Here is a 40,454-nt window from a genome sequence, read left to right as displayed (position 1 = left end):
TTATATTACGAAATTGCTGGTAAGGGAGATAACATCATCTTAATTCATGATGGATTAATACACTGCGAAATTTGGGATAAACAATTCCCCGTATTTGCAAAAAGTTATTGCGTTGTCCGCTACGATCGTCGTGGTTACGGTAAATCTCCTAATCCTCCTACCCCTTTCTCAGATGTTGAGGATCTAAAACAACTGTTTGTTCAGCTAAGGATAGATAAGGCTATCGTGTTCGGGATGTCGGCCGGTGGTGGTTTGGCCATCGATTTCACCCTGAAATATCCCCAAAATGTATCTGCCTTGGTTTTAGTTGGTGCTATAGTAGGAGGGTTTTCTTATACGTCTCATTTTATGACCCGTGGTGGTCATGTCAATTCATTGGAGAAGCTATTGGCCAGTCCACCAAAAATGATTCAATATTTTGGAAGGGAAGATCCTTATCAGATATATCCGGAAAATTTAGAGGCAAAAGAAACATGCTTAAAATTGTTACAAGCCAATCCGATCAATGTTGATGCTGAGAAATTCAATTATATGAAACCCGCTGAACGAACCGCGATAAAATTTCTCTCTGAGATCAGCGTACCTACTTTGGTTTTGGTTGGTGAATTTGATATCCCGGATGTTCATGCACATTCAGGGGCGATTGAGTCAGGAATCCCTGATGCAAAGCGTAGGATTATATATAATTCCGGTCATCTGATTCCTTTTGAGCAGCCTGAAGCTTTCAACGCATCAGTTATAGAATTTTTAAATAGTATTGAATTATAATAGATACTCATTTCCAAATATGCTGCCTCAAGGATCACAATTATCGACTTTATCCTCAATAATTGCATTTCACGGCTTAAAAGATTCATCTTCGTCAGATCATAATATACACAAGCCACTGGAATTAACTATACTAGTCAAAACGATTTGATTTGAATCACTCAAAGATGATCCATACTGTGAGTTAGGAGTTACACATAGAATGGATGAATCAATGTGGGATAGTAAATCTAAATATTAATCTAGAATAATTGAAATTATGAATTTTATAAACCACAATTTTCTGAATATTGGTGATAATTACAAAAAATACATGATTATTATTTTTACTTTAACTTGTTTTTTCAATTCAAATATTATTCTGGCTCAGAAGAAAGATACAATTTTTGATTTCTATGAATATGCAAACAAAGAATGGCTGGATAATACAATTATTCCTGAAAAAGTTTGTGTAGTTAACAATTGGGGGATACTTTGGGAAGAAATTATTGAAAAATCGATCGAAATACTTTCTGATAAAGTACAGTACGAACTTGATGAGAACAATCAATACATATTGATTCAATTACAAAATTTTTATAAAAGTGCAGCTGAAAATATTCCCAATGAAAGAAAAAGAGTTTATTTAGTTCAAAAGCATTACCCAATAATATTTGGTGTAATATTTTCAAAAATTACCATACCAAAAGAAAAAGAAGAAAAAATTAAAGAATTAATAAAATATTTGGCCTTAACTTTCAGGCAAAAAATTGAAAATAGCAACCATATTGAAGAGAAAAATATTGATTTCTTCCTATCAATCTTAGAAGATATGAAATTTGAAATTGGAGCTCCGGATATATCCCATCTTCCCAAAATACCAGAACTCTCAACAAATTCTTTAGAAACAAATATTGAGTTAACAGAAGAATATCAAGCCATTATAAATACAGAAAAGCCTTATTGGGAATCGCCTCCTTTTGAGACAGATTGTAGATATAATTATAATGAAAATAAAGTAAAAATATATGCAGGTACTTTATATGCTTCAAATTTCTCTAATGAGAATGGTGCTGCTGAAGTGTTTGCAACAATTGGTAGAACGATAGCGCATGAAATGACTCATGCGTTCGATAAGCTTGGAAAAAAATTTATTAAGAAGGATTGGGAAAATATTAATACTTCCTTAATCAATCAGTTTAACAAATATTCAATTCAAGAGAACTATATAGTAGATGGAAAAACTACTCTTCAGGAGAACTTTGCTGACTTGGGTGGAGTGGAAGTATCTTTATTAGCATTACAACTCTTTTTGAAAGATAAATTTCCACAATATTCAGAAAAGGAAAAGCTGGATGTAATTCGTAACTATTTTTTAGCATATGTGGCATTTTGGAGAGAGAAAGTCACCCCTGAATTTGCATTATTAGGTTTAACAAGGTCGCATACACCACAAAAATTTAGAGCAATTGGTCCAATATATAATCAGAATGAATTCTATGATGTCTTCAAAATAGATATTAAATCAATATACTATATTCCTGAGAATTTACGGATTTGTATATGGTAGGAAATTTATTGAATGGTTTAGGTGAAGCCTAAATGAGAAATGGACAAAAAGAATTCGCTTTTAACATTATTAGAAATCCTTAAAGCTAAATCCTGATATCGAGAATGCCAAAAAAAATGCTGAATGTAAAAAAGAATTAAAACCACAAAACTAAAATGAGAAAATAATAAATGAAGAAAACTACTTTTATTGCTGTTTTAATAATAGCACGATTATTAATTTTCTTACCTGCATTTGCTCAAGAAACAGAATTGATTGTATTAAAAAACACAAATTTCGTTGATGTGAAAAAGGGTAAGTTATGCAGCAATGTTGATATCGTGATTGAGGGATCAGTAATCAAAGAAATAAATCAACATTCTGAAGATAAGAATTATACAGGGGCCAAATTACTTAATCTGGAAGGGTGCTATATTATTCCCGGACTTATAGAAGGGCACACTCATATTACTGCTATTCCGGAAAAAAATTTAACAATTGCATTAAAACACGGTGTAACAGCTCTTAGGGACATGGCAGGTGATGGAGAATATTTAAAATTGTTACAGGATGCAGTTAAGTCAGGTGAACTTATCGGGCCTGATATTTATTTTTCAGCTCTCATGGGTGGGGAGGAGTTGATAAAGAATGATTCAAGGGTGCGATTATCAACATCGTCAAATTATTCGATAGGCGAAGCACCATGGATGAGACTTGTTGATGATACAAGTAATATTATTAAAATTATCAGCGACGCCAAAAATTGTGGGGCAACCGGAATAAAGATTTATGCTTATTTGTCTGCTGCTTTAGTTTCTAAATTATCAGAAGAAGCAAAAAAGCAGAATATGAAAGTTTGGGCGCATTGGGAAGTTTATCCTGCAACTCCTGAAGATGTTATTAATGCTGGCATTGAAGTTGTTTCACATGTTTATTTTTTACTATCTCCACCTGATTGGAATTATAAAGACGGTTCTAAAAATTTGGATCCTGTTTATTCTGATTCGTTCAGAAATAAAAGTTTATTTGATATTATGAAGAATAACAACATTTATCTTGATCCTACCATTGTAGTATCAAGAGAAATGTTTAGTTCAAACACAGATAGAAAAAAGGTGGACGAATTAAATTCGGCTGTTTATAAAATAGTAAAAGCAGCTTATGATGAAGGGGTAAAGATTATTGCAGGAACAGATATCTTCTTTCCAGGGAATGAAATTGATAATCTACCACTTCATGAAGAAATTGAATTTCTGGTAACAAAAACCGGAATAAGCCCGATAGATGCTCTAAGAGCAGCTACTATTTACAACTGTGAAGTATTGGGAATCGATAATACACAGGGAACCATTGAAGTAGGAAAAATTGCGAATCTTGTTGTACTTACAAAAAACCCACTTAATGATATTCATAATATTGAAGAAGTTAAGTTCGTAATAAAAAATGGATTAATTATTAACTAAAATAAATAAATAAAATGAAAACTAAAATTACTTTACTCGTATGTGCTATTTTATTATCAGCATCTCACATTTTTAGTCAAAAATTGCTTGACTTTGGCAAGTTTGAGGTTCAGATAGCCGAGGTCAAAAAGATTGAGAACTTTACCAGCGAAAGCGGAGACTTAATATCGGCAAATAAGCGTAGCAACCAATTATTTGAAGTTAAATTAGAGATTACATCCTATGATGAAGGAGAATTTGGATTGTACCCAAAGATGTTCAATTGTATGTTTCAATACAGGGGCCAGGTGTTGGTTACTGCAGCAGTTGCTTTTGGAACAAAGGTGATCGATAGAGGTACAGGAACAACCACAGAATATTGGTATACCGATCCGGAAGTTTCTATAAATATTGGAGTTGGTAAAAACGATAAATTTAAGAGGTATCTCATTGTAGAGTTACCAAGAGAAGTCACAAAAATCTTTATTCAGGGGCCAAAAGTTATTGGCGAAATAAGTCTTTAAGATTCCATTTAACAGACAATTTTATTACAATGATGGGGCAGGCATAAATAAACTGTTTTTGTCAATATTTGAATAGAACCTACTAAGTATATGATCAATAATAAATAAAATTAATAATATGAAATTACATACTCACATCATTATGATATGCTGCATTTTGGGTTTGCATCCAGGTGTATCTTTGCAAGCACAACAACAGAAAAATCATGTCGATTTTAATTCGCAGCAATTTAAAATTATTCAGGGTGAAACTCTTGATTATCTTGGACGAAAGACCTTTAAAGGTTTTGGGGTAGTTTCTGATTTAAAATTCAAGAATGGAATAATAGAAGTCGATATGGCTGTCAATGGCGGACGATCTTACCCTGGAATTAATTTCAGAATAAGTTCTCCGGGTAATTTTGAACATTTCTATATTCGCCCGCATCGGGCCGGACTTTATCCTGACGCATTGCAATATACACCTTGCTGTAACGGAATCGATTCATGGCAACTCTTCAACGGAGAGGGTAATACAGCTTCAGTAATCATTCCAAAAAACGAATGGTTTCATGTTAAATTAGAAATTAAAGATTCAAGGGCCAGAGTATTTATTAATGATACCCTATCATCATCTTTTGACATCTTTGAACTATATCATGGAGATAGTGATGGCTCCATTGGTTTAAGCGGCCCAATAGATAACAGCGCATATTTTTCAAACTTTTCTTATTACCAAACTGATGAGGTAATTTTTGATGTTCCACCTGTCAAAGACACTCCAATTGGGTTTATCTCAGACTGGGAAATCTCTCAACCTTTCGGAATATTGGAAGTTGATTTTGAGAAGACTCCCTCGCAGCAAAATCTGGGTGAAATTAACTGGAAGAAAATCAAAGCGGATGAAAGCGGGCTTGTAAATATTGCGAATCATTACGGCAGAATTACGATGGCCTCAGATATAATATATGCCAAAACCATTATTAATGTCGATCAGGATTCACTTATCGAATTGAAATTCGGATATAGTGATGCGATAATGCTATTCTTGAATGGACAAAAAATGTATTTCGGAAATAGTGCGTACACTCAACGTGATCCTTCCTTTTTAGGAATAATTGGTTTGCATGATGCAGTCTATCTCCCTTTAAAAAGAGGTAAGAATGAATTACTCATAGGTTTGGTTGAAGTAATGGGTGGATGGGGATTCATGTTTCAGTACGGTAGTTTGATTTACAAGAATGAAAATATGACCGAACTCTGGGAAACAGAAAAGCAATTTAATATCTCTGAATCTGTTGTGTATGATCCTAAAAGAGATGTGCTTTATGTTTCCAACTTCGACCAGCTAAATGTTGGTAATCCAAATGTAAATCAACATATATCAAAAGTTTCACTAAAAGGTGAAATTATTGATTTAAAATGGATTGGTGGTTTGAAGAATCCATTAGGGATGACAATATATAATGACAAACTTTATGTTGCTGAGCGAAATCAGGTAGCGGAAATTGATCTGGATAATGATAAAATAATCAAGCACATAGACGTTCCAGGTTCTATTTTCTTAAATGATATTGCAATTGATGAAAAAGGGAATATTTATGTTTCCGATTCACGAAAAAATGTAATATGGAAGCTTTCCGACAGCACAGCAGAACAATGGCTGGTAGGTAACGAAGTTCTTGACCCTAATTCTCTTTATATGTTTAAGGGAAAACTATTATTTGGTAATAGTGGTGATAGCTGGCTTAAAGCAGTTGATCTTGACACTAAAGATATTACAAAAGTTGCCAGGTTTCCCAAAGGATTTATTGATGGGATCAAAGTTGCTAATAACGGTGAATTGCTTGTTTCATTATGGTCAGGAAAGATTTATAAAGTCTCAGAAGAAGGGTCAATAAAATTGATTATGCATACTGAAAACAAAGGAAAGTATAGTGCAGATTTCGAGTACATCCCCTCAAAAAAAATGTTGATTGTTCCGACTTTCTATAATAATACAATACAAGCCTATACTTATGAATAAGAAATATAAGTATCTGATTGATAATAGCAATTTAATAATAAAAACTAATCACTAAAATCAACATAAATAATGAATACAAAACTAAATTTAACAAATGCTATCGTTTTCTTTTTTATTATAATAAGTGCCAATCTGTATGCACAAAATATAACCCATTTTTCCTCTCCAACATTGATATTGAAAAATGCCGTAATAATTAGAAGTCAAAATAATGTATCCATTCCAAATCGTACATTGATTATAGAAGACGGATTGATAAAATCCATTTTGGGTCCGGATAGCGATGAAATATTACCAGATGGTGAAATCATAGAATTATCAGGGCATTATATCATCCCTGGCCTAATTGAAGGGCATAATCATATAAGCGGTATAACTGATGAGGAACTCCAGAAATCATTAAAACATGGAGTAATGGGAATCAGGGATATGGCCGGAGATGCTATGTTCCTAAAGGATATCCAGACCAGAATTGATAATGGGGAACTTCTTGCTCCTGACATTTATTATTCTGTTTGTTTGCTGGCAGGGAATTTATCCAAAATGATTTCCGGGCCAGAATAGCAACTCCCGAATCAATACCCTTGGGTTCTGCACCTTGGATAAGGCAAATTGACGAAAATACAGATATCGGAGAAGTGGTTACTGAAGCACAAAATTGCAGTGCAACAGGTATCAAATTATATGCTTATCTGAATCCAGATCTTGTAACCAAAATAGTAGCTGAAGCAAACAAACAAAACCTGAAAGTCTGGGCTCATGCTTTTGTTTATCCTGCAACCCCAGAGGATTTGGTTTCAGCCGGGGTGAATAGCTTATCGCATGCCCCATTTCTGATATATCCTACCGATTGGCAGTATCAACCACAAGGTTCATTTGATTTGAGTAAAGAGGTGTTAGATTCGAAAAGACTTGATGACATTTTAAATAATATGCAGAAAAAAGGTATAATCCTTGACCCAACATTGTACCTGTTTGAAGTAACTGTTAGCGAACTGTCTGACGAGAAACCAGAACTAAATGAGAAGCTCGAACTAGCTTATGAAATTACCAGAAAGGCTTACCAAAAAGGAATTAAAATTGCAGTAGGCACTGACTTCTCACTGATAAATGAAGAGACTGATAAACCCACCATTTTTGATGAAATGTATCTATTGGTAGATGAGATTGGGATGTCTCCTATCGAGGTAATTACCGCCTGTACAAAAACCAATGCTGAACTATTGGGCATTGAAGAAACCTGTGGGACTATTGAAGTTGGGAAACGGGCTAATCTTATTGTACTCAAAAGTAATCCAGCTGAAAATATTATGAACATAGAAGATCAGGCTATAATTATAAAGAATGGTGAAATTGTTTATGATAAAAGACAGATTAGATAGTGAAAAGAATCTGTTGTTGACGGGTAATGATATATTTAGGTCAGAACTGTAATATTTTATCGAATCCTTAAATCATCAAAAAAGAAAATTAATTGATATGAAAAAACTATTTTCACTAATTCCTATTGTTGCATTATATTGCAATCTGCTTGCATTGCTGATAATATCCTTTCCTGGAAAAGCCTCAGGATATCAACCAGTGAACTTGCAATTCGACACTGCCTTAATAAACAAAGAAATAGCTGAGTTAACCAGGAAATATGATATCCCTGGAATTGCATTAGCCATTATTACTAAAGATAGCATATGGATTGGAACACATGGATATGCTGATATAATAAGCAAAGACCAGGTTTCTGAAAAAACAATTTTCAGGTTAGGATCAATCTCAAAAACTTTTCTGGCAATAGCAATTATGCAATTGGTTGAGGAAGGGAAAATAAACCTTCATGATCCTGTTCAAAATATATTGCCGGAAATTGAAATGAACAACAAATGGGGAAAAAAGTATCCGGTACGAATCATTCACCTCCTGGAGCATACATCAAGTATTGATGATGTTCATTTTAATGAAGGCTATAATACAACATCCAAGCAGGAACTGCCATTAAATGAAGTTTTTTCTATTAATCCTAGATCCAGATATGTTCGTTGGAAACCCGGTGAAATTTGCAGTTATTCAAACGATGCCTATTCCTTACTGGCATTAATCATCGAAAGAACTACTGGCCAGAAATTTGAAGACTATATTCAAAAGCATATTTTAGATAAAATCGGAACTGTTTCAACAACTTATTTAAGAAATGATAAAAACAATAACCTTTTTGCGCAAGGATATACAAATGACGGCCATCCACTTGACTTTGTCCCTGTTTTAATGAGACCATCAGGGGGGCTCAACTCAAATGTGTGGGATTTGGCCAGCTTTGTTCAAATGCTTTTAGACAAAGGATCTTACAATAATAATCTACTAATTGATTCTTCAACTTTAATCAGGATGTTATTCCCATCATCATCAATCCCGGCAAAGGAAGGATTTAAGCCAGGATATGGTTCAGGGTTTGGTTCTTATTATATAGATGGGCATAAATTATATGGTCACGGAGGAGGAATACCTGATTTTAATTCTATTTTTCTTTTTGATCCAGACCTAGAAGTTGGTATTGTTGTCTTGATAAATAAGAATTCTGATTATTTCTGGAAAGTGGTTAGAAAAGTTGTATCATTAATTCAACTTGAGAATAGTACTCAGAAAAAGGCATTGGAATATCCAAAAAACAGATTAGTTCTTGATGACATTACCGGGTATTACTCACAAGCTAATTTTGGGATCAACCTGGACAGATTTCCTAATTACTTCTTGTCCGGTAAAACATTGTTTTTTGAAAACGATACATTGTTTAGTAAGGAATTTCAAAGTGAAAAGAAAGCGATAATCCATGTAGAAGGAAACGCATACAAGAGGATAAATGAAAACTATGAGTTGCTATATTTTTTCAAGAATTCGGATGGGGAAATGATGTTGACCGTTTCGGGAAAGGATTTCTACAAGAAAGACGCTGCCTGGAAGCCTATATTTGATCGCTTATTCCTGTTGTTCAGCATTTTTATAATTCTATCGTTTGTTTTGTTTACTTTTTATTGGCCTGTCAAAAGGGTGATATTAATCTTGTGGAAAAAAGAACGTCAAAAAATATCATTTCTTTCTCGCCTGATTCCTTTAGCTGCAATTATCTCCCTTCTAGTTTGCTTAATTTCACTTTCTGTGTGGTTTGGTGATTATAACAATGCTGGTATAGTCAGCTTTGCCAGTGTATCAATATTTGTTTTTTCATTGTTCTTTTCGCTTTTTTCAATAATCGGTTTTTGGATTTGTAGCTTCAGGAAGAGTACGAAGATTAAAAATAAGCTTGAGAAAGTATATCTAATCATTGTGTCATCAACCCTTGTAGCCCTATCAATATTTCTTTATAATTATGAGATCATCGGGCTGATGTTATGGGCATATTAGTCAATCATCCATGAAATTTTTCTATTGATAGATGTATAAGGCCATAGCAAAAACCATAGAAAAATTAGAACCGAAAAAAAATAATTGAAAAAAGAATCATGAAAATAAAAAGAACTCACTTTTTCCTAATGATCTATTTCTTTTTAATAGCAAACTTACATTCACAATCAATACACGATGTAATACTACATGGAGATCTGCTTAAAGTAAAAAGCCTGGTTGAAAATAACCCCAACTTATTGGAATTTACCAACGACAATTACAATTCATGTATTCATTATGGAGCAAGGACAGGTTTTGTAGAAATAATCGAATTTCTTATCCAAAAAGGAGCAGATGTAAATAGTGAAAATATTGCTCAGGAAACACCTTTACATTTTGCAGCGGCATTTGGACATCCAGATGCAATAATAGTTCTGCTAAAAAATGGAGCCAATATAAATGCCAAAAACTATGAAGGTAGCACACCCCTTCACTATGCAGTTCAGTTTGCCGATATGCAAAGCATTGAACCACTTGTTGAAAATGGTACTGATGTTAATGCCAGGAACATACTTGATTATACACCACTTGATTATGCCTGCGCTTTTCATAAAGAAGATGTTATAAAATATCTCAAATCGTATGGGGCGCTTGCCTCTCAACCAGGTGATCCTGAAATTGCACAATTAACTGAAAATGTATATCGCATTACGTACCCATATTGCGAAAGATCGAACATCGCTGTATTGAGAGGCAATGATGGCCTGCTTCTCGTGGATACCGGATGCGATGAGAAATTAATAGAAATACTTAAAAATGATTTAATCAAACTTGATTCAGGAGAAATTCAATACATTATCAACACACACCTACACCAGGATCACATAGCCGGAAACAGTATTGGAGGGGATAATTGCACAATTATTTCTTATACAAACCTGGAAAAGTTGGTTACGGAAGGAACTTTGACCAAACAGAATAAGCCCCTGAAAGGTTCAAACGGTAAGTCATTCGATAGCATTTACACCTTGAATTTTGATGATGAAAAAAAACAGATAATTCCGTATCCGGGTGTTCACACTAATGAGGACATAATGGTTTATTTTCCCAATTCTGGTGTTGTTCATCTTGGAGATTTATTTATTTCCCAATCCTTTCCTTCTGTTTTCCAAAATGTGCCAGGTTATTTAGAATTTCTTGAAATAATATTAAATGTTTTCCCCGAATCCACGATTTATATTGGCGGACATGGAAAAGAAGTAAACTATGATGATTTAGGTAACTATTATAAAATGCTTTTGAAAACAAATACTGTTATTCTTCAAAAATTAAAGGACGGAGAAACAGTTAAGGAAATCAGAAAATCATCAGGTTTATCCGGATATGACCAATGGGGTGAATTTATTCCTCAACTAAGTATAATTTACTGGATTGAGAGAGCACAGTAGAAAAAACTATTGTGAACTAATCCCGATTTTCATCGGGACAGGTTGTGCCTATTGTGGTAAATAAATAGAACCACAGTCACAATAGAGCACAGTAGAAAAAAGCAGGGTTTTCGCTGTACAATCCTTATATTTGCCTCTTTACCAGGACATGCATTTTATGAAAAGAGAGCCAAGGGGCATAACCCGCTTCCCCCGTACATTCTGGATTGCCAACGTCATGGAGCTTTTCGAGCGCTGGGCATGGTATGGCATTTTCATTATTTTAGCCATTTACCTGACCGGTTCCACCGACGAAGGAGCATTGGGCTTCACGCAGGTGCAGAAAGGGTACCTTATGGGAACCGTTGTAGGCATTCTGTATATTCTGCCAACCATCACAGGAGCCATTGCCGACAGGTTCGGGTACAAACGCATGCTTATTCTCTCTTATCTTATCCTTGCCAGCGGTTATTTCCTGATGGGTTATGCCAGGAGTTATGCAGGCATGTTCCTGGTTTTCCTGTATGTTGCCCTTGGGGCAGGACTGTTTAAGCCGGTGATTTCGGCCACTATAGCAAGGACGACCACCAAAGAAACCGCCACGGTCGGATTCGGTATATTTTACATGATCGTGAACATAGGCGCTTTTCTTGGTCCGGTTACAGCGGCCAAAATGCGCGTGCTCGACTGGCAATACGCATTCATGATCTCCTCTGTTGCCATATTGATTAACCTGGCGCTGGTACTCATCCTGTATAAAGAACCACCAAGAGATAAAGTATCCGAGCCATTGGGGAAAACCATCAGAAGCATATTCGCCAATCTTTTCACTGCCCTGAAAGACCTTAAGCTGATCTTTTTCCTGATCATCATCGTCGGATTCTGGACTATGTACAATCAGTTATTTTTCACCCTTCCGGTTTTTATCGACCAATGGGTCGATACCAACGTCGTATACAGGAACATTCACTCGGTGTGGCCCTGGCTGGCCGGGTTCCTGGCCAACGAAGAATCAGGAATCAACGCGGAGTTGCTGGTGAATATCGATGCGCTGTATATTGTTATATTGCAGGTACTTATTTCCTGGATGATCAAAAGAATAAAACCCGTAAACACAATCATCACCGGCTTTCTGATCAGCGCTATTGGCATAGGCTTGTGGTTTGTGACCCAGAACGGCATGTATCTTTTCGTCACCATCCTGGTTTTTGCCGTTGGTGAGATGGCCAGTTCCCCGCGCATCCTGGAATATATCGGGAATATTGCGCCCAAAGACAAAGTGGCCATGTACATGGGAACCTATTACCTGCCGCTTGCCGGTGGAAATTTCCTGGCTGGCATACTGTCGGGAAATGTGTATGCCAATATGTCGGATAAGATCAGCCTGCTGCAGGAAGAAGTGGCAAAAAGAGGGATTGAATTACCTGAAATATCCACTTCATTCACTCAAAATGAATATTTCAGCGCTGCCGCGAATGCTTTAGAGATGAATTCCCAGGAACTGACAAACTATCTCTGGACAACCTACCATCCTTGCAATATCTGGATGGTCTTCACCGGCATCGGGCTGGGAACTGTTGTTTTGCTGTTTCTTTTTGATAAATTCGTATTGAGAAGATCCCCAACCTCTAACCCCTAATCCCTCTCTGATTCTCTTCACTCGACCGTTCTCTTCCAATACGCATGGGGATCATCCTCATCCTCCTCGTCCTCTTCTTCCAGCTCCCAGGAATATTGCTTGCGCTGCGGCCCTTCTTTCCTGAAATACAAAGCCAGTAAGGTACCTGCCACCAGTCCCAGCAAATGGGATTCCCAGGAAATATTTTCTTCAGGAAAAAGCTCGGGGAAGACACCCCAGATAAGGCTGCCGTAAAGGAAAGCCACTATCATTGAAATGGCCATCAGCCGGGGATTTTTGCGAATCAATCCGCTGATGAACAGAAAAGCCGCCAGTCCGTATACTATCCCGCTGGCACCGATGTGATACGCTTCCCTGGCCCCTATCCACACCCAGAAACCGGTGAATAACCAGATAAGGATCAAAACTTTAAAGGCGATCTTGCGATAAAAATAAAAGAGGGTTAGCATTAAAACAAAAAGAGGCACCGAATTGGCCGAAATATGTTTAAGGTCGGCATGAACGAAAGGCGCCAGCACGATGCCCGGAAGTCCTTTCCAGGAAAGAGGATACACACCCAGAAACCCAAAAGAGATGTCAAAAATCATTTCCGAAAACTTCACCGCCCACATCAAAAGGATGATGACTGCGGAAATCAACAGACTGTTGAAAATGTGTTTCTTTTCCTGAATGCCGGATACCATAGTTGCAGATTGTCAAAAACTATTCCAAAGATAATGAGAATAGAGGCAGGTTGCTGGGGGCTGGGAACTGGAGACAAGTTGCAGGTTGCAAGTTACAAGTTACAGAGTGCAGGGTGGTGAGTGATCCTTGCTACTTGCAACCTGGGACCTGGGAACTGGGACCTGGGAACTGGGTACAAGTTGCAGGTTACAAGTTACAGAGTGCAGGGTGGTGAGTGATCCTTGCTACTTGCAACTTGTAACCTGTGACCTGCCTCTTGTGACTTTTGACCTGCACCGTTTTCTCATTTTTTGCGGATATTCAACTAAAATTTTCACTTTTTTGCAACCCCTCTTTCTTTTTTCTGTCACTCAAATCAAAACATCATTAATTTTAGCATCATGAAAAAGCACGCAGGTATTTACACATTGGCATTTTTATCTGTTTTGTTCTCTCTGGCCGGGTTTGCCCAGGAACCGGAAACAAAATATTTATTCAGCGGAAAGGATAAGGACGTGAAGGTCTCGGCATTTGCAGCCGTTTTCACGCAATTTTCAGCATTGCACGGTGATTTCGCCGTTTCCAGCGGAGGCGGGGCTGCTTTGATCTTTAACCAGGGATTCTTTTTCGGAGGTTACGGGCAGGGTGTGGCTACCCGGCATGAGTACGGACCTCTTACAAGGAAACTTCCTGAAGCAGTCATCATCGACGGTAAAGTGGTTTATAACGAAACCATTGATGATTACAGGATGCTCATGGGGCATGGAGGATTCTGGACGGGATATGTCTTCAGCTCTCATCACGTTTTCCACATCATGACCGGGGCCAAGCTCGGATGGGGCTCGGTTGCCCTCACCAACGATTACCATAACAACAACAAAAATACGGATGCGGTGTATGACAGGATCTTTGTGATGATCCCCGAAGTTGGCGCCGAGCTGAATCTGACCAAATGGATGAAGATCAATGCCACCGTTGGATACAGGGTCGTAACCGGACTAAACAAAGAATATGCCTACGACACGGGAACCGAGGTCGTTGAGAAAAAATACTTCGAATCATCCGATTTCAACAGCATAGAAGGATCCATCAACCTGGTTTTCGGCTGGTTCCATCAGTAATCATTTTGTTTGTACCATCCTGGATTGTTTCAGGAAAATTACTTCTCACCCCGTTCTTCTTATGAACGATTACCCGGAAAATTGTTTATAGATTATTAACCCGTTATTTAAAAAATCTTATAACCATGAAAAGATTTGTTTTATTTATTTTCTTATCCCAGATTCTGTTTTTCACGGCCCTTGCCGGTGATGATGTCTCCCGCGATAATAAAACCATAAGCGGGCATATAAAAGATGCCCGTAGTGGAGAGGATCTCATCGGCGCAACCATTTATATAAAGGAACTTGGTACCGGAACGGTTACCAATGTGTACGGATTTTATTCAATTAGTCTGCCCAAAGGGAATTATCATATTTCCTATTCCTATATCGGTTACGAACCGTTGTCACGGGCCCTAGAGCTCAAGGAGGATATTAGAATAGATATTGAGCTCGAGCAGGTAAAAACACAACTTGAAGAAGTAAGGATCATAGCCGAAAAAAAGGGTGAGATCCTGCAAAAACCGGAAATGAGCGTTGCAAAGATTGAAGCCCGGACCATACGTGAGATACCTTCACTCTTCGGTGAGGTGGATGTTATCAGGGCCATTCAGTTGTTGCCAGGAGTACAATTCACTTCTGAGGGTAGCACGGGGTTCAGCGTCCGGGGAGGCAGTCCGGACCAGAACCTTGTACTGCTCGACGAAGCAACCGTCTACAACGCCGGCCATCTGCTGGGATTCTTCTCGGTTTTCAATAACGATGCTGTAAAAGACGTAATGCTATACAAAGGGGATATTCCGGCTCAATTCGGAGGGAGGCTGGCTTCTGTCCTGGATGTAAGAATGAAAGACGGCAACACCAAAAAATTCGGGGTAACCGGAGGCATCGGGCTCATATCTTCCCGTCTCACCGTGGAAGGCCCGATCATTAAGGAAAAGACATCGTTTATCGCCTCAGGGCGAAGGACCTATGCTGACCTTTTCCTGCCTTTTTCAAATAATAAAGATATACGTGATAACAAGCTTTATTTTTACGACTTCAACGCGAAGATCAACCATGTGATCGACGAAAACAACAGGATCTTCGCATCCGGATATTTCGGAAGAGACGTTTTTAAGAATGATTTTGCCAAAATGATTTTGGGAAACCAGACCGGGACCATACGATGGAATCATTTATTTTCGAAAAGAACGTTCAGCAACTTTTCATTCATTTACAGCAATTACCAGTATTTACTCGGAACAGCAGAGGAAGACACACCCAACTCCTTTGAATGGACAAGCGAGTTGGAGGATGTAGGATTAAAGGCCGACTTCACCTATTATCTTAACGCCAACAACACCCTTAAAGTAGGTGCCAGCGTTATCCATCATTTCTTTGATCCGGGTAAAGCCAAAGGAACAGGAAGCGAGAGCCTCTTCACCGAATATAACCAGCCCAAAGCCAGGGCGCTGGAAAGCGCGGTATACATCAGCAACGAACAGAAGATCGGAGCCAGGCTGACGGCAAGGTATGGGCTGCGCTTTTCCATGTTCAACAATATAGGACCAACGACAGTATATTATTTCGATGAAAATTACGACTACGACCATGAAGAGTCGATGAAAGACCTCGATTTCTATAATACCTATACAGGATGGGAACCCCGCCTTGGATTAAACTATGTACTAACGGAAACATCATCCTTTAAATCAAGCTATGCCAGGACATACCAGTATATTCAGCTGGCCCAGAACTCAACGGCAGGCACACCGCTCGACATATGGTTCCCGGCAAGTCCAAATGTAAAACCCCAGATCGCCGACCAGGTAGCGGTAGGCTATTTCAGGAATTTTATGCAGAATGCTCTGGAAACATCCCTGGAAGTTTATTATAAAAACATGCAAAATACCATTGATTTCAAGGATCACGCCAGCCTCCTGCTAAACAAGGAAATAGAAGGAGAACTCAGGTTCGGAAAATCCTGGTCGTACGGAGTGGAACTCATGGTAAAACTCCTGGAAATGCAGGTAGGAAAAGGATATATGAACGGCTGGGTAAGCTATACCTACTCCCGTGCTTTCAGAGAAATTAAGGAAATCAATCGTGGGGAAAAATACAGCGCACCCTATGATAAGCCCAACGATATTTCCATAGTATGGAACTACGATATCACCAAACGCCTCAGCGTTGCTGCCAACTGGATCTATCAAACGGGCCGGCCGCTCACTATCCCGACAGGCAGGGCAGTGATAGAAGGTAATGTCATTCCAGTTTATTCCGATCGTAATGATTTCAGGTATAAGCCCTATCACAGAATGGACGTATCCGTCACTTTCAGGGGAAAAGACAAAGGGCAGCGTTTCCAGTACGACTGGAATCTCTCCATCTACAATGTTTACAACAGGCATAATATGTGGTCGCTGAATTTTGCGCAGGAAGATCCCGACCAGTCCGATCCCACCAAGGCATACGATACCTATGTGGAGAATGTATATCTCTTCGGGATCATCCCCTCATTGACATTTAATTTCAGATTTTAACCGACAAAAACGAAATACCATGAAAAAGTTTATTATACCTGCCTTTATATCATTGGTCATCCTGGGAACAGCATGTTCGGAAAGAGTTGAGATAGACCTGAACGATGAACAGAACAAACGACTGGTCTTATATGGTTATCTCACTACAGACACCATGAAACACCAGATATCGCTCACTTATTCGGCAGATTATTTCTTCAATGCCCCACCGGTTCCGGTACAAAACGCACAGGTTAAAATTGAAGAGTGGAACAGCGATAAGTCATCGATGACCAGGGTTATTGACCTCGACCCGAGCGGCAAAAACGACGGGATCTACGTTACCCGACAGGAAACCTATGCCATAGAGAACCATTATTACAAGCTGGTTGCAAGTGTTCAGGATTCAGATATTGAAGGAACCTACACAGCCGAAACCTTTTGTCCTCCCATTTCAAGGACAGGCCTTGAGATAGAGCTGGAACTGGAAGAAGACTGGGGAAAGGAAGGCTATATCGTAGTAAAGTGTTATTACCAGGATCCTCCCACCCGTGAATGGTACCTTTTTAACATATACAAAAACGGCATCCTGGTAACAGACTCTTTGTCAGAAAAATCCGTATCCGACGATCTTTTCTATAACGGAGGCTACACCAATGGCATAGGAGTGGGATTCCTGGATCAATCGAGGAAAGATCAAAAGGTTTACCCCGGGGATACCATAACATTCCAGGCAGGAAGCATTACGGAAGAGTACGCCAAGTTTATCTGGGAGGCCCAGGCAGAGATACAGTTCAACACTCCGTTATTCAGCGGGCCGCCTGCCAATATTTCCAGCAATATCGACAATGGAGCCATCGGATTCTTTTCAGCCTTTTCAACAAATTATGCATCAACAATTTATCAATAACTATTGACTTTAGTCTAATTATGTTGTAAATTGAGCAACAATTTCACGTTCATTGACGTTTCTCAACAAAGGATTAACAAAAAATCGAACCAGAAATGCTAGAGTACACGAAGACAATCCTTGACAAAGTCAGTTTCGATCAGTATTTGTTTTCCAAAGAACTCAGGAAGTCATTCAAATGGCTTCAGAAAGATGAGATACTTGCATTATACACCTGGTGTATGCTTATGTTCGGAGAGATCTACGGAGACCTGATTAAGGACACATTTAAAGTTTTAAGTTAAAAAAAGTGAAAAAGCCAAAAAACCGGACCCACAAGGTCCGGTTTTTTATTTCCTGCCAAATCATAATCAATTTCGTGATAATTGCTTTACTTCGCTTGTAATTTTTAATACTTTTAGCCAATGATATCGGGTTATCATTTTGTGAAAGTTATGGTAACTTTCCTATATTTGGTCACTTTAAAACACATGGTATATGGAACTGTCGACTGTTAGCGCCATTTCTCCCATAGACGGCCGCTATCGCAAACAAACGGAAACACTGGCATATTACTTCTCGGAAGCTGCCTTTATTAATTACAGGGTTTTTGTAGAGATTGAGTATTTCATCGCCTTATGCAAGCTTCCCCTGCCGCAGTTAAAGAATTTTGACACCTCCATGTTTGAAGAACTCCGCTCCATCAGCCGGGATTTTACCTTCAAAGACGCAGAGGAAGTCAAGCAGATCGAAGCAACAACCAACCATGATGTGAAAGCAGTTGAATACTACATCAAAAAACGCTTCGACAAGCTGGGATTAAAGGAGTACCGCGAATTTGTCCACTTTGGACTTACCAGCCAGGATATTAACAACACTGCCGTGCCTTATGCAACACGGTTATGTTTTAATGACACCCTGATGCCTATGATCCTGGAGTTACAGAAGAAGCTTGCTCAAAAAGCAAAGACCTGGAAAGATATACCCATGCTGGCCCGTACGCATGGACAACCCGCCTCCCCTACCCGGCTTGGAAAAGAGATCATGGTGTTTGTGGAAAGGCTGAAAAACCAGTTGCAACTTTTGCAGTCCATCCCGTTTTCAGCAAAATTCGGCGGTGCAACCGGAAATCTCAATGCCCATTACGTAGCTTATCCAACCATCGACTGGGTGGCTTTTTCCGATGATTTTGTGAACAATACCCTGGGACTGCGCCGTTCAAAAACCACAACGCAGATAGACCATTACGACAATCTGGCAGCCCTTTTCGACAACCTGAAGAGGATCAACACCATCCTGATAGACCTTTCGAAAGATATGTGGACATACATCTCCATGGATTACTTCAAGCAGGCCATCCGCAAGGAAGAAGTAGGCTCCTCGGCCATGCCGCACAAGGTTAATCCCATTGATTTTGAAAATGCGGAGGGAAACCTGGGCATTGCCAATGCTTTATTCGAATTTCTTTCGGCTAAGCTACCTATATCACGGCTGCAACGCGACCTAACCGATTCAACGATCAGCCGGAACATTGGCGTTCCCATAGCCCATATGCTCATCGCCATAAGGTCGTTGATCAAAGGACTGAACAAACTGGTTCTCAACAAGCAGAAGCTTGAGCAAGATCTTGATGACAACTGGGCTGTTGTTGCAGAAGGGATACAGACCATCCTGAGAAGGGAAAGATACCCCAATGCCTATGAACATCTGAAGGAGCTGACCCGCACCAATGAACGCATTTCAAAGGAAGCTATACATGCCTTTATCGATAAGCTGAAACTTCCTGCTGACATAAAAAATGAAATGAAAAAGATTACACCGGAGAACTATACCGGCATTAATCTTATCTGATTCCTGAAAACAGAAGAAATACCACTGCATGAAGAGTTATTACCGTATCCTGGCATACATAAAACCCTATTGGTTTTTCGCAGTTCTGAATGTTCTTTTCAACCTGCTCACCATTGTGTTCTCGCTGTTTTCTTTTGCCATGCTTGCCCCTTTCCTGAAATTATTGTTTGAAAAGGGAAACCTGGTGACAGATAAACCGGAATTCAGTTTCAGCTCCGATGCATTGATTGACTTTTTGAACTATCACATGAGCCAGGTAATCATCTCCCAGGGCCCTGCAAATGCATTGGTTCTCATTTGCATAGCCTTGCTGGCAGCATTTTTTCTCAGGAATCTGGCCCGTTTTTTTTCTATGTATTTCCTGGCCAATGTCAGGATTGGCGCAGTAAAGGATATACGGAGTGAGATTTTCTCAAAAATGCTCATCCTGCCATTATCTTTTTACAACTCCAGGAAAAAAGGAGACATTATAGCCAGAGTCACCACGGATGTTCAGGAAGTGGAATATTCTATTATGAATTATATGGAAATGATCATCCGTGATCCCATTACCATTATAGCTTATTTTATTTTTCTCCTGAGCATGAGCCCGCAATTGACATTGTTTGTCATTATCGTACTTCCGGTTACCGGGTATGTGATCGGAAGGATAGGGCGGACATTGCGAAAAAGATCCAGGACAGGGCAGGCCCGTTTTTCTGCCATGTTATCCACCATTGAAGAAAGCATATCGGGTTTGAGGATTATCAAAGCGTTTAATGCCATTGGTTTCCTGAATAACAAGTTTAAGGATCAGAATGAATCCTATTCCAGCCTCTCCATGGGCATTTACCGACGCAGGGATCTTTCTTCACCCCTGAGTGAATTTTTATCTTCGGTGGTGATCATTTTTGTTTTATGGTTTGGAGGCAACCTTGTGTTGGGTGAAAAATCAGGCATCAGCGCAGAAATATTCATTACGTATATCGCGGTGTTTTCCCAGATCATCCCTCCGGCCAAAACATTTGCCACAGGGTTTTACAGTATCCAGAAAGGGATAGCCTCCGCCGAAAGGATCTTCGAGATCATGGATGCCGAGGAGGTGATCGAAGAAAAGCCTGATGCGAAAACCATTACCGAATTCAGGGGAAATATTGAATACAGGGATGTTTCTTTCCGCTACGAAGAACAGTTTGTCCTGAAAGATATCAACCTGGAGGTGGCCAAGGGCAGGATCATTGCCTTGGTCGGGCAGTCGGGCGGGGGGAAATCCACCCTGGTTGATTTATTACCCAGGTTTTATGATGTGGTAAAAGGCTCCATTATGATCGACGGGGTAGATCTCCGGGATTACCGCATCAGTGATGTGAGGGCATTGATGGGGATTGTTACGCAGGAATCCATTTTGTTCAACGACACGGTATTCAACAATATCGCCTTCGGCCTGAAAGATGTGAGTGAAGAGGATATCATTGAAGCGGCGAGGATCGCCAATGCCCATGAATTCATCGTGCAGATGCCGGAAGGCTACCAGACCAATATCGGTGACCGGGGCACCAAGCTTTCGGGCGGGCAGAAGCAGCGCATCTCCATTGCCCGTGCCGTATTGCGCAACCCTCCGATCCTGATCATGGACGAAGCAACATCATCCCTGGATACCGAATCGGAAAGGCTTGTCCAGGATGCCCTGGCCAAGGTAATGAGCAACAGGACCTCCATAGTGATCGCCCACCGGCTTTCCACCATCAAGTTTGCCGATGAGATCATCGTGCTGCAAAAAGGCGAGATCGTGGAGCGCGGCAACCACCAGGATCTGTTAAATAAAAACGGTATATACAAGAAGCTGCATGATTTACAGACGTTTGCGTGAAATGGGGTGGTATCTTTTTAGAACAGGAAGTCTTCAATTTTGTATCTACAATCATGTTATTACGATTGACTGTTCGATTATCCATTTAATCCGGCAATAAAAACCTAATTACAATTTTTCCTATTTTTGCAAAAAATACATCAATGGACCTAAAGGAAATCTTAGCCATTTCAGGAAAGCCGGGGTTATATAAACTGGTTTCCCAGACCAAGACTGGTGCTATTGTGGAATCCCTTACTGACGGCAAGCGTTTTCCCGCTTTTGCGCATGAAAAGATAAGCTCGCTGGAAGAGATCAGCATTTTCATTGAGAATGATGATATCCCTTTGAAGGAGGTGTTGAAGAAGATCCATGAGAAGCAGGCAGGTGGGCCGGCTCCCGACCCTAAGGGCGAAACGGAAGTAGTGCGCGCCTTTTTCGAGGAAGTGCTTCCGGAATACGACCGCGACAGGGTTTATCATTCGGATATCAAGAAAGTCCTGACCTGGTATAATCTCCTCCTGGAAAAAGAAATGCTTGATTTTACCGAAGAAGAGAGTACTGAGGAAGAAAAAGACAAGCCCGAAGCAGGTGATACGGGAAAAGCGGAGGAAACGGAAGAAGATAAGGAAGAGGAAAAGAAGGAATAACTGATGTCCCGTACAAGCGGGACATTTTTGTAAACAACAGAATGAAAAGAGTCCAGGATTTTAAAGTAGCCGGTCACCGGTGGCTCAGCGACAACAGCTTCCTGATCGAGTTCCGTTCGGAAGAGAGCATCCCTCCTATCCTGCCGGGTAATTTCGCCGAAATCAAGGTTCCGGGAAACCCCGGTGTTTTCCTGCGCCGGCCGTTTTCGATATATGATGCAGATACCATTTACAATACCCTTACATTTTTTGTAAAAGTCATTGGTAAAGGCACAGCCGGACTGGGCAATCTCCGGCAGGGCGAGACGGTAAACATCCTGTACCCTTTGGGCAATCATTTTACGGTCAGCAACGAAGGTCCGGTCCTCATTGTCGGAGGAGGTTCCGGAATAGCTCCCTTCCTGCTCCTTGGCAAAGCATTGCAGGAAAAGGGAGTCCCTGCGACCTACCTTATCGGAGGGCGAACATCTGCAGATGTGTACCTTACGGAGGAATTTGGGCGCTATGGGAACGTATTGACTACCACCGAAGACGGATCAGCGGGCGTTAAAGGAATGGTAACAGACCATCCTGTATTCCAGGAAGAAGGTTTTCCTTACCGGAAAATATATACCTGCGGGCCTGATCCCATGATGAAAGCCGTTGCTGCCATTGCCCGCCGGAAAGCTGCCGGGTGTGAGGCCTCCCTTGAGAACACTATGGCCTGCGGCTTCGGGGCCTGCCTCTGCTGTGTGACCGATACCACAACCGGCAAACGCTGTGTATGCACCGACGGACCTGTATTCAACATAAAAGAGTTGTTATGGTAAACCTGAATGTCAACATCGGAAATCTTAAGCTGAAGAACCCGGTTACCACGGCCTCCGGGACTTACGCATACGGGCAGGAATTCAATGATTTCATGGACATAAGCAGGCTGGGTGGGATTTTTGTGAAAGGCTTGACTCTGCACAACCGGGAAGGCAACAATTACCCCCGTATGGCTGAAACAGCAAGCGGCATGCTGAATTCTGTAGGTTTACAAAATAAGGGAATCGATCATTTCATCGAACATATTTTCCCGGCCATCAAAGACTCCGGCACTCAAATCATTGCCAATGTCAATGGAAGTACGATCGAAGACTATATAGCCGTTTCCGAGAAGCTGAATGATCTGGAGGGAATGGAAGCCATTGAATTGAACATTTCCTGTCCCAATGTTAAGGAGGGCGGCATGGCCTTCGGCATCAATCCTAAATCGGCCAGGGAAGCAACAGAAGAAGTCCGGAAAGTCTATAAAAAGACTCTTATTGTTAAGCTATCTCCTAACGTGACCCACATCGATGAGATGGCCCGGATCGTGGAAGACGCGGGGGCAGATGCCGTGTCGCTGGTGAACACATTCCTGGGAATGGCCATAGACGCAGAAAAACGCAAGCCCATCCTGTCGACCATCACCGGAGGCTTATCCGGTCCCTGCATCAAACCCATTGCCCTCAGGATGGTATGGCAGGTTTATAAAGCCGTTAAAATACCGGTTGTCGGCATGGGCGGTATCATGGATGCCACGGATGCCATAGAATTCATGCTGGCAGGTTCAACAGCCATACAAGTAGGAACCGCCAATTTCATCGACCCCTCCGTTTCCGTAAGGATCATCGACGGTATTGTTGAATACTGCGAAAAATACGGGGTTAAAGATGTAAATGAACTCGTTGGAGTTATTTAATATCCTTAACTATTCCGGCAGTTTCATGCGCCATGCGCTGGTTATATTCATATGCCAGATCCTGGTAATTGATCAGGTCAATAATGGTTCCGATGAAACACAGCCCGGCTGTAAACAGGTAAAGCAATCCCATACCGATCTGACCGACGAGAAAGCGTTGCACGCCGGCAACCACTATAAAGCCCAATAATGTGGTCAGCAGGATCATTTGAGGATCACGTCTGCGTGTCCGGTAAATATTTGCAAAAGTCTGGATCTGGGACTCGGTATACTCCTTGGTCAGGCTTTGCACCAAAACAAGTTCTCTTCCCTGTAGCTCAGGTAAATACTGATAAATGTTTGCCATTACGTTAATGATTTTTGTGTGATTAAATCCTTTCTATATTTATAGAAAATATTGACGATCCTGTATAAAAGTATAACTATTGCCGGAACTCCCAGTGGGTGAGCTTCAAATGACCTCAGCAGTTCACCCCTGAAGAACCAGGAAATAGAATGTCCCAGTCCGCAGCCCGGACAATACTCAAAGCCCAGGTTCTTTAGCGGGCACAGGCTGAAATGATCGCATCCCGGATCGGTCATGGCCAGCGAGAACAGTGCGATAATCCAGACAAATGCTTCCAGGTTGTGCCGGAGGAAGTGCCAGGCTTTGCTCATATTGCTAAATATACTCTTTAAGCCGGTTTAAAGTGAAATCAAATTTAGTTCAATCGGAGATGAAAAGCAATGTAGATTTAGAATTTTCTTTGAACCACAATAGGCACAGTAGTAATAAACCACAATAGTCACAATAGAGCACATTAGAGATATATTATGACTAATCAAATACCTCCATAACTATAAAACAATGAAGATATTAACACTTTAGTATTATAAAAAACTACTGTGTTCTACTGTGACTATTGTGGTTTATTACTACTGTGTTCTACTGTGACTATTGTGGTTTATTACTAATGTGTTCTACTGTGACTATTGTGGTTTAAATAATACGCACTTCCCTCTCCAGCTCAACACCAAATTTTTCCAGCACCGATAATCTGATTCTTTCGGAGAGGTTAAAAATATCATTTCCTGAAGCTTTTCCATAATTCACCAGTACCAGGGCCTGCTTTTCATGAACTCCGGCATCCTCTTCACGATAACCTTTCCATCCGCATTGTTCAATGAGCCATCCGGCGGCAAGTTTAACGGTATCATCCTGTTGAGGGTATCCCGGGATATCAGGATAATCAGCCTTTAATCCCTCAAAAAAATCCGTGGATACCGCAGGATTTTTAAAAAAACTGCCTGCATTACCTGTGATTTCAGGATCGGGCAATTTGGAGGAGCGGATCCTTCTAACGGCCGCGGCTACATCACGGATTCCCGGGAAAACTATGTTATCCTGCATCAATTCATAAGCTATGGCACCATAGGAGATGTTAAGCTGTGGATTGCGATCAAGTCTGAAAGTCACCGAAGTAATAATATATTTACCTTGGAGTTTCTGTTTAAAAACACTGTCGCGGTAACCGAAGCGGCAATCCTCCGCGGAGAAAGACATGATATTTCCTGTTTCAATCTCCACAGCCTGCAATGCGTAGAAATGGTCTTTCAGCTCTACTCCGTAGGCCCCTATATTTTGAATCGGTCCTGCCCCAACCTTTCCCGGTATCATACTAAGGTTTTCGAGGCCACCATAGCCTTTCGAGAGACAATAGCTTACCAGATCATCCCAAATCTCCCCGGCAGCAGCCTTAACCATCACATGCCCGTTGTCTCCTTCTTCTTCAGAAATGCCTTTGTTATCGATTAAAACTACCAAACCGGGAAAATCCCGGGTAAAAAGGATATTGGAACCCCCACCCAGGATGAGAAGATCCTTCAGACTGTTTTTCTTATATAATTCCAGGATATGAAGCAGATCGGTTTCGGAAAAGACATGGCTGAAATACCGGGCTGACGCATCCAAACCAAAGGTATTCAGACCTTTTAATGATATATTTTCAAGCAGTTGCATCACTTCAAAGATAAACCTTTCCGGCAGAAAAATAGAAACGGGAATGGTACGTTTTGCTAATAATACTAAATTAGCATTTAATCCAAACCAACGACCTTGAAGAAAGCAGTCCTGTCTGTCATTAACGATCTTGTGACCGACCAGCGTCTCGACCGTATATGCACAACCCTCACAGGGATGGGGTTTGAGGTAATGCTGGTAGGGCGCAGGAAAAAGGGCAGTCTGCCACTGCAGCCCAGGGATTACCGCATGCACCGGATGAAACTGCTTTTTTCCAAAGGAGCGTTATTCTATGCCGAATACAATATCCGCTTGTTTCTGTATCTCCTCTTTCACCGGGCCGACATCCTGGTTTCCAATGACCTCGACACCCTTCCGGCGAATTACCTTGCCTCACGGATAAAGCGCAAGCCGCTCATCCACGACAGCCACGAATATTTCACAGAGACCCCGGAGTTGGTGAACCGGAAACGGGTTCAGTCAATATGGAAGTGGTTTGAACGCCAAATCTTTCCGAAGTTAAAAACCGTGTACACCGTCAATGAGTCCATCGCAGGGCTTTACGAGCAGGAATACGGTATACGGCCGCATGTTATCCGCAATATTCCCGCTTCCGGCAAGGTTCAGCCAAAGCTTTCCCGGGCGGAACTGGGATTACCGGACGACAAAAATATAATTCTGTTGCAGGGTGCCGGCATCAACATACAGCGGGGAGCCGAGGAAATGGTGGAAGCAATGACCTATATGGAGGATAGCATCTTCCTGATCGTTGGCGATGGGGATGTGCTTCCCGTTCTTAAGAGCATGGTCAGGGATTTATCCCTGGAAGAAAAGGTAAAATTCATCCCCAGGCAACCCCTGGAAAAGGTGAGACAGTATACCATCCTGGCCGACATTGGTATAAGCCTCGACAAAGACACCAACATCAATTACCGGTTTAGCCTGCCCAACAAACTGTTTGATTACATACATGCCGGACTTCCCATCCTGGCATCCCCATTGGTAGAAGTTAAGAAGATCATCAAAAAATACGATATAGGCATGACGATACAAAACCATGATCCCCGGCACATTGCGGATTGCCTGCTAAACATGTTGAGTGACAGGCAGAGAATGGCAATCTGGAAAGAAAATCTTACATTTGCTGCGAAAGAACTGTGCTGGGAAAAGGAAGAAAATAAACTAAAACAAATATACAGTCCCTTTGTCTGAACGGCATCTGCATATCATCTCCTTCGACGTTCCCTATCCGGCTAATTACGGGGGAGTTATCGATGTTTTTTACAAGATAAAGGCCTTACATGCCAAGGGGATCAGGATACATCTTCATTGCATTGAATATCCCGGACGTGACCGTGCCGATGAATTGAATCAATATTGTGAAGAAGTTCATTATTATCCCAGGAAGATGGGATTTATCTCTGCCCTGAGCCTGAAACCCTATATTGTGTCGAGCCGCCGTTCGAAGGAAATGCTTGATAAACTCCTGAAAGACGATTACCCTATTTTGTTTGAAGGCTTACACAGTTGTTTTTACATCTCCCACAAGGCCTTGCAATCGAGGAAAAAGATTTACCGGGAAAGCAATATTGAGCATAGATATTATTTCAATCTGTTCAAAGTCGACAGGAAATTTCTTCACAAGTTGTATTTCCTCACTGCCAGTATGAAACTGAGATTATATCAGCGCGTTTTGCGCCATGCCGATCTCATGCTGGTAGTTTCGCAGAAAGACACTATATACCTGAAAAAACATTTCAGGAATAACAAGGTTTATTATCTCCCCAGTTTCCATCCCAACGATCAGGTTTCTGTTAAAGGTGGAAAAGGAGAATATGTACTATATCACGGTAACATTGAGGTTCCGGAGAATGCCCATGCCGCACAATTTTTGATGACAGAAGTCTTTAACGACCTCGATCAAAAGCTGGTCATTGCAGGAATGAAGCCACCGTTGTATATTAAAAAGTTAGCCTCCGGTATGACCAATGTGGAAATCATTGAGAACCCGGATGATGAGACGATGTTCCGGTTAATCCGCGACGCCCACGTTAACATTCTGGTTACCTTTCAGGCGACCGGTTTAAAGTTGAAACTGCTGAACACGCTGTATAATGGGAGGTTTTGTCTTGTCAACGACAAGATGCTGAACGGGACAAGGCTTAACGGTCTATGCATCACCGGGAACACTGCAATTGAATTGAAGGCCAGGCTGGCGGAATTATCCGGGAGGGAATTTGACCGGCAGGAGATTATCAAGAGGGAAGAAATTCTTCAGGATCTGTACAGCAATGATTCCAATGCCGACCATTTGATCGAGTTAATCTATTAATTCCAGAAGGTTTCCATCTTCACATTTCAGGGTACGTGCTTTAAAATCCTGAAACAATGAATAATCGTGAGTAGCCATAACCACGGCCCTGCCGGCAGTGCGAATATCGAACAAAAGCCTCATGATACCTTTGGATGATTCGGGGTCGAGGTTACCTGTAGGCTCATCAGCCAGGATGATATCAGGATCATTAACGAGAGCACGGGCTATGCTCACACGTTGTTGTTCGCCCTGGGAAAGCTGGTGTGGCATTTTAAACCCTTTGGTTCCGAGGCCGACTTTTTCCAGCACATCCTGCATGCGCTCCTCCATCTTTCGTTTGTCTTTCCAGCCGGTGGCTTTCATGACAAATAAGAGGTTTTCGTTCACATTACGGTCTGTAAGCAACTGAAAATCCTGGAAAACAATACCGAGCTTTCTTCTCAGGAAAGGCACTTCGCGGGATCTCAGTTTACGGAGGTCATGATCTACCACCCGTGCACTTCCTTCCAGCACAGGCAGTTCGGCATAAATGGTTTTCAGCAGGGAGCTTTTGCCGCTTCCCGTCCGGCCGATTATGTATACAAATTCACCTTTTTCAATCTGAAAGGAAACCTCGGTTAACACCAGGTTATCTTTTTGGTAGATCGGGACTTTATCGAATTCTATGACAACATCAAGAGACATAAAGTATTATTTATATAACAGGTCTATTGCATTTTTTATTCCTGACAGGACCATCTGCGTGGCAATAACTGCGAGAATAAGCCCCATGATCTTCGATATTACACTAATCAGATGCTTACCAAGAAATGAAACGATCCTGTTTCCGGATATAAACAGGATAAAGGTAATAAAACACATCAAAGCAAAAGCGGCAATAACGGAAATAATATGGATCAACCAGGGAAGTACCGAATTTAATCCTGCGAAGTTCATTGCAGTTGCAATAGTGCCGGGACCTGCAAGGATAGGTATTGCCAAAGGCGTTAAAGCTATGTTCAGGGTAGAATCGGGATCAGAGGCCTCGGCCTGGATCTCATCACTCTCTTCTTTTGGCGGGTTGTGGGCTTCTGCATTCTTACCCTGCAACATATTATAACCTACCCAGAACAATAAAATGCCACCGGTGATTTGAAAAGCCGGTAGGGTTATTCCAAAAAGTTTAAAAATAAATTTTCCCAGGATGATAAACACTGTGACTATTATGAATGCATACATAACAGATTTCACGGCCACCTGTCTTTGTGATTTTCTATCAAGGTTCGAGGTAAGGCCAAGAAAAATGGGTGTATTGGCAATAGGATTCATGATAGCAAAAAAGCCCATGATCATAGTTGTCATCAGTAATATTTCCTTATGCATGGAGGTTGTTTTGGTTTAACATACAAAAATAAAAAAACCCGGCAAGCATGCAAGCCGGGTTCAAAGACTCTTTTGACGTATGATCAGACCATTCCTGCAAATCCCATAAAAGCAAGGGCAAGAATTCCTGCGGTAACGAGTGCGATCGGTACGCCTCTCATTCCTTTAGGGACTTCCATAAGGTCGAGGTGTTCCCGTAGTCCGGCGAAAAGTAGCATAGCCAGACCGAAACCCAAAGCATTAGAAATGGCAAAAACAACCCCTTCCAGGAGGTTGAAATCTTTGGCGATGGTTAGCAGGGCAACACCGAGCACAGCACAGTTCGTTGTAATAAGAGGCAGAAAAATTCCCAGGGCCTGATACAGAGGGGGGCTTATTTTTTTCAGAATAATTTCAACCATCTGGACCAAAGCTGCTATCACCAGGATAAAACTTATGGTTTGCAGGAAGGTGATATTAAGCGGGGCAAGCACATAATTATAAATAAGCCAGGTAACGACAGTTGCGATAGTCATTACGAACAAAACGGCACCACTCATACCGGCGGCTGTGTCAACCTTATTCGATACACCCAGGAAGGGGCAAATACCCAGGAATTGGGCCAATACGATATTGGAAACGAAAATGGCGGAGACGATTATAATAAAATATTCCATATCTTATTGATTTAAGCGGTTTTTTTGAATCTGTTGAACATGGCAATGAGGTAACCAAGAACGAGGAACGCTCCCGGTTGAAGGATAAATACCAGGATGGCATCACCGGGAACAAATTTATAACCGAAGATGGAACCTGCACCCAGCATTTCCCTTACGGAACCGAGTAAAGTAAGGGCAAAGGTAAATCCGAGACCCATCCCAAGTCCATCGATCAGGGATGAGAAGAATCCCTGTTTGGAGGCAAAGCCCTCAGCTCTACCCAGCACAAGACAATTGACCACGATGAGTGGAATAAAGATTCCCAGGGCTGCAAACAATGAAGGAGCATAAGCCTGCATCACCAGTTCCACTATGGTTACAAAAGAAGCAATTATCACGATAAAAGATGGTATTCTTACCTTATTGGGAATCAGATTTTTGATCAGGGAAACAACCATATTGGAAGACAATAATACAAACGTGGTTGCTATACCCATTCCAAATCCATTAAAGGCAGAAGATGTTACCGCAAGCGTGGGACAGAGCCCCAGCAACAAACTGAATACCGGATTCTCTTTTACAAATCCCTTGGTAAAATTGACCCATTGGTTCATTTGCTTTCCTCCTTAATGTTTTCATAAGTTAGATATGCTCTTTCCACAGCATCACAGAATGCTCTTGAACTGATGGTTGCTGCTGTGATTGCATCCACCTGACCCCCATCTTTTTTCACTTTCAACGTAAAATCCTTTGGATTTATATTCATAAACTGATCCTTGAATTCCGGTAGCGACATTTTAGTTCCCAAACCCGGTGTTTCTTTTTGCTGAATTACTTCTGTATTAGATATGGTTCCATCAGGAAGGATGCCAACCATGAGCTTAATGGGAGTAGGATCATAGCCTTGTGTGGAATAAGAAAGCACGGCTGTACCCACAACATTTCCATCCTTGATTCCCTGGTTAAAAACCAGCGAGTCGGCACCATTCACCGGCAGAACCCTGAAAGTTTTCAACTCATCAAAACCCGGAATAACCTGTCGTATTGCAGCTTCCTGTGCTGCTTTTTCAGCCAGGGCAATGGGGCCCTTAGTCAGGTTATAAATACCTCCAAGCGACAAAGAAGCAATCAGGGTGATTATGAACAGGGTAAGCACCATATTCTTAAAAGTTGATTCTATTTTTGCCATATCTTTTTTATTAAAAAGCGTTAATCATTAAGCCTGAGCCACTTTTTCACCGAAGCGCCTGGGCTTGAAGGCCCTGTTTATCAAAGGAGTAAAGCCATTCATGATCAGGATGGCGAAAGCCACACCTTCGGGATATGCCCCCCACAACCTGATGATGGCCGTGAGCAAACCTGCACCGATTCCGAAAATCAGCATCCCCCGAAAGGCAATTGGAGTTGTGACCATATCGGTGGCCATGAAGAAAACCCCAAGCATGAGTCCGCCGGTCACCAGATGGAAGAAAGGACTGGCATACTGCATGGGATCGATGAGGTGCATGATACCGGTAAAAGCAAAGAATGTCAACAAATAAGCCACAGGGGTATGCCAGGTGATGATCTTACGGATCAGCATATATAAAGCTCCCAGGATCAATGCAATAGCGGATATTTCACCAAGAGATCCTCCCTGATTGCCCATAAGTTCATTGATATATCCGGGCATTTCGGGCATTTGCATAATATCGGGTATACTCTGCCCCATCTTGAGTTGTTCTTTCATCAATCCGAGTGGTGTCGGTCCTGTTACTGCATCCATAAGGGCGGTGCCACCGAAAACGGGTTTTGGCAGGGGCCAGGACGTCATTTGCACAGGAAAGGAGATCAGCAGGAAAATCCTACCAACCAGGGCGGGATTAAAGGGATTTTTTCCCAGTCCGCCGAAAGACATTTTTGCCACAACAATGGTAACAAATGCTCCGACGATGATCATCCATACCGGCAGGTTGGCCGGTACATTGAATGCCAGGAGTATTCCGGCTACCAGAGCGGATCCGTCATTAATGGTGTTTGGTCCTTTCAGGATATACTTTTGTACTATCCATTCGAAAAAGATACAGGCAACGGATGAAATGACCAGTATTTTAAGGGCATCGAGCCCGAAAAAATACACCGATACCAGGATGGCCGGTATCATGGCATATACCACGCCGTACATGATCTTTTTAACGGAATCATCCCCATGGACGTGCGGGGAACCCGAAACTGTCAACATGTTCATATGCTATTTTTTTCCTCGGTTTCTAATGATTTGACCAACCTTGTTCTTGCCCAGCCTGATATAATCAAGCAGAGGCCTGCCTGAAGGACAAATATAATGGCAGGATCCACATTCGATGCAATCCATGATCCTTTCATTTTCTGCCTTATCCCACATTTCCCTTTTAGACAGCTGAGAAAGTAATAAGGGTTCAAGTCCCATAGGACAAACAGAAACACAGCGGCCGCAACGGATACAAGGTTTAATTTCCACCCTGGCAGAATCTTTTTCCTCCATAACCAGGATGCCTGAAGTACCCTTGACCACCGGGGTTTCCAGGGATATCAAAGCTTTACCCATCATAGGACCACCACTGATTATTTTTCCTGCATTTTCAGGCAGACCGCCGGCTTTTTCAAACAACTGGGAAATCGGGGTTCCAATTCTGACCATGAAATTGGAAGGCCGGCTGACCGGTTTTCCTGTCAGGGTAACCACCCGTTCGATGAGCGGTTTATTTTTCTGGATAGCCTCATAAACGGCAAAAGCAGTTCCTACATTGTGAACTACAGCGCCAACCTCAATAGGCAGTTTTCCGGAAGGCACTTCACGGTTGATCACCGCCTTGATGAGCTGTTTTTCACCCCCCTGAGGATATTTCACCTTCAGCGGGACTATGGTGATACCTTCAAAGGATTCTGCTAATCCGCTTAGATGGCGGATAGCATCCGGTTTATTGTTTTCTATTCCGATGAATGCTTTTTGTACACCCAGACCTTTCATCAGGATCTTTGTACCGATAAGAATCTCTTCCCCCTTACTCAGCATTAGCTGGTGGTCGGAAGTCAGGTAAGGTTCGCACTCTACCCCATTGATCAGGAGGTATTCCGCCTTTTTCCCGTCAGGGACCATCAGTTTCACATGGGAAGGAAAGGTAGCCCCTCCAAGGCCTACAATTCCCATCTCCTTGATCCTGTCGATGATCTCTTTTTGCGACAGTTTAATATCCTTAATAATTGTTTCGGTCCTGTCGATTGAGGGATCCCATTCATCACCTTCCACGGTAATGAATACAGCCGGTCTTTTATAACCGCTGGTATCGGTAATAGTATCAATCTTCAGCACCTTCCCTGAAACGGAGGAATGTACGTTGGAGGAGATAAATGCTTCACCATTGGCGATCAGTTGACCCACCTTTACTTCATCCCCTTTATTGACCAGCGGTTTAGCCGGGGCTCCCAGGTTCTGGTTCAGCGGTATAAAAGCTTGCTTAGGTGGTTCAAGCACTTCAATGGCCCTGCCGGCAGAAATTTTATTCTCAGCCGGATGGACTCCCCCAATACTGAAAGTTTTTAAAGTACTCATCCTGTATATATGGATTATACGTTGATGTTTTATTATTTTTCCTTGGTTTCTTCAGTTTTATCCGCGGTAGTGGATTCCCCGGCTGATTCGGTTTTCTTTTCCGTTTCGGCTTTTCTGGGAGGAAAATTCAGTTCGTGTATGGCGCCGGTGGGGCATTCCGTTACGCACTTCCTGCATAGTTTGCATTTCACAGGATCGATATAAGCCAGGTTGTTTTCCATGGTAATGGCCTCGAAAGGGCACACCTTCACACATTTTCCGCAACCTATGCAGGCCACTTCGCAATTTTTACGGGCCGGGCCGCCTTTTTCTTCATTAACGCAGCACACATAGATGCGACGGTCTTTCTTTCCTTTGGGCCGGAGTTCGATGATACCCCTCGGACAAGCCTTGACGCAGGCACCACAAGCAACGCATTTATCATTTACCACCGGCAAGCCCGTTTCTTCATCGATAAATATTGCATCGAACTGGCATGATATTACACAGTCGCCCAATCCGAGACAGCCGTTGGGGCAGCCGCTTTCTCCCGAATAGAGATTATGGGCAAAGCTACAGGTTGCAGGACCATCATAATTTATCTTCTTCGGAGCATTGCTTCGGCTTCCGTTGCATCTGACCACTGCGATCATGGGCTCCTTCTCCTCCACCGTCATACCCAGCAGGCCCGCAACTTTAGTCATCACTGCAGAACCACCCACCGGGCAGTTAAAATTGTCGAGGTTCTCTCCCTTGCTAACCGCCTTGACCATGGCCTCCGCGAAATTTCTGCAACCGGCAAAACCACATCCACCGCAATTGGCAGCAGGTAAAGCCGCTTCTACCACATCGATTCTCGGATCCTCTATCACCTTGAATTTCTGAGCTACCACGTATAAAACTACGGCGGCAACAACGCCAATGGCACTCAGGGAAATGAAAGAATAAAGTATTACATCGTTCACGGCACTATTCCTTTTTTGTGTTTCAATACGCGAAAATCGCGCTGTTTGGGAATTAACAAGAGGCAAAATTAAAATAAATGCCGCACCCATCCATGATTTGGGAGCTTTTTTACTACCATATTAAACATTGATTAACAACCTGTTAACCAACAGGCATAAAACACCCTGTAACAACAAAATCCTGAAAACCTTTTATAATAAGGAATTCAGGATTTTCTTAGAATACATCTAAATTGAACCCGGTCAATAATTTAGAAAGGGTATAAAATATGGTATCTTACCGGATGAGCACCGGTAAGCTTTGAACATGCCTGCCATCGGTAATCCTGACATAATACGTTCCTTTACCCAGGAGGTTCAGGTCGAAATTACGCAGGTATTCACCATTGAAATTACGCATTCTTTCTTTGAACAAGCTTTGTCCGGAAGCATTCAGGATTTCAAGATCGATCACACTGCTTTTTTTTCCTGCAATATCAACAGTAAAATTTCCCGGGTTTGGATTGGGGTAAATTACCATAATATAAGGATCATTCCTGAATTCCCCGATAGAAAAGCAGGGATCATACGTCACCACGAGTGAACTGGATGCGGTATCCTCACACGCGGTGGATATCCCGGTTATCATCAGTTCAGTGCTACCGGCTGCAGTATCGGCGGTTCCCGGGAAATAAACAGGGGAAAGGACAAAAGGATCAGAGAAAGAACCATCGCCGGAAGAAGACCATGTTACCTGATCATAGTTCCTCGCGTAGCCATTCAACGGTACTACGCTGTAGGTACAAACGGTGGTATCATTGCCTGCTCTAACGGTAACGAGAGAATCAATGAACAAGGTCATCATATCCGTGGCCGATTGCCCCGGGAGATATCCTGTTACGGTCACGGAAAGGTCCACGGAGCCCTTTGCAATATCCTGGGGACCTCTGAGGTAGGCCATATTCAGTTTATTGGGGTTTTGGAACATTCCATCGCCGGAGGTAGTCCAACGAACGCTTTTATAAAATTCTGCCTGGGGTGTATGGTAGAACACCTGGTTAACACAAATGGCGGTATCATTTCCGGCATTCACGAGAGGAGCAGAAATGGGGCCAAAGTCAAACGAACAAATCCGGGTTTTCCATCCTCCGATGCAATATTCATGAGTATACCAAAAAGTTGAATCATCCAGGGGATCTACCGACATCATTGCATAATCGCCCCAGCGGCTGTAAGCCCCTTGCGAACCGCTACCGGCAATAACCTCTATTTCAGCAAGGTTCATTTCGCCGAGGGGGGCATCGGCGGTTCTGCCGACATACCTCATAGAAGGGAAAAGGGTATCGCTTGAAATGGAAAAGCCCAGGGCGATGGTTCCCTTGCTGTTCATGGCCATTGTTCCCATCCAGCGGCTGTTATCATCGGGGGCATAGGTTCCCTGCTGGTAGATATACCATCCGTTTCCGTTAAAATCGTCTCTTAGTTCATACCAGCGTATTCCGGCTTTTCCAGCCCCATCGGCATTCACGGTATGGTTAACCACCATGGCAGCATGGCTTCCAAAATTCCGGTAATGGAGACGGTACATAAGGCGGTCGGATATGGCTTCCAGCCTTGTACCGGTGGCGGGTTGATGAATACACTGCCAACGCGGGGCCTCACAAAGCTGTGAAGTGAAAGGCTGGGTTTGCAGGATGGACTTCTCGGTAAACGTGCTGGCCGAGGGGTTATCCCAATCGGCTTTGAACTCCCAGATCCGGAGCTGGTCGTAAGGGAAGCCCCAGGCATCGTCTTTAAAGAACATCATGTAGTTTGGTGTTCCTTCAGGAGGGGGCGCACCGTCAAAATCGGCAGGGAGGGCATTAAACACTATCGTTCCTTGCGGCATATCGAAAAGTATCATACGGGCATCCGGATCACCGGCCAGCATACGGTCGCGCTCAAAAGCGGCAGCGGCAGTACGGTTATATTCTCCGAACATATTAAATGTCGCGTAATATGCATCAGGCCAGATACCAATTTTAGGATAATCGTTGAATCCTGGAAACTGGAATGCATACTGAAACCAGGAGCCAAGAGGGTCACCGGTTTCGGAGATGGCAATGAGTTGCCAGAAAGTACCGTCGCCGGTATTGATGGCAAACTGGCTGGCAAGCCAGCGGTCAGCCTGCTCATCATAAAGCACAATAGGGTCGCCATCGTTCGTGCCTGTCCAGGATCCGATGAACCCACTCCACAAGGTGCTGTTGTCGACAGGTCCGTAAAGCCTGTTCCCGGCACGATCCCAAATGGCAAAGGATAGATTGATCATCTGGAAATAATGGTCAGGGCCAATATCTCCATCGGTATCCGGAGGCAATACACCGTTAACATTACCTACGCCATCAAAATTCATATGTGGCCCCCGGTGGTACAACTTGCCAAACGATTCCTGTAAAACAGGATCAGGCCCTTGAGGTTGGGAACCTTCCATGTTTCCGTCACCGATCATGAGGTTCATCTCATTCCGGATGATTCCATCTTTCCAGCTGCGGTCACGTTCCCCGGGAAGGATCACTTTCATTTCCCTCAGCGGTTCCGTTTTCCTGAAATAAGAAGCCTGTTCAATGCGAAGAGGCCCCTGCTGGCCGGCTGCGGTAAAGGCAATCAATACCATGACAGACCACAATAATAATGAACGGTAAGATATTTTCATCAAATTTAAAATTAGTTAAACACAAGGGTGTGAAATGCCGGGATTTCGCATTCAAAATTAAATAAATATATATACCGCAATAAAAAATCCGTGCAAATCTGTGTAATCTGTGGTTAATTGTAAAACACAGATTACACAGATTTGCATAGATTTTCAACCGACTAATATATTACGAGTTTCCTGGTCTGATGAGCATCCTCATTGCTGAGAGTGATGAAATATATTCCCTTCGGGAAAGCAGACATATCAATTCTTTTGCTGTGGTTTTCCTTCAGGGATGAAAGCCTGTGGGTAAACAGGTTTTGTCCGCTTAAATCGTATACCTGCAAGGTCATGTTTCCGCTACCGTTCATGATCACGTTGAAAGTTCCGGTGTTTGGATTGGGGATAATAGTCATTTCAGGACTTGTCAACGATACCTCTCCAATGCCGGTACATTCTTCGATTGTGACGGTGATCGTGCTGGCATCTGATTCGGCACAGGGAGTTTTGCCGCTTGCGGTGAGAGTCAGGTCAACAGTTCCAGCAGCGATATCAGTACTTCCCGGGGTATAGACAGCATTAAGCAGGGTTGCATCATCGAAGGATCCGTCCCCGCTGGTAGTCCAGAGCAAAGAGTCATAGCTTATAGCCGAAGCCTGATCCAGCCAGAGTACTTCACCGATACAGAGTAGAGTATCATTTCCTGCAAAAGCCGATGGCAGTTTGTTAACAGTAACCAGTACACTGTCGCTGGCAACGAAACCCGGTTCATATCCTTGTGCAGTAAGGGTAAGCATAACAGTGCCATTCACAATATCCTGCGGGCCTCTCAGGTACAAAGTGCTTATATTATTAGGATTCTGGAAAAAGCCGTCGCCGGCGGTTGTCCATAAAACACTTTGTGCAGAGGTAACAATTCCGTTGGCGGGGTATAGCATATTTTCGCAAATAGCGGTATCAGCACCGGCATTTACGGTGGGTGGTGCGAGAGGTGAGAGATTAAAGGAAACTATTCTTGTTCCCCAGTTGGATGCTTTCATATATTCCTGAGTAAACCAGAATGTGGAATCATCAACAGGATCCACCGACATGCAGGCATAGTCACCCCAGCGGTTCAGGAAGGTCTGGGAACTTAATCCTGTGATAACCTCTACTTCCTGGACGGTCATCTGTCCCAGAGGATCTTCAGCCCGGCGTCCGGTGTAACGGACAGAAGGATAAACAGTTGAGCTTGATGCGCTGAATCCCAGAGCGATGTCACCGTTTCCGTTCATAGCAATACTGCCCATCCAACGGTGGGTGATATCCGGAGAATAGGTGCCTTGCTGATAGATCGTCCAATTGGAACCGGTCTTTCTGAGTTCATACCAGCGCACACCTGCACGGCCGCTGTTATTAACAGTATGATTGAGCACAAGCGTCTGATGCGATCCAAAGTTCCTGTACTGGAGCCGGTACATCAGGAAAACAGCCAGGTCATCGAGTTTCTGGGAAGTACCCGGCTGCGGGATCCCGTTCAGACTGGAACTGAAAGTGGCAGGAGTCAATGTATTGACAAGGGTGAAGGAAGAGTTTCCTGTATTGTTCCAATCGACATCAAATTCGTATATCTCCAGGTTATGGTTATCAAAAGTCCTGAGGTGCGCAAAATAAGCCGGTGTTCCTGCCGGAGGAGGAGTTCCGTCAAAATCCGAAGGAAGCATCCCGAAGGTACTGGCTGAAAGGTCATAATAAACCATTCTTGCATTGGGGTTTCCTGCAAGCATCTCATCACGTTCAAGAGCGGCGACCCCCACACGGGTGTATGATCCGAACATATTGAATGTCATGTAATAAGCATCCGGCCACACAGCAAGCTTGGGATAATCATTAAAGGCAAAGAACTGAAAAGCGTAACGATACCATTCACCCAACGGGTCGGGAGTCTGCGACACTGCAACCAGTTCCCAGTAGGTTCCATTGCTGGTATTTACTGCGAACTGTGTGGCGATCCAACGGTCGGCGAGTTCATCATAGAGCACAACAGGGTCACCGTCGTTGGTTCCGCTCCATGGGCCGGGGAAACCGCTCCAGAGAGTGCTGTTGTCAACCGGACCGTAAAGTTTGGTTCCGTTTTTATCATAAATGGCAAACGAAAGATTGATCATCTGAAAATAATGGTTAGGGCCGACATCACCATCGGTATCCGGCGGATATACACCATTAACGTTCCCTGTACCATCCATGCTTACCAGGGGGCCCATTACCGAACGGGAGGAGCGTGATGACTGAACAGCGGCATCGGGGCCGTTAAAAGGATTATTTCTGACCATCTCGCGTATCTCGCCTTCAAAAGATTCATTTTGAATGACGCCATCTTTCCAGCTCCGGTCGCGTTGACCGGGAAGGATCACGGGCATGTCGCGCAATGGAGGTGTTTTATCGAAATAAACAGCCTTCTGAACAAGAGTAGGCTTAGTATACTTTTCCTGAGAAATGGCAGTTGCTGCAATGAGTGAAAGCGCAACAAAAACTAATAGTAATCTCTTCATTTTAAATCTGGTTGAATTTCACAAATAAAAAAGAAACAAAAATAAGGGTCTTTTGTTTAGTCGCACCATTTTATGAAAGCATACAGAAAACAAAAAAATATTATGAGTATTCGGAATGAGTGAAATCAAGTTACAGGTTACAGGTTACAGGCTGCAGGCTGCAGGTTGCAGGCTGCAGGTTGCAGGCTGCAGGTTGCAGGCTGCAGGTTACAGGCTTCATCGACCCTTACTGTTGGCCATACCAGTCCATAGGAAAAAACAGTATGCATGTGGAGGTCGCATTTCAGGGTTTTATATTCCAGGATGTCGGGAATTATGATCTCATGCCTTTGCTGCGGGGCAATGACAAAAGCGGTTCTGCCAGCTTTATTCAGGTAATTACTTCTCCTCTGCGGCTCTGCGCGAAATAAACTCAGCTATGAGATAAAAAATTTCCACTCTGAGAGAGCTATTTTTTTCGCGCAGAGGCGCAGAGTATGCAAGGGGCGCAGAGGGCGTGAAGTCAGAATCACCAAAATCCCTGCGTCCCTGCGGTTCT

36 protein-coding genes are annotated in these 40,454 nt (G+C 42.4%); 22 read left to right on the top strand and 14 right to left on the bottom strand.

What is annotated here, in order from left to right:
- The 10 genes from KKA81_11240 to KKA81_11195 all read left to right on the top strand — a co-directional run.
- Positions 1-768 (top strand): alpha/beta hydrolase (locus KKA81_11240; GenBank protein ID MBU2651500.1); only part of this gene is annotated, 768 nt, incomplete at its 5' end.
- 259 nt (positions 769-1,027) lie between these two features.
- Positions 1,028-2,317 (top strand): hypothetical protein, encoded by a 1,290-nt coding sequence (locus tag KKA81_11235; protein MBU2651499.1) that lies wholly within the window; start codon positions 1,028-1,030, stop codon positions 2,315-2,317.
- A gap of 170 nt (positions 2,318-2,487) precedes the next feature.
- Positions 2,488-3,759: an amidohydrolase family protein gene (locus KKA81_11230; GenBank protein MBU2651498.1), complete on the top strand. Its 1,272-nt coding sequence runs from the start codon at positions 2,488-2,490 to the stop codon at positions 3,757-3,759.
- 14 nt (positions 3,760-3,773) lie between these two features.
- Positions 3,774-4,262, top strand: coding sequence for a hypothetical protein (locus KKA81_11225; protein MBU2651497.1), 489 nt, complete (start codon positions 3,774-3,776; stop codon positions 4,260-4,262).
- 118 nt (positions 4,263-4,380) lie between these two features.
- The gene (locus KKA81_11220) at positions 4,381-6,267 is read left to right on the top strand and encodes an SMP-30/gluconolactonase/LRE family protein (GenBank protein MBU2651496.1); all 1,887 of its coding nucleotides are present in this window, start codon (positions 4,381-4,383) and stop codon (positions 6,265-6,267) included.
- Between the two features lie 69 nt (positions 6,268-6,336).
- Positions 6,337-6,831 carry a hypothetical protein gene (locus KKA81_11215; GenBank protein MBU2651495.1) on the top strand — a complete coding sequence of 165 codons (495 nt, stop codon included), beginning with the start codon at positions 6,337-6,339 and terminating at the stop codon, positions 6,829-6,831.
- 20 nt (positions 6,832-6,851) lie between these two features.
- The gene (locus KKA81_11210; GenBank protein MBU2651494.1) at positions 6,852-7,649 is read left to right on the top strand and encodes an amidohydrolase family protein; all 798 of its coding nucleotides are present in this window, start codon (positions 6,852-6,854) and stop codon (positions 7,647-7,649) included.
- A 97-nt stretch (positions 7,650-7,746) separates the two neighbouring features.
- Entirely contained in the window at positions 7,747-9,660 is a 1,914-nt protein-coding gene (locus KKA81_11205) for a beta-lactamase family protein (protein MBU2651493.1), read from the top strand.
- Positions 9,661-9,758: 98 nt separating this feature from the next.
- Complete coding sequence (locus KKA81_11200; GenBank protein MBU2651492.1) at positions 9,759-11,090, top strand: ankyrin repeat domain-containing protein; 1,332 nt, start codon at positions 9,759-9,761, stop codon at positions 11,088-11,090.
- A 157-nt stretch (positions 11,091-11,247) separates the two neighbouring features.
- Entirely contained in the window at positions 11,248-12,708 is a 1,461-nt protein-coding gene (locus KKA81_11195; GenBank protein MBU2651491.1) for an MFS transporter, read from the top strand.
- A gap of 17 nt (positions 12,709-12,725) precedes the next feature.
- Here KKA81_11195 and KKA81_11190 read toward each other — a convergent pair whose 3' ends face one another.
- Positions 12,726-13,391: a rhomboid family intramembrane serine protease gene (locus KKA81_11190; protein MBU2651490.1), complete on the bottom strand. Its 666-nt coding sequence runs from the start codon at positions 13,389-13,391 to the stop codon at positions 12,726-12,728.
- Between the two features lie 381 nt (positions 13,392-13,772).
- Here KKA81_11190 and KKA81_11185 point away from each other — a divergent pair, with 381 nt between their 5' ends.
- The 9 genes from KKA81_11185 (at position 13,773) to KKA81_11145 (ending at position 23,901) form a co-directional block, all read left to right on the top strand.
- Positions 13,773-14,492 carry a hypothetical protein gene (locus KKA81_11185; GenBank protein MBU2651489.1) on the top strand — a complete coding sequence of 240 codons (720 nt, stop codon included), beginning with the start codon at positions 13,773-13,775 and terminating at the stop codon, positions 14,490-14,492.
- Between the two features lie 125 nt (positions 14,493-14,617).
- The gene (locus KKA81_11180; protein MBU2651488.1) at positions 14,618-16,996 is read left to right on the top strand and encodes a TonB-dependent receptor; all 2,379 of its coding nucleotides are present in this window, start codon (positions 14,618-14,620) and stop codon (positions 16,994-16,996) included.
- Positions 16,997-17,015: 19 nt separating this feature from the next.
- Complete coding sequence (locus KKA81_11175; GenBank protein ID MBU2651487.1) at positions 17,016-17,885, top strand: DUF4249 domain-containing protein; 870 nt, start codon at positions 17,016-17,018, stop codon at positions 17,883-17,885.
- 95 nt (positions 17,886-17,980) lie between these two features.
- Positions 17,981-18,169: a hypothetical protein gene (locus KKA81_11170; protein ID MBU2651486.1), complete on the top strand. Its 189-nt coding sequence runs from the start codon at positions 17,981-17,983 to the stop codon at positions 18,167-18,169.
- 193 nt (positions 18,170-18,362) lie between these two features.
- A complete protein-coding gene (gene purB / locus KKA81_11165) occupies positions 18,363-19,715 on the top strand; it encodes an adenylosuccinate lyase (protein MBU2651485.1) in 1,353 nt (450 codons plus the stop codon).
- Between the two features lie 28 nt (positions 19,716-19,743).
- Positions 19,744-21,564, top strand: a complete 1,821-nt coding sequence (locus tag KKA81_11160; GenBank protein MBU2651484.1) for an ABC transporter ATP-binding protein/permease — start codon at positions 19,744-19,746, stop codon at positions 21,562-21,564.
- A gap of 143 nt (positions 21,565-21,707) precedes the next feature.
- A complete protein-coding gene (locus KKA81_11155; protein ID MBU2651483.1) occupies positions 21,708-22,193 on the top strand; it encodes a DUF5606 domain-containing protein in 486 nt (161 codons plus the stop codon).
- Between the two features lie 41 nt (positions 22,194-22,234).
- A complete protein-coding gene (locus KKA81_11150) occupies positions 22,235-23,002 on the top strand; it encodes a dihydroorotate dehydrogenase electron transfer subunit (GenBank protein ID MBU2651482.1) in 768 nt (255 codons plus the stop codon).
- Positions 22,996-23,901 (top strand): dihydroorotate dehydrogenase, encoded by a 906-nt coding sequence (locus KKA81_11145; protein ID MBU2651481.1) that lies wholly within the window; start codon positions 22,996-22,998, stop codon positions 23,899-23,901. Before KKA81_11150 ends, KKA81_11145 begins: the two co-directional genes overlap by 7 nt.
- Here the strand turns inward: KKA81_11145 and KKA81_11140 are convergent.
- The 3 genes from KKA81_11140 to murB form a co-directional block, all read right to left on the bottom strand.
- Positions 23,894-24,247 (bottom strand): TM2 domain-containing protein, encoded by a 354-nt coding sequence (locus KKA81_11140; GenBank protein ID MBU2651480.1) that lies wholly within the window; start codon positions 24,245-24,247, stop codon positions 23,894-23,896. The genes KKA81_11145 and KKA81_11140 overlap by 8 nt on opposite strands.
- Positions 24,247-24,558 (bottom strand): DUF2752 domain-containing protein, encoded by a 312-nt coding sequence (locus KKA81_11135; GenBank protein MBU2651479.1) that lies wholly within the window; start codon positions 24,556-24,558, stop codon positions 24,247-24,249. The genes KKA81_11140 and KKA81_11135 overlap by 1 nt, the downstream gene beginning before the upstream one ends.
- Positions 24,559-24,880: 322 nt before the next feature.
- Complete coding sequence (murB, locus tag KKA81_11130) at positions 24,881-25,900, bottom strand: UDP-N-acetylmuramate dehydrogenase (protein ID MBU2651478.1); 1,020 nt, start codon at positions 25,898-25,900, stop codon at positions 24,881-24,883.
- Positions 25,901-25,996: 96 nt separating this feature from the next.
- Here murB and KKA81_11125 point away from each other — a divergent pair, with 96 nt between their 5' ends.
- Both KKA81_11125 and KKA81_11120 read left to right on the top strand, forming a co-directional pair.
- Positions 25,997-27,112 (top strand): glycosyltransferase, encoded by a 1,116-nt coding sequence (locus KKA81_11125; GenBank protein MBU2651477.1) that lies wholly within the window; start codon positions 25,997-25,999, stop codon positions 27,110-27,112.
- Positions 27,105-28,232, top strand: a complete 1,128-nt coding sequence (locus tag KKA81_11120) for a glycosyltransferase family 1 protein (protein MBU2651476.1) — start codon at positions 27,105-27,107, stop codon at positions 28,230-28,232. The genes KKA81_11125 and KKA81_11120 overlap by 8 nt, the downstream gene beginning before the upstream one ends.
- Here KKA81_11120 and KKA81_11115 read toward each other — a convergent pair.
- The 10 genes from KKA81_11115 to KKA81_11070 form a co-directional block, all read right to left on the bottom strand.
- Positions 28,221-28,898, bottom strand: a complete 678-nt coding sequence (locus KKA81_11115; GenBank protein ID MBU2651475.1) for an ATP-binding cassette domain-containing protein — start codon at positions 28,896-28,898, stop codon at positions 28,221-28,223. The genes KKA81_11120 and KKA81_11115 overlap by 12 nt on opposite strands.
- A 6-nt stretch (positions 28,899-28,904) precedes the next feature.
- Positions 28,905-29,576 (bottom strand): MarC family protein, encoded by a 672-nt coding sequence (locus tag KKA81_11110; protein MBU2651474.1) that lies wholly within the window; start codon positions 29,574-29,576, stop codon positions 28,905-28,907.
- An 83-nt stretch (positions 29,577-29,659) separates the two neighbouring features.
- Entirely contained in the window at positions 29,660-30,232 is a 573-nt protein-coding gene (gene rsxA, locus KKA81_11105) for an electron transport complex subunit RsxA (protein ID MBU2651473.1), read from the bottom strand.
- An 11-nt stretch (positions 30,233-30,243) separates the two neighbouring features.
- Positions 30,244-30,828: an electron transport complex subunit E gene (locus KKA81_11100; protein MBU2651472.1), complete on the bottom strand. Its 585-nt coding sequence runs from the start codon at positions 30,826-30,828 to the stop codon at positions 30,244-30,246.
- The gene (locus tag KKA81_11095; protein MBU2651471.1) at positions 30,825-31,403 is read right to left on the bottom strand and encodes an RnfABCDGE type electron transport complex subunit G; all 579 of its coding nucleotides are present in this window, start codon (positions 31,401-31,403) and stop codon (positions 30,825-30,827) included. Before KKA81_11095 ends, KKA81_11100 begins: the two co-directional genes overlap by 4 nt.
- Positions 31,404-31,430: 27 nt before the next feature.
- Positions 31,431-32,441, bottom strand: a complete 1,011-nt coding sequence (locus KKA81_11090; GenBank protein MBU2651470.1) for an RnfABCDGE type electron transport complex subunit D — start codon at positions 32,439-32,441, stop codon at positions 31,431-31,433.
- A 3-nt stretch (positions 32,442-32,444) separates the two neighbouring features.
- A complete protein-coding gene (gene rsxC, locus KKA81_11085; protein ID MBU2651469.1) occupies positions 32,445-33,785 on the bottom strand; it encodes an electron transport complex subunit RsxC in 1,341 nt (446 codons plus the stop codon).
- 32 nt (positions 33,786-33,817) lie between these two features.
- Complete coding sequence (locus KKA81_11080; GenBank protein MBU2651468.1) at positions 33,818-34,819, bottom strand: RnfABCDGE type electron transport complex subunit B; 1,002 nt, start codon at positions 34,817-34,819, stop codon at positions 33,818-33,820.
- A gap of 187 nt (positions 34,820-35,006) precedes the next feature.
- Positions 35,007-37,403 carry a T9SS type A sorting domain-containing protein gene (locus KKA81_11075; protein ID MBU2651467.1) on the bottom strand — a complete coding sequence of 799 codons (2,397 nt, stop codon included), beginning with the start codon at positions 37,401-37,403 and terminating at the stop codon, positions 35,007-35,009.
- A 161-nt stretch (positions 37,404-37,564) separates the two neighbouring features.
- Positions 37,565-39,916, bottom strand: a complete 2,352-nt coding sequence (locus KKA81_11070) for a T9SS type A sorting domain-containing protein (protein ID MBU2651466.1) — start codon at positions 39,914-39,916, stop codon at positions 37,565-37,567.
- A gap of 119 nt (positions 39,917-40,035) precedes the next feature.
- Between KKA81_11070 and KKA81_11065 the strand changes: the two genes are divergently transcribed.
- Positions 40,036-40,326 (top strand): hypothetical protein, encoded by a 291-nt coding sequence (locus KKA81_11065; GenBank protein ID MBU2651465.1) that lies wholly within the window; start codon positions 40,036-40,038, stop codon positions 40,324-40,326.
- Positions 40,327-40,454 lie beyond the last annotated feature (128 nt).

This window comes from Bacteroidota bacterium, assembly GCA_018831055.1.
Classification (GTDB): domain Bacteria; phylum Bacteroidota; class Bacteroidia; order Bacteroidales; family B18-G4; genus M55B132.
Note: the sequence above shows the minus strand (reverse complement) of the source record. Positions and strands in the feature narration are given on the sequence as shown.

What these genes read in the sequence shown, in the direction of transcription:
- KKA81_11235 (MBU2651499.1), top strand. Translation starts at nt 1,028, where the DNA reads ATGAATTTTATAAACCACAATTTTCTGAATATTGGTGATAATTACAAA.
- KKA81_11230 (MBU2651498.1), top strand. Translation starts at nt 2,488, where the DNA reads ATGAAGAAAACTACTTTTATTGCTGTTTTAATAATAGCACGATTATTA.
- KKA81_11225 (MBU2651497.1), top strand. Translation starts at nt 3,774, where the DNA reads ATGAAAACTAAAATTACTTTACTCGTATGTGCTATTTTATTATCAGCA.
- KKA81_11220 (MBU2651496.1), top strand. Translation starts at nt 4,381, where the DNA reads ATGAAATTACATACTCACATCATTATGATATGCTGCATTTTGGGTTTG.
- KKA81_11215 (MBU2651495.1), top strand. Translation starts at nt 6,337, where the DNA reads ATGAATACAAAACTAAATTTAACAAATGCTATCGTTTTCTTTTTTATT.
- KKA81_11205 (MBU2651493.1), top strand. Translation starts at nt 7,747, where the DNA reads ATGAAAAAACTATTTTCACTAATTCCTATTGTTGCATTATATTGCAAT.
- KKA81_11200 (MBU2651492.1), top strand. Translation starts at nt 9,759, where the DNA reads ATGAAAATAAAAAGAACTCACTTTTTCCTAATGATCTATTTCTTTTTA.
- KKA81_11195 (MBU2651491.1), top strand. Translation starts at nt 11,248, where the DNA reads ATGAAAAGAGAGCCAAGGGGCATAACCCGCTTCCCCCGTACATTCTGG.
- KKA81_11190 (MBU2651490.1), bottom strand. Translation starts at nt 13,391, where the DNA reads ATGGTATCCGGCATTCAGGAAAAGAAACACATTTTCAACAGTCTGTTG.
- KKA81_11185 (MBU2651489.1), top strand. Translation starts at nt 13,773, where the DNA reads ATGAAAAAGCACGCAGGTATTTACACATTGGCATTTTTATCTGTTTTG.
- KKA81_11180 (MBU2651488.1), top strand. Translation starts at nt 14,618, where the DNA reads ATGAAAAGATTTGTTTTATTTATTTTCTTATCCCAGATTCTGTTTTTC.
- KKA81_11175 (MBU2651487.1), top strand. Translation starts at nt 17,016, where the DNA reads ATGAAAAAGTTTATTATACCTGCCTTTATATCATTGGTCATCCTGGGA.
- KKA81_11170 (MBU2651486.1), top strand. Translation starts at nt 17,981, where the DNA reads ATGCTAGAGTACACGAAGACAATCCTTGACAAAGTCAGTTTCGATCAG.
- purB (MBU2651485.1), top strand. Translation starts at nt 18,363, where the DNA reads ATGGAACTGTCGACTGTTAGCGCCATTTCTCCCATAGACGGCCGCTAT.
- KKA81_11160 (MBU2651484.1), top strand. Translation starts at nt 19,744, where the DNA reads ATGAAGAGTTATTACCGTATCCTGGCATACATAAAACCCTATTGGTTT.
- KKA81_11155 (MBU2651483.1), top strand. Translation starts at nt 21,708, where the DNA reads ATGGACCTAAAGGAAATCTTAGCCATTTCAGGAAAGCCGGGGTTATAT.
- KKA81_11150 (MBU2651482.1), top strand. Translation starts at nt 22,235, where the DNA reads ATGAAAAGAGTCCAGGATTTTAAAGTAGCCGGTCACCGGTGGCTCAGC.
- KKA81_11145 (MBU2651481.1), top strand. Translation starts at nt 22,996, where the DNA reads ATGGTAAACCTGAATGTCAACATCGGAAATCTTAAGCTGAAGAACCCG.
- KKA81_11140 (MBU2651480.1), bottom strand. Translation starts at nt 24,247, where the DNA reads ATGGCAAACATTTATCAGTATTTACCTGAGCTACAGGGAAGAGAACTT.
- KKA81_11135 (MBU2651479.1), bottom strand. Translation starts at nt 24,558, where the DNA reads ATGAGCAAAGCCTGGCACTTCCTCCGGCACAACCTGGAAGCATTTGTC.
- murB (MBU2651478.1), bottom strand. Translation starts at nt 25,900, where the DNA reads ATGCAACTGCTTGAAAATATATCATTAAAAGGTCTGAATACCTTTGGT.
- KKA81_11115 (MBU2651475.1), bottom strand. Translation starts at nt 28,898, where the DNA reads ATGTCTCTTGATGTTGTCATAGAATTCGATAAAGTCCCGATCTACCAA.
- KKA81_11110 (MBU2651474.1), bottom strand. Translation starts at nt 29,576, where the DNA reads ATGCATAAGGAAATATTACTGATGACAACTATGATCATGGGCTTTTTT.
- rsxA (MBU2651473.1), bottom strand. Translation starts at nt 30,232, where the DNA reads ATGGAATATTTTATTATAATCGTCTCCGCCATTTTCGTTTCCAATATC.
- KKA81_11100 (MBU2651472.1), bottom strand. Translation starts at nt 30,828, where the DNA reads ATGAACCAATGGGTCAATTTTACCAAGGGATTTGTAAAAGAGAATCCG.
- KKA81_11095 (MBU2651471.1), bottom strand. Translation starts at nt 31,403, where the DNA reads ATGGCAAAAATAGAATCAACTTTTAAGAATATGGTGCTTACCCTGTTC.
- KKA81_11090 (MBU2651470.1), bottom strand. Translation starts at nt 32,441, where the DNA reads ATGAACATGTTGACAGTTTCGGGTTCCCCGCACGTCCATGGGGATGAT.
- rsxC (MBU2651469.1), bottom strand. Translation starts at nt 33,785, where the DNA reads ATGAGTACTTTAAAAACTTTCAGTATTGGGGGAGTCCATCCGGCTGAG.
- KKA81_11080 (MBU2651468.1), bottom strand. Translation starts at nt 34,819, where the DNA reads ATGGGTGCGGCATTTATTTTAATTTTGCCTCTTGTTAATTCCCAAACA.
- KKA81_11075 (MBU2651467.1), bottom strand. Translation starts at nt 37,403, where the DNA reads ATGAAAATATCTTACCGTTCATTATTATTGTGGTCTGTCATGGTATTG.
- KKA81_11070 (MBU2651466.1), bottom strand. Translation starts at nt 39,916, where the DNA reads ATGAAGAGATTACTATTAGTTTTTGTTGCGCTTTCACTCATTGCAGCA.